The sequence below is a fragment of the Endozoicomonas sp. ALB115 genome (assembly GCF_049310245.1).
Lineage (GTDB): Bacteria > Pseudomonadota > Gammaproteobacteria > Pseudomonadales > Endozoicomonadaceae > Endozoicomonas.
The window spans coordinates 1-57,671 of record NZ_JBLYZG010000005.1; the positions used below are offsets into that span (position 1 = coordinate 1).

The window sequence follows — 57,671 nt, forward strand, 5'->3', positions numbered from 1 at the left end:
CGGTGGTCGTTGCTCCGGTGGTCATTGCCTCGGTGGTCGGTGCTTCGGTGGTCGGTGCTTCGGTGGTCGTTGCTCCGGTGGTCGTTGCTCCGGTGGTCATTGCCTCGGTGGTCGGCGCTTCGGTGGTCGTTGCTCCGGTGGTCATTGCCTCGGTGGTCGGCGCTTCGGTGGTCGTTGCTCCGGTGGTCATTGCCTCGGTGGTCGTTGCTCCGGTGGTCATTGCCTCGGTGGTCGGCGCTTCGGTGGTCGTTGCTCCGGTGGTCATTGCCTCGGTGGTCGGCGCTTTGGTGGTGGTTGCTGCGGTGGTCCTGGTATCGGTGGTTACATTTCGACGAGTCAACACCGTTACATCAGAAGCTGCTGTACCTGAGAGAGTTACATTTCTGCCCGATAACGCCGTTGCAACAGGAGCTGCTGCACCTAAAAGGGTTAAGCCATAAATGCCACCAGACGCAGCGCCAACCAACCCAATGGCTCCAGCAGTTGCCAGAAAAGGGTGACGGACAATCCATTTAAACGCCCTGGTCCCACAACTTCTTCGATTATCCTGCCTCACACCCGATTCGGCATCGCTTTGTGGAGCCTTTACGAAACTACGAAGCTCAATATTTGAAAATGCTGCTTGATTCATGAAAATGGCCTTTTTATGGTTAACTCATTTTAACGATTAAAATAGTCAGATAAGTCAATCAGTAAAAAGTTCCCGGTAACTATTCAGTGAACCCTGCAAACCAGCTTACCAGACTGGTAAGGAATACCTGCCTTATAATAGCTACGGACCTGGATGAACTTTTTTCAGCCAGGTGGGTCATGGATTCGCAATTCTTTGAGACGACTTTCATCCCAGTTCTTTATCTCGCTGAGAGGCTATGTGTTCAGCATGTTTTTCCAGTCTCAACTGGCGGGTCGGCCACTGCTTTGGGTCTTCCCGAACAAGAAGTCGTTGCTCGTTTAAATAATATAAACGAGCAATTCTATCTACCCAGGCAATGCTCCATTTTTCTAAATCCGGGTCACCACGACTGGCATCAATAAAGTCTCGCCTGACATGAGCCCAGCAGAAGGCCAGAACAAAGTGACTTGAACAAGGCTGAAAGGAGTACAGGATTGTTCTGAAGTGCATTCAGGCGTAGTGATTTCAAGCATCTATCAAGGATAGCTGAACAGGGCTATTGATGCTTGAATAATGGATTTAGCGAATGGTTACCTAAAGTTTTTCGATATAATTCTGACTGCATTAATAATCAGGCGCTACTGCGGTTCTCATTCTGCGGGGATTGTAAATGTCAATCTCTTCATATATGTGTTCATGCTGGTGCCCCCCCCTATCCCCGGGTTCCTCAAGTAACATCATCGGTTGATCAACCGCCTCCTGTGCCTGACCCGCTTTGTTGACTGCTACCAACTCCTGCGGGTCACCGGCATCGACGGGAGACGGCCTGCGGCAACAATGACGATAGATGTACCCCCCCACAACACCTGCCAACACTAAGGACACAGCAGCCCCCAGGGTAATACCGGCTATTGCGCCGTTACTCAGGGTAGTTGCGAGCGGTGCCGTACTGGTGGGCAGTGTCATGGTGGCCCCCGGAAAGCTCATGGCGGTGCTCGATGCCGTCGCTGGTATGACCGGTTCGCATGCCAGCACCCCGGGCCAGCCTGTGTACACCTCCGTCGTATTGGTAACCACGCCCCCTGGCTCAATCCGGCCTGCGTCAATATTCGCCGAGGCATTATTACCGGAGGCAGTTGCCCTGGGGTTCACCGCCCGGGTATCGGTAACGCTGGCATTGTCCCTGATCATACCGGCACCGATACCGGCATGGGCACGGACTCCCGAGGTTTCCACCTCACTGTTGTGAGACCGGGTGCCAACGATCCTTGCCCGGGGATCCATCAACCCGGCCCCGATACCTGCATTGGCCTCAGCGCCGGAGGTGGTCACCGACGAAAAGCATTGTGCTGAGGTATTTTCCATCCTGGCACTGCGGCCCATCCTTCCAGCTCCGATACCGGCATTGGCACCATCACCCGAGGTGGATACCTTAGAGTTTTTCGCCAAGGTATTGGCTATCCCTGTGCCATTGCCCATGGCCCCGGCCCCGATACCGGCATTGGCCCGGTCACCGGTGGTCTTCACCCTACTTCTGACAGACCGTGTGCCAGCAATCCCTGCCCCGGAATCCATGAACCCGGCCCCGATACCGGCATTGGCCTGGTCACCGGTGGTCTCCACCCTGCTTTCGACAGACCGGGTACTCGCCATCCTTGCCCCGGGATCCATCAACCCGGCCCCGATACCGGCATTGGCCTCAGCGCCGGAGGTGGTCACCGACGAAAAGCGTTCTGCTGAGGTATTCTTCAGCATGGCACTGCAGCCCATCCTCCCGGCTCCGATGCCCGCGTTGGCACCATCACCCGAGGTGGATACCTCACAGCCCTGCCCCAGGGTATTGGCTACCACTGTGCCACGGCCCATGGCCCCGGCCCCGACACCGGCATTGGCCTGGTCACCGGTGGTCTTCACACCATTGACAAATGCAGTTGTGTTGGTGACAGTGCCACCGTTATCTACCTTGCCACCGCCGATGGCGGCATGGCTCCCCTTACCGGAGGTGGTTACCTCGCTCCCGAATGCTGAAGTGCTGGCCACGGTGCCGTTCACATAACCTGCGCCGATGGCGGCATTGGCATTATTACCGACGGTTTTCACTCGGCATCTCAAGGCTTCGACATGGGAAATCACAGCATCATTGCCAATACTGCCACTACCAATACCGGCGTCGGCCCCCTCACCGTGGGTGACCACCGTGCTGTTTTTCGCCAAGATGTCCACTACCGCCTCCCCCGACAGGACTCCCGCCCCGATACCTGCATCGGCATCATTGCCGGTGGTTATGACCTGGCTGTTTTCCACAAAAATGTCACGAATGGTGCCGTTGCCGCTCACTCCACAAGCCACCACGCCCGCTGGCCGACTGGCGCTGACGATATTGGCACCAGTAAAGTGCAGGTTACCAATGGTCCCGCCACCCTCAACGGTATCCACCAGGCAGCAACCCAGGTTGGCAATCGTAGTGGTATAGTTCTGGCCATTGTACTGGCCAGTAAAGCGGCTGATGGGTCGGCTCAGGTTTCTGGCATCAATATCTTTGGTTTGGATATAGTTGCCGTTTATTGGATAGTTGGGGTCGATGCCGATTTTACCCAGGGTCTCAACGTCGGTGACTTCAATCATCTGATGGGTGACTGTTGGCGGCGTGGAGCTGGAAGTCAGGGTGTGCGTAGAAGCTGTCATTGCTTCTGGTGTTGAGGTTTGTGCAGATGCGGTGACTTGGCTGCCAGTGGTTGGGATGGCTTCCGGAGCAACAGGACATAACTCTAACCCGGCGAGACTGTCACCTGTTAATGCCTCAAAATAGCAGTCACTGGGCCGACAATTCGGCTTCACCAGGGGAGGGTCAACAGCTTCACAGAAATTATCCAGCAAGTAACTGCAATCCCCGATGGTGTCTCGTTGCAGTTTATCGTTAACGCGGACATCACAGTAAGTGGGGTTACGCCCTCCCCCGATATTATTCGGAAAACTGGTCTGACTACTTTCGACAGTGCTTTTTACCGCCTTGGTGTTGACAACATTGCCAATAAACGCAGAACCGATACCGGCATAGCCAGAAGCACCGGAGTTTTTAACCGTGCTGTTGAATGACATTGTGTTAGCAACAGCTCTATAGGTTCCACCGGTTCCACGAGGAGGAGTAAAGACCCCCGCCCCGATACCGGCAAAACTGGAAACACCGGAGGTTTCCACTGTGCAGTTTATCGCTGTGGTGTTGACAGCAGCCCCCATACCCACTCCGATACCGGCACTACCACCATCAGAACCGTGGTTTTCCACCGTGCAGCCAATTGCCAGAGTGTCGGCTGCAGCCCCCTTACCCACCCCGATGCCGATATTACTCGAATTACCGTAGGTTTTTACCGTGCAGTTCATTGCTGTAGTGTCGGCAGCGATGCCGCCCCCCACCCCGATGCCGGCATTACCCTCAATACCGTAGGTTTCTACCGTGCAGTCCTTTGCTATGGTGTTATCAGCAGTACCTCCATCCCCCGACCCGATACCGGCATTACTCCCCTCACCATTGGCTGTTACCGTGCAATTCATTGCCGTGGTGTCGGTAGCGCCCCCATTCCCCACCCCGATACCGGCACTAACGTAAGAACCGGAGCTTTTCACATTGCAGTTCATTGCCGTGGTGTCGACAGCGGTACCACTCCCCACCCCGACACCGGCATTACCAAAAGAACCGGCGCTTTCCACCTTGCAGTTGAATGCCCTGGACCTGGCGACGCTTGACGAAATCTCACGCCCCGCTCCGATACCGGCATTGCCTCCGGACGTTTTCACCGTGCAGCCCGTTGCACTGGTGTCGGCAACGCTTCCTTCATCAACACGGCCCGCCCCGATACCGGCATTATTGGAGGTTATCACCTCGCATTTTTCTGCAGTCGTGCCGCTAACCGTTCCATGAGTCACATATCCCGCGCCAATACCGGCATTCGCATCTGGGCCGGAAGTTTGCACATTGCAGTTTACTGCGGTCGTGTTTCTAACAGTTCCTTGATTAACTTCGCCCACGGCAATACCTGCGCTTGCATAATTACCCCTGGTATTAAGGGAAGCACTTTCAACGTGAATATTGCTGACCACGGCACCGCCTGACATTTTACAAGCGGCTACCCCGGTTGAAGCTTTCTCACGTGTTGTCTTTATATCTGCTTTTGTAAAGCGCAGGTCATCAACTTCACCCGTCAGATTTTTCACCAGACAGCGGCGAAGACCATGAATGGTATTACCCTGACCATCGTACTTACCGGTAAATGCATGGGTTTTATTGCCAATGGAGCGGGACAAGCGGCCACCATTAATATTTGCAGTCTGCCGGTAAGTGCCATTCAGTGGATAGTCCGGATCACGGCCAATCTTGCCCAGGATTGTGGCATCCGTCACATTAATAATCGGCCCTTCTGTTTTACTGCCGGATGAGGATGCAGCCGCTGCAGCGCTCAGGCTGGACAGGGCACCCAGTGCCACGGCTGTTTTTGGTAGCTGGCCAGTGCCGATGGAGTTGGTGGCTGGTGGGCTGGTTCGTTGTCGTGTTTGCTGCGGTTTCTTTTTTTTCCTGCCTTTGTCGTTTGTTGGGGAGCCGTCCTCCGAAATATCTGCCCGACTTTCCGTTGGAGGAGAACCTTCAGTCGCCCCAAAAGCGCCCAAAAGATCCCTGAAACGAGTGGCTGCGGAAAAGGTGACAATGCCCTCCAGCATCGTGCGGATCTCCGCTGGCAGCACGGTATAAGGCGACACCAGCCGGGCCGCCAGCTCAACACCCTGGAAAAAGCTACTGTCCTGCCCATCGGGGCTGCCAAAAGTGAAGGCAGGACCTTCATCCGGTTGTGCCGACGGCTGCGTCCCGGGAGGAATATAACCGGGATGAAGCGACCGCAAAAACAGGATCGGAACGCGCCAAGGGGCGACCGTTAAGAACCCGGCAAATAGCCCGTCACTTTCCGTTGGCTGATCGGGTACGGAGCCAGAAGCCATGGGTGTGGCTGTGGACTGAACGGCAGGTTGGGATATCAAAGTTATTACCTCACAAAATAATGAGGCAAGGATAGACAAGGCTGAGGCATCAAAAAGAACCGTTTGAATTATCCGCAACGGGTAATGTACAAGAATTTTATAAAACAGGAAAAAGCCGGGGGGATCAGGTCCCGAACTGCGTAATGAGTCAGTCGCCGACTGCCTTGCTAAAGTGTTTCGATATAATTCTGGCTGCATTAATAATCAGGCGCTCTGGCGGTTCTCATTCTGCGGGGATTGTAAATGTCAATCTCTTCATATATGTGTTCATGCTGGTGTCCCCCCTTATCCCCAGGTTCCTCAAGTAACATCATCGGTTGATCAACCACCTCCTGTGCCTGACCCGCTTTATTGACTGCTACCAGCTCCTGCCAGCCACCGGCAGCGTCGGGGGATGATCTGCGACAACAATGACGATAGATGTACCCCCCCACCACACCTGCCAACACAAAAGACGCGGCAGCCCCCAGGGCAATACCGGCTATTGTACCGGTACTCAGGGTAGTCGCCAGCGGTGCCGCACTGGTGGGCAGTGTCATGGTGGCCCCTGGGATGCTCATGGTGGTGTTCGATGTCGTCGGCACCGGTGCTGGCGTGGTCGTTACTACAATGGTGTTGTTCGATGCCGTCTCCACCGGTGCTGGCGTGGTCGATACTACTGTTGGTGACGTTGGGCGGGAAGTTGGAGTGTTTGTAGAAGTTTTGGTTGGGATGGTTGTCGGTTCAGGAGGACAATCATCAAAGGAACCGGAGACAGTGTCACTTGATAATGCCGAAGAATAACAGTGCGTGGGCTGGCAATTCGACTTCACCAGGCGGGGGAACAGGTGGGGGTCAATATCTTCACAGAAATGACCCAGCAACCTATCGCAATCCCTTAAACTCTTGGAATTGTTCTCTTGCTCTATGCCGTTAAATCTGACATTACAGAAAGTGTGTTGAACTCCTGCTCCGATTTTATGACGTATACTGCTCTGATCACCTTCGACGGTGCTCTTTACCGCCATAGTGTTGTCAACATTGCCATTTCCGACCCCGAAACCGGCAAGACCACTGGATTTAACCGTGTTGTTGAATGACTTGGTGTTATCAACGGTTTTATGGGTTTTATAAGGAACGGAACTCCCTGCCCCGATACCGCTATAAGCGGAATCACCGGAGGCTTTCACTGTGCAATTGATCGCTATGGTGTTGTCAGCAGCCCCTTTTCCCGCCCCAATACCGGCTGTTGTATCACCGGTTATTTTACCGCTGCGACCGAAGTTTTTCACATCACAGTTCATTGCTGTGGTGTCGGTAGCGTATCCTTTACCCACCCCAATGCCGATATTCCCCTTGGAACCGTAGTTTTCCACCTCGCATTTTATTGCCAGAGTATTGGTAGCTTCATCTTGTCCCGCCCCGATACCGGCATTACTCCCATTACCGAAGGTTTCTATCCTGCAGTTCATTGCTTTGGTGTCGGAAGCTTTACCAGACCCCACCCCGATACCGGCATTACCGAAAGAACCGTAGTTTTTCACATTGCAGTTGACTGCTTCGGTCTTATCGACTCCTTTCCTATCATCAACACGCCCCGCCCCGATACCGGCATTACCTCCGGACGTTTCCACCTTGCAGTTCGTTGCTTTGGTCTCTAAAACCTTGCCCTTATAAACACGCCCAACCCCGATACCGGCATTTCCGAAAGAACCGGAGTTTGTCACATTGCAGCCCTTTGCTATGGTGAGGCGAACCCTGCCCTCATCAACACGCCCCGCCCCGATACCGGCATTACCTCCGGACGTTTCCACCTTGCAGTTCGTTGCTTTGGTGTCGAAAACGCTGCCATTATTAACACGCCCCACCCCGATACCGGCATCACTGGAGGTAGTATTCACCTTGCAGTTTTTTGCATTCGTGTCATAAACCTTTCCACCATTATGCACATATCCCGCGCCAATACCGGCATACGCAGATGAACCGGAAGTTGTCACGTTGCAGTTTACTGCGGTCGTATTTCTAACAGTTCCTCCCTTAACTTCGCCCACGGCAATACCCGCGCTTGCCTTTTTACCCTCGGTATCAAGGACAGAACCTTCAACGTAAATATCCCTGATTACGGCTTTGGTGCCTGACATTTTACAAGCGGCTACCCCGATCGAAGCTGTTCTACCTCTTGTCTGTACATCTGGATTTATAAAGCGCAGCTTAAGAACTTTACCCTCCAGATTTTCCATCAGACATTGGCGAAGACCACGAATGGTATAATCCTGACCATCGTACTTACCGGTAAATGCATCGGCTTTATTGCCGATTGAGCGGAACGAGCGGGTAACATTAATATCCGCAGTCTGCCGGTAAGTACCATTCAGTAGGTAGTTTGGGTATTTCGGATCACCAATCTTGCCCAGGGTTGTGGCATTCGGCACATCAATAATCGGCACTTCTGTTTTACTGCCGGATGAGGATGCAGCCGCCGCAGCGCTCAGGCTGGACAGGGCACCCAGTGCCACGGCGGCTTTCGGTAGCTGGCCAAGGCCGACGGAGGCGGTGGCTGGTGGGCTGGTTCGTTGTGGTGTTTGCTGCGGTTTCTTGTTTTTCCTGTCTTTGTCGTTTGTTGGGGAGCCATCCTCCGAAATATCTGCCCGACTTTCCGTTGGAGGAGAATCTTCAGTCGCCCCAAAAGCGCCCAAAAGATCCCTGAAACGGGTCGCTGCGGAAAAGGTGACAATGCCCTCCAGCATCGTACGGATTTCCGCTGGCAGCACGGTATAAGGCGACACCAGCCGGGCCGCCAGCTCAACCCCCTGGAAAAAGCTGCTGTCCTGCCCATCGGGGCTGCCAAAAGTGAAGGCCGGACCTTCATCCGGTTGTGCCGACGGCTGCGTCTCGGGAGGAATATAACCGGGATCAAGCGACCGCAAAAACAGGATCGGAATGCGCCAAGGGGCGACCGTTAAAAACCCGGCAAATAGCCCGTCACTTTCCGTTGGCTGATCGGGTACGGAGCCAGAAGCCATGGGTGCGCCTGTGGACTGAACAGCAGGTTGGGATATCATAGTTATTACCTCGCAAAATGAAGCAAGGATAGACAAGACTCAGGCATCAAAAAGAACCGTTTGAATTATTCGCAACGGGCAAAGCGCAAAAATCGTATAAAACAGGAAAAAGCCTGGGGATAGGACCTGGACTGCAAAATGAGTCAGCCGACGGGTCCCCTGATACAAGGTTTACACCTTAGACTCCTTGTAATGATCTATAGCAGTTCTCATTCTGCTGGAATTACTAATATCAACATATTCATATATGCCAGTATCTTCACCGAAAGGTTTCTCTCTTGCCTCACTCCTGGCGGCTTCTATTATCGGTTGACCAATCGCCTGTTGTGCCTGACCCACAGTATTGATGGTCACCAGCTCCTGCGGGTCATCGGCAGCGGATGACCTGCGATAACAATGACGATAGATGCATACACCTGCCAGCACAAAGGCAGAAGCCCCCAAGGCGATACCGGCTATTGCACCAGTACCCAGGGAACTCGCCAGCGGTGCCGCACTGGCAGGCAGCGCAATGGTACCCCCCGGCAGGTTGGTAACTTCCATGGTAGTGTTCGACGCCGTCGCCATCGTTTCTGTCACCGGTGAGGGTGTGGCCGTGACTATTGGCGGCGTAGGGCTGGAAGATACAGGGTTGCATAACTCCGCCCGCTCATCCGAGCCATCATCACAATCTTCAACGCTATCACATTCATAATAGGCAGGAAGACATTCGCCGCTATTACAAATAAACCGCCCTAAGTTGCTACATTCACCCTCTGTGCAGTTCTTTTCATCGGAGTCATCATCACACTCGAAATAACCATCGCATCGAGAGCTGTCAGAAAAACATTGCCGCCCGTTATCACAAATAAAACGCTTTAAGTTGTTACATTCCTCCTGTGTGCAGTTATATTCATCGGAGCCATCAGTACATTCCACCTCAGGATCTTCAGAACTTCCATCACATCGATATTTGTTACTAATGCATTGGCCGTTGTCACAGCGGAATTGATTAACAGCGCATGCCGCCTGAGGCTCTGTGGCTGGGGCGGAAGTTACAGTATGTGCAGACGTTGTATTCTCTTCTGGTGTTGCGACTTGTGCACCCACAGCGGTCAGGCCGGACAGGACACCCAGCGCCACGGCGGCTTTCGGTAGCGGGCCAGTCCGGACGGAGGCGATGGCTGGTGGGCTGGTCCGTTGTCGTACTTGTTGCGATGTCTTTTTTTTCCTTCCTTTGTCGTTTGTTGGGGAGCCATCCACCGGGCTGTCTGCCCGGCTTTGCTCTGGTAGCGAACCTTTCGTCGCCCCAAAAGCGCCCAAAAGATACTTGAGCCGGGTCGCTGCGGACAGGGTGACAATGCCCTCCAGCATCGTGCTGATCTCTGCTGGCAGCACAGTATAAGGCGACACCAGCCGGGCACCCAGCTCAACCCCTTGGAAAAAGCTACTGTCCTGCCCATCGGGGCTGCCAAAAGTGAAGATCGGACCTTCATCCGGTTGCGCCGACGGCTGCGTCCCGGGAGGAATATAACCGGGATGAAGCGACCGCAAAAACAGGATCGGAACGCGCCAAGGGGCGACCTTTAAAAACCCGGCAAATAGCCCGTCACTTTCCGTTGGCTGATCGGGTACGGAGCCAGAAGCCATGGGTGCGCCTGTGGACTGAACAGCAGGTTGGAATATCATAGTGATTACCTCGCAAAATAAGGCAAGGATAGACAAGACTCAGGCAGTTAAAAGAACCGTTTGAATTACTTACAACGGGGTTGCGTAAGAATCTTATAAAACAGGAAAAATGGGGTTCTACATTGGCAAAAAGGTTCGGTATGCATTCCCAAGGGGAGGGTGGGAGACTAGTACATGGTTTCAATGAGTTTGACGTGTACAATCTCCGCTCACCCTGAGCGGAGTCGAAGGGTGCCTGGTACGATCTATCAGAGTCCGGAGTTTCCGCCTTTAGGCCCTATGGGTCCTTCGATGCTTCGACAAGCTCAGCACTCAGGACGAACGGAGTGCGGAGGCACGACAATCCGCCAAACTCATTGAAACCACATACTAGACCGTTGACCAAAAAAGCCCGGACAAAACCGGGCTTATGTATGGTAATAGAAAGTGATTAAAACAGACGCCTCAAAACGCCGTTCAAACCCTTTCAAAAATGGTAGTGATACCCTGACCAAGACCAACACACATGGTTGCCAGCCCCAGGGTGCCGCCATTCTGTTTCATCACATTCAGCAGCGTTCCGGAAATTCGGGCACCGGAGCAGCCAAAGGGATGACCGAGCGCAATGGCACCACCATTGAGGTTAACCTTTTCCTCCATCTTATCCAGCACTTTAAGGTCTTTCAGGACGGGCAGTGCCTGGGCAGCAAACGCCTCATTCAGCTCGATATGATCAATATCATCAATGGTCAGGCCGATACGCTTGAGGGCTTTCTTACTGCTGGGAACCGGTCCATAACCCATAATGGAAGGGTCAACTCCGGCAACTGCCATGGCCCTGACCACCGCCATGGGCTGCAGACCAAGATCCTTGGCCCGCTGGGCAGACATCACGATCATACAGGAAGCGCCATCGGTAATCTGTGAAGATGTTCCTGCGGTCACTGTCCCCTTGGGGTTAAATGCAGGCTTAAGCTGTGACAGGGCTTCTACCGTTGTTTCCGGACGAATGGTTTCGTCCTGAGTGAAAAGACGAAGGTTGCCGTCTGCATCATGCCCCTGCATCGGGATAATTTCATCTTTGAAGTTACCCGCTTCGGTGGCAGCCCAGGCCCGCTGGTGTGACCGGGCACCAAATTCATCCTGTGCCTGGCGGCTGATGCCGTGCATACTGCCCAGCATTTCTGCGGTCAGGCCCATCATACCGGCAGCCTTGGCACCGTATTTGGACAACCTTGGATTCGGGTCAACCCCGTGCATCATGCCCACATGCCCCATGTGCTCGACACCACCGACCACAAAGACATCACCGTTATTGGTCTGAATTGCCTGAACGGCTGTCTGCAGGGCACTCATGGAGGATCCGCACAAACGGCTGACCGTCTGGCCTGCGGAAGTATTGGGAATGGGTGACATCAGCGATGCCATTCGGGCGATATTCCAACCCTGCTCCAGGGTCTGGTTGACGCAACCCCAGATGACATCTTCCACCTCAGCCGGGTTCAGTTCAGGATTGCGGTTAAGTACGCCGGTAATCAACTCGGCAGACAGGTTGTCAGCACGGACATTACGATACATGCCGCCCTTGGAACGACCCATGGGGGTACGCCCGTAGTCAACAATTACAGCATCTCTTGGATTCAGGCTCATGATATTCTCTCTTTTATAGTCCCTGAAAATGGTTCAATAACGTAAGACAGACCCATCAACCGTAGAAGGTCTTACCTTCACGAGCCATTTCCCGAAGTTTGTCAGTGGGCGCATACAGTGGGCTGATATGAGCGTACTTGTCGGCAAGCTCGACAAACTCCGCCACACCTATGGTGTCAATATACTTCAGGGCACCACCACGGAAGAGAGGGAAGCCAATACCCATAATCAGTGCCATATCCGCTTCAGCGACGGAATCAACAATGCCATCTTCCAGGGTACGAACGGTTTCCATGCACAGTGGGACCATCATGCGGGCGATGATTTCCTCATCGTCAAAAGGTTTTTGCTCAGCACACACCTCACTGAACAGGCCATAAACCGCCTCATCGACCACCTTCTTCGGCTTGCCTTTTTTATCCTGTTCGTACTTATAGAAACCGGCACCGTTTTTCTGGCCATAGCGCTGGTTTTCATACAACACATCAACAGCGGTTTTGAAGTCGCGCTTCATGCGATCCGGATACCCGTCAGTCATGACGCTTTGACCATGGTTACCGGTATCAATACCCACCACATCCATAAGATAGGCAGGGCCCATTGGCCAGCCAAAGCGCTCCATGACCTTATCCACCTGCTGGAAATCGGCACCATCACGGAGCAAGCCAGCGAAGCCACCAAAGTAGGGGAACAGGACACGGTTCACCATAAACCCAGGGCAGTCATTAACCACCACCGGCGTTTTACCCATCTTGCGGGCGTACTCAACCACGGTGGCTACGGTGGCATCACTGGTCTTCTCGCCACGGATAACCTCAACCAATGGCATCGCATGAACAGGGTTAAAGAAGTGCATGCCACAGAACTGTTCCGGACGTTTCAGGTCCCTGGCCAGTTCATTGATGGAAATAGTGGAGGTGTTGGACGTCAGAACAGCGTTCTCTGACACCTGGTTTTCTACGTCGGCCAGAACGGCTTTCTTGACCTTGGGATTTTCCACAACGGCTTCAACAACAACATCGACGCCCTCGAAATCACCATAGGACAGCGTAGGTACAATCTTATTCAGTACACTGCCCATTTTGCCGGCATCCATCCGCCCCCGGGAAACCCGCTTGGAGAGGAGTTTGGTGGCTTCGGAAAGACCAAGGTCCAGACCTTCCTGATTGATATCTTTCATCAGGATGGGCGTACCTTTCAGGGCAGACTGATAGGCGATACCACCACCCATAATGCCCGCACCCAACACCGCAGCCTTATTGGTTTCAGCGGCAATACTGGCGGACTCTTTGGCTTTTTTCTTAAGGAACTGATCGTTCAGGAACAGGCCAACCAGGGCATTACACACTGAAGACTTGGCCAGTTTAAGAAACCCTTTGGCTTCTACTTCAAGGGCCTTGTCACGGTCCATGAAGGCATGTTTCTGGATGGTTTTGACGGCCGCTATCGGTGCCAGCATGTGTGGCCCGGCCTGCTGTTTTACCACGGCAGATGAGGTTTCAAACACCATCATCGATTCAATCGGCGGCAGTTTCAGCTTGCCTTTCTTCTCCTGCTTTCTGGCCTGATAATCCAGTTCACCATCCAGGCAGCGACGCACCAGGGCTACCGCGGAATCTTTCAGCTTCTCAGGCGCAACCACTGCATCAACGGCTCCTGCTTTCAGCGCGGCATCGGGGCGATACTCTTTGCCACTGGCAATCCACTCAACGGCATTATCCGCACCAATCAACCTTGGCAACCTGACGGTACCACCCCAGCCCGGATAGATACCCAGCTTGACTTCCGGCAAGCCAACCTTGGCCGCTGTGGAAAGAACCCGGTAATCGGCACACAGGCAGATCTCAAAACCGCCTCCCAGGGCAATGCCATTCACGGCAGCGACTGTTGGTATGTCAAGATCTTCAAAACCGGAGAAGACCTTATTGACCGCCATCACTCCGGCCAATAATGTCTCATCATCCTGCTTGAAGGTCTGGGTGAATTCATTGATATCAGCACCAACGATAAATACATCCTTACCACTGGTGAGAATAAGGCCTTTAACCGTTTCGTCAGCACGGATGGCCTCCAGCGCAGCATCCAGATCCTCAATAGCAGAGTGACTGAACTTATTGACACTTTCGCCTTCGAGATTGAACTGCAGTTCGGCGATACCATCTTCCACAGGCAAAACCCTGAATGCCTTCCCCTGGTAGATCATGAACTTCTCCTTTCGGATTGAAGATAGACAGGCTAACCATACTGCGGCGACCAACCTTTCACAGGGCTGATGCGAGTGTTACATGAACTATGGCAGCTATCTGATTATTATTGCTTTACTTCCTGACTTGACCCTGGTCTTTACCAAGTGCATCCCAGCAAATTCATACGACTGTTTGAATTTAGTGCCTACCTTCTGTGAATTAGTATTTAAAGTCAAGCCTGAAACACCATGAAGATGCCACCTTTGTCACACAGTTACACAAGATTACTCATCCAGAAAATAGCCACTTCCGAATCCGGATCATGGCTGATGGAAAATTACCGGACAGACAGCTAATAAAACGATGAATAAAACCAGGATAGGCCTTACAATGGAAATGCCATGACTTTAGAAGCATTCATGCCCTCCATGAACTCCTCAATCCATCTTATTGATGATCCTGAGGAATCGCGACAGCGGTCTGGCCATCCAGATGTTACAGGGCGGATCACTTTTTGCATCTATTCAAGAAGGAAGACAGCTTATGAGCCTCTACAAGCATATTCTGGTTGCGATCGATTTGTCCGACGAAGCCGATGAGGTGCTCGAGAAAGCCAAATCCATTGCCGAAAAACACCAGGCGAGACTGACCATGGTTCATGTTGTCGAGCCACTCAGCGTTGCCTATGGCAGCGATATACCTCTCGACCTCACCACCTTGCAGGATGAAATCACCGAACAGGCAAGAGAACGCATCGCCCGCCTGGCCGATTCCATCCAGCTGAAGAAAGGTGAACAGCATGTGGTCTATGGCCGACCCGAGCGTGAGGTTCACCGGATTGCCGAAGAGTCAGACGTTGACCTGATTGTGGTTGGCAGCCACGGCCGTCATGGACTGGCACTGATTTTAGGTTCTACATCAACCAGCATCCTGCATGGTGCCGGTTGTGATGTACTGGCAGTGAGAGTCGGTAAAAACAGTTAATCCTGTTATCAAAAGAGCCACATTCAACATCTGTGGCTCTAGTGCAGCTAAGCGCTGTTACCCATACCGTTCGTCCTGAGCTTGTCGAAGGGCGGAAACTCCGGACTCTGATAGATCGTGCCAAGCACCCTTCGACTCCGCTCAGGGTGAACGTGGTGTACGGGTAATAACGCTTAGCTGCACTAGGAGTCTGACCGAGAATACCTACATATTATCCAACTCTTCCCACCGTTCCATTTTCTGTTCTATCAGCTCATTGAGCTCAGCCAGCCTGTTAAGCACAGTCTGGACTTCGGACTGATCTCCCTGATAAAAACTCGACTCAGCGGTTTGAGCTTCCAGCTGACCCAGCTCTTCTTCAAGTGCCTCAATCTCCTCCGGCAAAGCATCAAGCTCACGCTGCAGTTTGTAGCTGAGTTTCTTTTTCACCGGCTTGCTGGCGGCTTCAGGCTGACTGGGTGGCGCTTTTGCCTTTTCCTCTTTTTTCACCACCTGCGGTTCCGCTACCAGGCTGGAGATCGAACCGCCCTGGTGCAACCAGTCATCAAATCCACCCACATACTCACTGATATGACCACCTGGTTCAAACACCAGAGTACTCGATACCACATTATCCAGGAATGTCCGGTCGTGACTGACCAGCAGAATAGTGCCAGTGAAATCCACCAGCAAGGATTCCAGAAGCTCCAGAGTCTCAACATCAAGGTCGTTGGTAGGCTCGTCCATTACCAGCAAATTGGCGGGTTTACTGAACAAACGCGCAAGCAACAATCGGTTTCGCTCCCCACCGGAGAGCGCCTTGACCGGCACACGACAACGACCGGGTGGAAACAGGAAGTCTCCCAGGTAGCCAATCACATGTCGGCTTGAGCCATTAATTGTGATGCTCTCACGACCTTCAGCCACGTTATCAATCACGGTTTTTTCAAGGTCCAGCTGATTACGCAGCTGGTCAAAATAAGCCACCTCAAGCCTGGTCCCCATTTTGACAGACCCCGCTTCCGGCTTGAGATTGCCCAGAAGGATACTGAGCAGCGTTGACTTCCCTGCCCCGTTGGCACCAATCAAGCCAATCTTGTCACCGCGCATCAACCGGAGATTGAAGTCGTTGATGACGGTATGCTGATCAAACGACTGGGCAATATGCTTGGCCTCCAGCACCAGCTTGCCTGACGCTTCGCCCTGCTCCAGTCCAAAGCTGGCATTGCCCTGCACCTCACGGCGCTGACGACGCTCCTCCCGGAGTTTTTTCAGGTCCCGAACCCGCCCTTCGTTACGGGTACGGCGAGCTTTAATCCCCTGGCGAATCCACACCTCTTCCTGCGCCAGTTTTTTATCGAACAGGGCATTTTGCTCAGTCTCTACTTCAAGAGCATGAGCTTTACGCTCCAGGAAGGTTTTATAGTCACACTCCCAGCTGGTCAGCTGCCCGCGATCCAGCTCAATAATGCGGGTCGCCAGCGACTGAAGAAATGATCGATCGTGGGTAATAAACAGCAAGGCTCCGGAAAAATCTTTCAGCTGTTTCTCAAGCCAGTCAATGGCAATAATATCAAGATGGTTGGTAGGCTCATCCAGCAACAGCAGATCAGGGTCGCCCACCAGCGCCCTGGCCAGCTCCACCCGCCGACGCCAGCCACCGGACAGTTCTTTCATCTGTTTTTCCGCCGGAAGACCCAGCTTCTGAATAACCGTATCCACCTTCTGGCTGAGGCTCCAGCCATCCACGGACTCCAGCTGCTGCTGGACTTTCTCCAGTGCTTTCATATCAGCGTCAGTGCTGATACTCATGGATAGGGTATGGTAACGACTGATCAGTTCACCAACCGCCTCAAGGCCTGAGGCAACCACATCATAAACTTTCTTTTCATCCTGGTCAGGAAGGTCCTGATTCAAAACCCCTACCTTCAGACCAGGCTTACGCCAGAGGGTGCCATCATCAGGCAGGATTGTGCCGGACACCAGCTTCATCAAGGTAGATTTGCCTGCGCCATTGCGGCCCAATAAGCAGACTCTCTCACCTTTTCGAATCTGAAACTCGGTATGATCCAGCAGGGGTTGGTCGCCATAAGCCAGGCTGACCTTTTCGAATCTAAGTAACGGCATTATCCATCCAGGAGGTGAAGTCCTTTGCCAGCTATCCGCACCTGCAAAGGTTTAACAACCGATAGTGTTGAAAAAAACGAACTAGAATAACGCCAACCACCGGCAATGGGTAGCAGTATCACTGTTTTTTCAGGCAAATCGCGACAATCAAAGCCATCAGCTGACAAAGCAATAACGGCACAAAAGCCAGCTGGTAGTCCTCAATGGACAAGGCACCCAGGCCATCATGCCCGAGCCCCTCCAGGATAAACCCGATAATCAGCTGCATAACCGGACCTGCCAGCAACATGGAACCATTGGTAATCGCCAGCAGGACGCCAATCCGTTCCGGCGGACTGATGCTTTTCACCACAGAGAATGCCAGCATATAGCCAACACTGCTGATCCCTGCCATAAAGCAGATCATGGCCATAAGCATCATGGAACATGGGCAGAAGATCAGCAAACTGAACAACACAGGAGAAGCGATAGCGCAAACCACCATCACTTTACGCATTGACCCAACCAGGCAGGCCAGCCAGCCCAGCAGAGGAGCACCAATAGCGGCACCGACAAAAATCAAAGCAACCATATCAGCCACCGCTTCCTGCTCGCCGGGAAAACGCTCATAGAAGAAAGGGATCCCCCATAAACCAGCAAAACTGGTGATGACGGCAAACAGGCCAAAACCATACAAACAACACAGAATTAAAGAAGCCCGATCAAATGGCGTCTTTTTGCCGGGGTCAGTCTCAGAACCACCTCCACAGGTCACATCGTGTAACCTGGCATCACTGACGGAGACCGGCGGCGTACTTTTCACAAACACGGCAATCAGGGCAGCAAGTACAGCTCCAAAAATGGCGGCGGCCTGCATGGCACCCTGCCACCCATAGGCTTCCATAAGATTTGGCAGTATCAGTGGGCCAAGCCCACCGCCGGCCAGACCAAACGCTTCAATAGCCCCCGCAAGGGTTGGAAAATAACGCTCGGGAAACCAGCGACTGGCCAGATTCATGCATACCACAATCACCGGGGAGGTCATCACGCCCATAAACGCCCGGGATGCACTGGCTGACAACAGGGTTTCAGAAACGCTGAACCAGTAACAGCCAATCGCCATAAATACACAGCAAACCACCAGCAATAGCCGGGCATTGCAATGATCTGCCAGGTAGCCTCCCGGAACCTGAAACAGCAGATAAAAGCAGAGGAAACTGCTGGTTAACCAGCCGATATCTGCCACATCAAGATCGAAAGCCGACATCAACTGAGGCACCATCACCGATGGTGCCCCCTGAAGCATGAATTGATACGAACAGAACAATGCTGCTATTGAGCAGATAATAATGCCTCTGAGGCTTATAGAACTTGTCGCCACCGTACTTACTCCCTAACTATCCCTAATACCCTTTCCCTATATAAAATGTCTTCAACATGGGGTCAGAGCAGGGTTAGATTAGATGACAATTAATAAGTTCATTAAAAAATCACCAGAGTAGACAGAAATTTAAAACTATTAACCATAAATGGCTTTAAGAGGCAGACTTAAAGCCCGAAAACAGGGGAAAAATAATATTTTCCACAATCAGAGCAAATGCTCTGGAATTCTGAAAGTAAACGGCTGTTCTTATGCGCAACAATAGTCTCTGAGGCTAAGGGATAATACGCTCAATGACCCTGCCCATTCCGGGAGCAAGAATATCCGCCTCCAGGACCAGAGCCATGCCGGTTTGGAAGGAAGGGCCAATCTTAGGGGTTCCGTCGCATAGTAAACCGGTCAGATAACCGACTATGGGCATATGACTGGCCAATAGTACTACACCGGAATCCGGGAGAGCGGCGAGCACTTTTGCCGGGTTACCATCAGGCTCCAGCTCGTCCAGCGTTGCAACCCTGAGCCCAAACGCCTCTGCCGCGATATGAGCCGTTTGCTGAGCCCGAAGATACGGGCTGGCAAGCACACAATCTACCCGCTGAGCAGCCAATAAAGCAACGGTATCCCTGACTTCACGGACACCCTGCTCAGTAAGCTCCCTTTCCTTATCCGAAGGGGCAGACCATGATGCCTGACCGTGGCGCATAATGATAAGTTTCATGATTTAATCATTATCCGATCCGTTCAGTTCTTTCTCATCATCGCCTGACGCTCTGTCTCCACCAGGGGCAGGCCAGTCTGAGAATGGATAGGGTTTTGTATCAGAGTTGTAGGTCAGGAACCCGGCAATCTGGTAAATGTACTGATTCACTCCGGCACTGAATTTTAACAGACGATCATTGGGTTCACTCATAATAAACCCGTGAACCGCCTGAACAATTGCCATCAGCATCACCAGAAAGGCAGCAAGATAAGCCACGACGCCGAAAACCACCATAAAGACCAGCCTCAACCAACGAGACTCTGATTTAAGGTTATTAACCACTTTCTCATCCATCACGCTTCTCTCCATAGTCTGTTAAGCCCATATTCTCTAAAAAAGGTATTATTCAGCTACTGCGTGGACATAAACTCCACATCGGTTTTCTGCTCCCGCAGCATCATTCCCTTAACCAGCGCACCAATGGCATTGCCCTCAAAAATAATGCTGTACAAACCATCCACCAGCGGCATATAAACTCCCAGCTGATCGGCCTTTTGCTTTACCTGCTTCAGGGTGTTCACCCCTTCCGCCACCTGTCCCAGTTTCGCCTCAGCTTGATCAAGCGAACAGCCTTGTCCCAGGGCATAACCAACCCGGAAATTTCGACTCAGGTCAGACGTGCAGGTAGCCACAAGATCACCCACCCCGGCCAATCCCAGAAATGTCATGGGATTAGCGCCGAGCGTTACCGCAAAGCGACTCATCTCCGCAAGGCTCCGGGTAATCAGCATACTTTGGGTATTCTCACCCATGCCCAGTGCCGATCCCATGCCAGAGACTATGGCATAAATATTCTTTAAAGCACCTGCCAATTCGACACCATAAACATCTGTGTTGGAGTAAACCCTGAAGTAATCACAGTGCAAGACCGACTGTATAATCTGGCAAAGGTCTTCATCGTCACTGGCAATCACCGTGGCTGTCAGAGCCTTGGCAATGATTTCACCGGCCAGATTGGGTCCGCTCAAAACACCGATACGAGGGTTTTCCAGCTCCTCCATCAGAATCTGACTCATCAGATCAAAGGTAACGGGTTCGATACCTTTCGTGGTACTGATTACTATTTTGCCACAAAGCAGTCCATTGGTTTTTTTGACCACCTCCCGGAAAGATTTGCTGGGAATAGCAATAAAAACAATATCAGCATCAACGACCACCGCCGACAGATCCGTGCTTGCGCTAACGGAGGGATGAATCCTGAACTCGGGAAGATACCTGGCATTCACATGGTCATCATTAATACTCCTGACCTGCTCTGCATCTCTCATCCAGAGCTTCACCCTGTGGCCATTGGTGGCGGAGATATCAGCCAGAGCCGTACCAAAACTGCCGCCGCCAAGAACAGCGATTGTATATTCCCCGGTACCGTCATTTTCTGCGGTGCCATGTGGCCTGTCTGTCATATAGTTAATCCCGTTTTACCCGCAAAAACTGCATCAAAATCTCTTTGAGGTCTTCGGTAACAGCTTTATTTAATCACACCAGTAAAAAGCGTTGCACAGAAGATAGCTACCAGGAGGCTGTCCGAGAAACTGAATTTTTTTCGATTCAAGGTAAGCCTCCTCAATATTGTACGATTGTACAATGCTAGAAAACCATTCCTGACTGTATTACCTTTACTTCCCGTGTAGCAATGTAAGCCATACGCCTTCACAGACTCTTTCGCCTTTGCCAGTACTTTGCCAAATTATGCCAGTGATGCAACAGGCCTGACGCTGATCAGCTCTCTGGTAATAAAATGCTATGACACTTATCATTGGCCACTGTTTCAGTGGCTCAGTGTTGTCTTTTTGTTACAAAAAGCTCAACAGCACTATGACAGATAAAAAGCAATGGTATAGTTCATCACCGGAACGATAGTAATGCATTTTGCAAGACTTTCAGGAATAAGCGGGGTCATCGGCCCCTGATGTGAATGCCGTATCGGCAGGGAAGTCCCGATCATCACTGGCCTGATACCATGCAGGTGCTGGACCTTCCAGGAACCAATAAACGAATGAAGCAACCATCGAAATCTGGCCTCAGACAAGAAGCCGTTAGCCAGCAAGAAGCTTTCAGCAAAGAAGATTTGTTACGCTGTTCACAGGGCGAGCTTTTTGGTGCTGGTAATGCTCAGCTACCGGCCCCTGATATGTTGATGCTTGACCGCATCGTTCGCATTTCTGAACAGGGCGGAGCCTATGGCAAAGGCGAGATCATCGCAGAACTGGATATCAATCCAGACCTCTGGTTCTTCTCCTGCCACTTCCCGGGAGACCCTGTTATGCCCGGATGTCTCGGACTTGACGCCATGTGGCAGCTGGTTGGCTTCTACCTGGGCTGGATGGGCAACCCCGGCCGGGGACGCGCCCTTGGCAGTGGCGAGGTAAAATTTACCGGCCAGATTCTGCCCACCAGCAAAAAAGTAACATACCGTATTGATATTAAACGTATCATCGCACGCAAACTGGTTCTGGGCATTGCTGATGGATCAGTCAGTGTTGATGGCCGGGAAATTTACACCGCGGAAGGACTGCGGGTAGGTCTTTTCCAGAACACTGACGCTTTCTGATTCCCCTGTTCCCTCTTGCCCGCAGGACGGGAGGGAGTGCCGGGATCTGACTCTGGTTTTTTCTGACTTAAACAGGCTATTCAGGTTGACATCAATGAAACGTGTTGTAGTTACAGGGATTGGCATCACATCCTGCCTGGGTATCACCCAGGATGAGGTAGCCGAGAGCCTTAAACTTGGGCGCTCCGGTATTCGCTTCAACGAAAGCTATAAGGAGCATGGTTTCCGCAGCCAGGTGTCCGGCACAGTAGACATCGATTTCGAACAATTTATTGACCGCAAAACCCTGCGCTTCATGGGCAACGCCGCTGCCTATGCCTATATAGCCATGAAGCAGGCCATTGACGATGCGGGTTTGACTGAAGATCTGGTTTCCAACCCCCGTACCGGACTGATTGCGGCTTCTGGCGGAGCCTCGTCAGAAAATATTGTCGACTCTGCAGACATCATGAGAGAAAAAGGTGTCAAGCGCGTCGGCCCCTACCGGGTTACCCGCACCATGGGCAGTACCGTCTCGGCCTGCCTTGCCACCCCGTTTAAAATCAAGGGCGTTAATTACTCAATCACCTCTGCCTGTGCCACCAGCGCGCATTGCATTGGCAATGCCATTGAACAGATCCAGCTGGGCAAGCAGGACATCGTCTTTGCCGGTGGTGGTGAAGAAGAGCACTGGACGCAAACCGGGCTGTTCGATGCCATGGGGGCACTGAGCACCAAGTACAATGACACCCCTGAGCAGGCTTCCCGTGCCTATGATGCTGACCGGGATGGCTTCGTTATCGCCGGTGGTGGCGGCATGATTGTGGTGGAAGAGCTGGAGCACGCCAAAGCCCGTGGTGCCAGAATTTACGCTGAAATCACCGGCTATGGTGCCACTTCCGATGGCTATGACATGGTAGCTCCGTCTGGTGAAGGCGCTGCACGCTGTATGCGCATGGCCATGGAAACCATTAACGCCCCTATTGATTACATCAATACTCACGGCACCAGCACCCCGGTTGGTGATGTGGCCGAATTGAAAGCGCTTACTGAGGTATTTGGCGACCAGATGCCAGTGATAAGCTCCACCAAATCACTGTCCGGCCACTCTCTGGGTGCTGCTGGCGTTCAGGAAGCCATTTACTGCCTGCTGATGATGAAGCACAACTTCATCACCGCTTCTGCTAATGTCCAGAACCTGGATGAAGCGGCTAAAAATCTGCCCATCCTGACCGGTGAAGCCCGCGAACAAAAACTGAACCGGATTATGTCCAACAGCTTTGGCTTTGGTGGAACCAACGCCTGCCTGGTATTTGAACGTTACCAGTAATCATTTTTCCTCAGGGTTTTGCAACAGCCTCGGGACCCTGAGGATCTGGTTTCTATCCATGTATAAAGCAGTTAAGCCAATCAATAGTACATGGTTTCAATGAGTTTGACGTGCACAATCTCCGTTCAGCCTGAGCGTCCTTCGGCTCCGCTCAGGATGTACGGACGAAGGGTGCTTGGCACGATCTATCAGAGTCTGGATTTTCCGCCTTTAGGCCCTATGGGTCCTTCGACAGGCTCAGGACGAACGGAGTGCGACGGCACGACAACACGTCAAACTCATTGAAACCATGCACCAGTCACTAGATATCAGCCCTGACGATACGTCCGGGCAGCTTAATCCTGTCATATAGCGACGGCCCGAACGGGTTCCCCCCGCGCTCCAACTCAAGCTCCAGACGGGTCTGGTATTCCTTGCTGCCGAACAACAGATCAACATGATAATTTTTCTGCCACTGCTGCCCGTCAAAAACAAACCGCAGCCAGGCCCATGGCCCAGAGTACTGTTGTTGCGCCAGCACCACTGAATCATTACTCAGAGTCACATTAATCTGTTCTTCTTCAGGACCCGGCCACTGTCGTTTTTGCCAGATCATGGGGCCGTGGCGATAAACAAAACGACCATTGCTGTCCCTGAGGGAAAATTCCGAAGCATGGTTACTCAAGGCAAGCATTCGCAAACGGTAATTAACCTGAAGCGTACCGTCAGGGTTAAACAGCTGCTGTTGCAAACGCTGGGCATGATTCATCTGCTGCAACAGCATCCCTTTAACCGGCAACTGCTGGCCTTTGACGGTTTTTAAATGCCAGACACCCGGTTGCCGCGCCGGTTGCGTCTGCAGAAATGGTTTCAGGATAGCCGCAAAGTCATCCAGCAGCCCACCGGGCTTAAAGAACGCAGTAAAGTCGTTGAGCTGAATATCGTTGCCCGCGTCTGTCACCAACGGAAAACGAGAATACAGATGCTGGCTCCAGAAAGGATAGATCTCCTGTTGCCACCGCCTTTGGCAATAACGGGCAGCACCAGCAATGGCACGGCTCCAGACCTCTCCCGCCAGCTGGTTGAGCCATTGACCGGCCCGGGTATCATCACTGTCGGCCTGATGCCAGAGACTCTGCAGAATATTCTGCTTATTGCCCATCACCGTTGCTGCCAGCTGATACAGGGCAAAATCCGGATCAAAATGCCCGTTAATGTCCTGCAGCTCCTGCAAAAGCTGGTCCAGAACCGGGGTGAGCCGACTTTGCAGGTCCGCTGCATAGCCGGTGTATTCGGCAAAGGCCTGGTTGACAATGGCTGGATTATCCGGGGACACTTTTCCCACTTGCCCGGCTGGCAGCAATCGGGCAGCCTGATTCAGGATACGGTTGGCTTTAATAGCCTCAGGCGGTACTGCTCCGGGCTGCTGACCCAGAACCTTTGCACTGGCGGCTGGTGACTCTTCGGCCAGTGATGTCTCACTGGTGATCATATTGACCAGAGCCTGCAGTGCCGCGCCCCCTCTGGTCAGCAGTTTGGTTTGCTGCTCAATCTGGTCAAGGCTGATGGCCGGTTGCAACCGGATACGATGGATAAGATTATCCCAGGTGCGGATATAATCCTGAAAATAAAACTCCCGAACCCGTCGACTGATCCGCGACAGCTCAATGGCTGATATTTCTGATTCACCTTTCTGAATCCGGTTCAGGCTGATGATTTCCCGTTTCAACATCGGAGAGCTTGCCGAGAGATCCAGACGGCTATAAAGATTCCTGGTATAGAACCTGGGAATCCTGGTATTGCCACTGTCGTCTTCAGCCGTAAACAGAGTGCCGAACTCATTACCAAACAGATCCCGGGTATCCAGTGTACCGCTGAATTGTGGCAACCGGCGAAGATGGTCGTATACCAGCCGCTCCGGAGGCTTGGTTGACAATGCTTCACGGGCCCGCTCTATCAAAGCCTGATCCGGGAGAATACTTGCTGTTATCCTGTCACCCTCAAGGTGCCAGATATCCGTCAGCAGACTATCAAGCTGCCTGCCTGCCTCACCCTCCGGATCGTGCAGCAGCAATTTCCGGATATGACGGTGCAACAGCTCGATATTGCGGACTTTCGGATCAAGCAACATCAGGTAATATTGCAGGTCATCAAACAGTCCTTTGCTGTGCCGGCTCAACGCTTTGTGCAAACGGTCATGGAGATGCCGGGCCAGGGGTGATAACAGATAGTGTCGCAGCTGCTGCTGGTAAAAAACCTGGATATCATTCGCTGTCTCCCAATCCAGAAGTCCTCCATAATACATCCACCGGGAAGACTGCCGGTACATACGGTGCAATAACTGAAGACCATCCAGCAGTTGCAGCACATCACTGACAGGGATGGTATCCCCGGGAGCCTTCGGCTGGTTTGGAGCCTTCAGCTGGTTGAGAGCCTTCAGCTGGTTGAGAGCCTTCGGCTGATTCAAGGACACCATCAGCTGTTCCATGGAGTACCGGTAATCCCTGATGATCATTTTCTGCTGCGCCAGCAGCTGTTCATTGTATTCTATCTGTGACCAGCAGAAGCTCAGCCCGACAGCCAGAATGGCAACAAGAGCCCCTGACACCAGATAGATACGGGCCAGCCAAAACTTTCTGGCCATGGAATCTTCCCTGACATTCCCCATATCATTAAACAGAATTCTATTGAAAAACTGCTGACTGAAATAGCTCTGGTTGCCAGGGATCTGGGGCTGCACAGGCTGGGCCCGGAAACCGTGCAACCGGGCAATCTCCCTAGCCAGCAGGTTGATCGTACTGCCATGCTGACCACAGGAGCTGAACCAGACACCTTTCAGCTGTAGTGTTGAGACACCATAACGGGGCAGAAAAATCTCATCACAGAAAAAATGCAGGCGTTCACCCAGCAGGCTGAACTGCAGAACATAACGGACCTGTGCCTGACGGGCATTACTGTCTTTTTCCGGGTGGAGACAATCAAACAATTTATCAGACAGCTCGGTGTGGCACAGGTCAAAAGCCTCACGAAACTGTTCAGGATGGTAACCTTCCTTCAGGTAAAACCCAAAAGGCAACATCTGCCGTTGACTGCTCATACGACGGATCAGCTCCATAAAACCATTCAGCCGATCCGCCTGGGTCAGCAAAATCCAGACAGGGAGGGTATTGGCAAAACGCTGGTTAATGTACAGTAACCGCCACCGCAACTGCCGGGCCTGTTCCAGAAGGCCATTGGGATCACGCAGAAGCAACTGTTCTGTAGAGAGCGCAGCAAGAATGCCATTAAGGGGCCTTCTCGGACGTTTCTTGCGGACTAGCACCAGCAGGTGATCAAGGAGAAATTCGTCCAGCTGTTCTTTATCACGGGTATAGTACTGCCCTACCAGTTCAACGATAACCGCATGCTCACTCAGCCAGAATACGATACTGGACACCCGGTTTGGGGAAGCCGTGGCCACCTTTTCAAAACCGGCATTAATTAACCAGCTGGATTTACCGGAACCTGCAGTACCAATCATCACCAGCCAGGCCAGGGTGTAGGGCGTTTTGCCATGGCGACTGTTCAGAATTTTCCAGAGCTGGTTCCAGTCATACATTAACTGTTGTTTATATTGCGCCTTATTCTGTTCTGAAACGCCGCTTGCAGAACTGTCATCAGAGCTTGTTTCGAAAGCATGCCCGGTGGTGCCACGAGCTTTCTGGCGACGCAACACTACCCATAGGATCAGACAGCAGGCCAGCACAATAATTAACGACAGCACCCACTGCCAGACAGCGGTAAGCCAGCTTAACCACTCACCGCTGACCAGGGGGGCAAACCAGACCATTGACAGCAATAATACCGACAGCGATGCGACAATAATGATCGGATTAGTCATGACGTCATATAAAAAAGTATCAGGTCTTCTTATCAGGGAATGCCACTGTGATCCCGGAAGATTCGGAGGGATTGCGTAAAATAGACAGCTGCACAGGTGTTGCCTGCCCCTGCTGCAATTGCAACTCAGACAGCCCGGTATAAGTGTGATTGATATACTGTATACAGAAATGGGTAACCGCCCCCGACAGCATCAGGATTGCGATAACCATTGGCAGATATTGCCGGACTCTGATCACCTTCAGCGGTCGCCAGGGTGCGCTGAGAATGGCCATGGTCTGATGCTCTCGGGGTTTCTGGTGCTCGCGGATTTCCGTGAATATGTTATCAGCAAGCTTTGCCAGCTCATGTTTATCGGTGTGCTGATAACGGCCGCAAAATCCCAGTCGCAGGAGCAGATAAAGCAGTTCAATAAAGTCAATCATTTTGGGGACATTCTGCCGCGCCTGTTCCAGCAGGACAAAAAATACTTCACCGGCATTGCGCTGCTGAAAAAGCTGCGCCACCAGGGCATGATTTTCCCAGCAGCCCGACTGCCCCCAGCCGGTATTCATTATTTCCTCATCAACGGCGGCACAGAGCGCATAACAGGTTTTCTCCATCATTCTGGGGGGGTATCCGGCTTGCAACCCACGGTTATGAAGTTCGTTAACACTTCTGACCAGATACTGGTGCAGCTCAGGCAGATTACTGACTTCCTGCTGCTGTGACAGCGTGCTGAGAATAGCCAGCAGTTCTGCCGACAGGTTGATAAGCGTATTGCTGCTGATATTGAAATTACCGAACAGGCCACTCTCGTCACGAAGCTCAGCACCAGAGCCATCCTGCGGGGCTGCCTGTTGAGTTTCTGCGATAGTTAATCCTCTATCCGCTACTAACTCATTCCCAACAGCCTGAAACCCAATACTGGACGATGTCATACTATTACCTGACTACAAAACAGTTGATAACGGTGTCTTCCGGCATCTGCTCATCCACATGAAGGGCCAGCAGGTCATGGGTTCGCACCATCTCCTGCCACAGTTCATTATCAGTGTCGATCTCGAAATAGACCGTGTTAACCTTTGCCCTCAGCTCAATGGGCGGCCCCGCCATGGCGGTGATGGGTACTGCGGTCAGTGCATTGCGAACCCGTTCAGCAATACGGTTATGACCACAGAGTTTGGCCGAATTGATAAATACCGTACGGGTAAGGGACTGATTCAGGCTGGAGGCTACAGAAAGAATAAACCGGCCGTCGTTAAACAGGGTTCGGTCATCAATCCTGGTACGCAGTAAACGACGGAGTTGAAACAGCCGGGTATCCCAGACAAGCTCAACCACCTTGTCCTTACTGGCCTGACGCAGATTGAGCAGCAAACTGGACAGCACAGGCGCAAAGCACCCATAAATATCCAGCTCATTAAAATCGGGAAATTCTGGTGCCAGTGTCGTGTTAAAGGTGGCCAGATCCGCAGCCATAATGGCCAACATCCGGTAAAGCTCGCAGGCTGAGATACCTGACTGTTTTTCCACCAGTTTGAGCCAGGCACCATGTCGATTCAGTGCCTGCAGCCAGAGATACTCAATCTGCAGGGTCTGAAAGCTTTTCTGCTGCCCTTCTACCCCGACCTGGGTGGCAATAAATGACGCCCGTTGTCTGACCATGGCGCGAAGGTTCTGGACCTGTTCAAGCAAGTAGCGGGAGGCGCGGTAATCAAGACAGCGGGGAATAAAGGTACTGTCCAGGACCACTTCACCATCGGGATGAAATTCCTGAATATGGGCCATCGCCAGAGTGGAATAGTCATCCCGGGCCTCACCCTCAGCCATAAGGCAGGGATTCAAACGCGACAGTTCCAGCTGCACCGGTTCATTTTTGCGATCAGTACCATCATAAACACTGTGAGCCGAACTGATATATCGAACTGCTCTCGTCTTTTTCTCTTCCGGTGCCGTGTTAACACAACCGGGCTTATTCAGGGGAATGGCCAGATAGACCGTCCTGCCACAATGGCTGCTGTCCAGATCCATGGACAGTGAGACCGTCAGTTGAAAAGGCGTTCCATCGGGAAACAGGCCGCTGGCTTCACGAATAAACAGTTTGCCAGCCCGGAGTTGTTCACTGTCAATACCCAGGGAGGTAAAGCCAGCCTTGCCCGGCGCATAAATATTAAACAACTGCCGGTTATACCATTCCAGGTAGCGCTCCTGTTGCTGGAAATGCTGGGGGCTGAGAAACATCCCCTCAAGCCAGACGGCTCTGTCAACGCTATGATCCATGGGGTAGCCTGCCAACAAGACGAAGATGGTTACCGTTGATCTGTAATACCATCGAATTCTGACTGGCAGGAACAATGGATTCCAGCACCCACCAGATAGCTGACTGATAACTGGCAAACTCGGCAAAAATAGCGATAAACCGTGTTGTCCTGTCCAGCTGCAAGGTCAGCTGGCTGCCGGTATCCGGCCATACCGTGGGCAACCGGTGTTTCTTGACCAGCGTCCCCTGGAGAATGGCCACATCCTGCAGGTAGATATCCAGGAAGTCAGCATTGGCAAATAGTTCGGCACTTTGCAGTTCATACATGCGCAGCTGTAAAGGTGCCGCATCAACCTGCTGACCGCTGTTCATACCGGTGCCGTTATTGCTATCACTGTCTGCCACGATCTCCAGCGATAGCATGGTCTCAGGCTCTGGCCGAACTTCGCTGCCAGAACAGCCAGTTAATACCAGGGCCAGCAGGAGAAGAAATGAGCCTGAAATAGCATACATTGAATCAAGTCCTACCGGTTCACCGCCTCTTTCAGCCGCTGAAGAAACAGCGCCTGATAATGTCTGCCATGCATCAGGCAGCGATAGAAATTCTGATACTGTTGCCAGAAGTCGGCACAGGCTGTTTCTGATGTTTCTTTTGCACTCCCGGAAGCTGGCTCCTGCCGGTAATTCATCGGAGATAACAGCTGCTCGAGGTTATCCGGACAGAAGTCAGCCATCATTAAATCAACCGCCACCAATATGGCATCCAGCACTGCCGGCTGTTGCATAAGTTCCAAGAGTTGCCATGCTTCTGCCTGCGACAGTTCAGGCTGATGCGGTTCGGATGGCTCAGCTCCCGTTAAATTGGGGGGATCCTGTTCAATGGCTTCCGCCTGCGGCACCGGTAGCATTCTGAGATTCCGGTTTATGCTCCACTCACTCTCTTCATCATCACTGGCCAGAACATCAATAAGCGGCACTGGATGACAGCTGATCGGGGCTGTGTCAGCCGTATCAACGACGAAGTCGGAAAACGGTGATTCAATTTGCAGCTCTGGGCCATCAGGTCCGATAGATAGCGAAGATTCCTGTCGTTGTGCCTCGGGTGGTAAAAACGGATCATCAAGATGCTCTGTCCGGGAAGCTTCTTCAACGGACATAGTGTCTTCCGCGGGCAAAGGGCCCTCAAAATCCCAACTCTGAGGGGAAGACTCCAGCCCGTTATTCTCAAGCGCCAGATCCGTTTGCTCAGTGGCCAGGGATGCCATGCCGTCCCTCTGCCAGGGAGAAAAATCACTGGCCATCAGACAGTAATTGCCACAGTAGATCATATCGCCATCGCTCAACAAATAATGCCTGCTCTGCCTGGGCTGTATCGGTGTGGTATTCACCATCAGCTCACCGGATGACATATTTTCCAGGTACCATTGATTATCATCCCGGAAGATACGGATGTGACACTCAGCGATGGATTGCTGGCGATCAGGCAGAATAATCTGACAACGGTGACCCCGGCCAATCAGCACTTCACCATCAATAACATAAGACAGTGAACCAAGGGTCTCCCCTGCGGGGATACTGAGAACCATAAGTTGCATAAGCGATCTGATATGGTCGTTTGACAATCAAGTGTAGTTGCCTTGGTTTATTTCGCACGACGATTAACAGCCATATTTCGGTAGCCATTTGAAAAGAGGTCTGTTTCCCGGGGTGGGAACCGGACAATATCCAGCGCCATCAAGGTGCTCACCCCCCAATCAAAACCGTTGGCCAGCCCAAAATTACCGTTCCCCCATGAGCCGTGGTATCCCCCATACGTACCGCAGGCCGACCATTAATCAATACCGTCAAACTGCCTTTTACTATGCTATCTGGCGGACCTACACAGATACATGGCTGCCCCAGGGTCGCAGCTGGCAGGCCGCCAATCAGTACCGTTGAGGGCAGTGGCAGAATTGGCCCGCCCACATGGGGAACAGGCACGACTGCCGGCGTCTGCATCGGACAGATATGCATATCCCCGACCCTTGCTGCTGGCCCCATGATTACCTCCCCTTGCCGCCATCGGCAATATCAATACCCATGGCAATAAACTGCCGGTAACGTTTATTACCTTGTCGGCCATCGGGCAGCACCGCTGCCAGGCAGATAGCCCCGGCCACCGCATGGGCATAAAGCCAGGGCGGAGCGGGACTTTGTGGCCCGTTCACCGGGGTCAGGCTGCCGCCACTCCAGAACACGCCCTGGGCCAGCCAGCCACAGGCATTATCCAACCCGGCCTGTTGCGCCATGATGTCTGCCAGACGACGATGAGTTTCTATCGGTTCCTGAAGCCATCGCCTGACCACATCGAGTGCCTTCTGCTCCGTTTCCGATAGCGGGATACCGGCCTTTTCAATGCATAAATAGCCCCACCAGATACACTCCACGGCCAGCAGACTGTGGCTCAGAAAGATGACCAGTTCCTGATGCATTGTTTCTCCAGCCAGACGATTGATAAACGCCACCGGTGTCAGGGAAGGATCTACCCATTTCTGAAAAGCACGATCCTGTTCATAGCGCTGTAGAATGTCTGTGGCCAGGGGTTGAGGGATTTTTTTCAGGCTCGGTTTGGTCACTAACATAGTCAATTAATTTTCACAATGGCACCGGAAAGATCGACCATCGCCCCGGCTTTTACAGCGGTCATACCGTTGCCCTTGATATTAACCAGCGTGCCCTTAAGCTCAGCATTGACAACACCTTCCACCGCTGCGCTGACCCCGCCCTTCACCGTTGCTGAAACTTTGCCGTCTATGTTCACCTGTACCCCCGAGATCTCTACCCCCGATGGTGACAGGGTGACCGTGCTGGGACCACATTTGATCTGCACCGAACTGCCAGACAGGCTGATACTGCTGGCCCCGACACTGAGCTTGATGGCGGTTTTGCCTGTGGCACTGATATTGCCGGCATCCATATCAAGACTGCCGGTGGCGCTTTCTGAGATACTTCCCTTGCTGGTGATATTCACATCGCCGGTACTTCGGGTATCCGTTGCACCCCGAACCTCAAGGCTGTAGCTACCATCCGTTTTCTGCTGGTAATTACCGGCAGTATCCAGCATGCAGTCTGCCCGGGTCCGGGTGGTGATATTCCCGGTGACTTCCGTGAGTTGCTCGCCCTCTATCTTATGGCTGTCGTTTTCCTTGACGGTTCTTTCCGATGTTTTCTCCACAAGTGTCGTATCTTTACCTTTGATCACACGGCTATTGTCGTTTTTAATCAGGATGGAACGATCTTTTTCCGCCTGAACATACATCAGTTCTTCACCCTTGTGGCAATTGAAGCGCAACTCACTGAAATTATCGGCTCCCCCTTTTGGCAATGATTTGAGTTTTATCCCCTGTTCCATACCGGATTTGTAGGGCTGACGTCGCTGACCATTATAAACTGTGCCCACAACCACAGGCCGGTCCGGATCATGATCCAGAAAACTTACCAGCACCTCATCACCCACCCTGGGGGTAAACTGGCAACCAAAACCATCCCCGGCCAGAACCTGGGCAACCCTTATCCAGCAGGAGCTATTCTGATTGGCCTGCCCCTCCCGGTCCCAGTGGAACTGGACTTTTATCCGGTGAAACTCATCCAGGTAGACTTCATCCTTTTCAGGCCCAACGACAGTGGCACTGTGCAGTCCGGGCATAGGCGGCTTTGTTACAGCCTGCCTGGTTTGCCAGGGGGTTTTCAGGGGAATACAGGAAAAACCGTTGCTGTACTCCAAACTGCGCCCGTCTTCTGCCGTCACCATGACATGATTGACCAGCCTGAGCAGGTAGTGTTGCTGTTCCTGACTGTCCGGGTGATGTTTCAGGGCAAAGGTTGTCCCTGCCGCAAACCCGGTCAGGGTACTTTCTCCCTCCACTTCACTGAGCCGGGTATCCAGCGCCTCCTGACGTTTCTCCACCACTGCCCCGCCCTGTTCCCGGCTGGCAAAAGCGCCGGGGTAAAAATACTGCTGCAACCGTCGGCGATGGGGCATGCTTTGCTGGCTTTTGACTTCATCAGTCAATATTGGCCACCCCGTGGTCATATTGTAATCTGCTGACTGTACCGAGCCCGCCACCATCCAATAACCGTGGACCCAGCGGGTAATGGCCCGCTCCAGCCGGGTACTGTCCACAAAATATTCAATATCACTCTCCCCGCAGTCACTGAACACCCGGTTCGTTTCTCCGACAACCAGCTGATGTCGGCCATTATCCTGCCTGAAATAATAGAACCAGCCCCGCGCAGCGATCAGCCGACAGATAAAATCCCAGTCACTTTCATTGAACTGAACACAGTACTCAAGGCGACTGTCGTTGTTGGTTTTCAACTGAAGATCCGATTGAAAATCATGTTCACGACAGATCGAAGTAATAATGTCACCGGTCTTCTTTTGTTGAAAAATACGACAATTGGTCCGCTGCTGGAGAAACCAGCACCAGGGGGAAACCAGCAATTCATAGTGAAGGTAGCCCCGACTGGCCATCAGGCCTACCTGGCGAACCTGGACACAATACCCATGAAAATACCTCTGCCGGACACGGTCTGAACCCCTGCCGGGCTGATAGCAGAACGTGATTTGCTGCCCCAGCAACGCAGTTTCTGACAGTTTCCTGGCCAGAATCACCGCGCGGTGCTGAAAAAGGTCATCCAGCTGTTCGCTGCTGTGCAGCTCTGAGACAATCCACTCATCTCCCTGTTCCGAGCGGGCAGTCAAAGGCCGGGCATGTATCTCAAGGTCTTTCATTGGCTAACTGTCCGAAAGATTCAGGCATAAGCAAGCTGCCCGGTCTTGATATCCCTTTTAATAACGTCAAAAGCAATGCATTCCCCGGTCTGCAGAGTCTTTTTCAGTCCGGCATAATCCTTTGCCGCCCGCAAAAGAGCCGTCATATCCTCTGCCACAACCTGTTTCTTACGCTCTCCCCGGACTGTTTTACTCTGCAATACCGTCCCGTCATCCTTGGTTATCTGTTCAGTGGCGTATTGAAAATATTTCGACTGGGCATTGCCGACAAACCCCTCAACGGCATTGATCTCATTGATCCCCATAACATCCCCGTAACCATTAAAACCGGGCACCCGTGCTGCCCGTTTCTGTACCGCATCGGCCTCCAGGTCAAGATTACTGACCAGGGCTACCATACGACCACGACAGTCCATATAGACCTGACTCAACTCGGCATCTGAAGCCCTGTCATTCAGAAATTGAGCAAAGGTGATCAGCCGCCGGGTATGCACAGAACCGGGGTTGTAGTGCTTCATGGTTTTTGCCAGTTTCATCAGGGCCGGCATGGCAATGGCGTCATACCCCACCAGCAGAAGGCCTCTGGGAGAAATGATGCAGCTGGCGCTGATACTGGAACCTACCCCCAGCGTGGCCCCGGCTGAGGTGTCAAAGCTGACTTCATCGATGGACGCCTTTGCTGCCAGTTTTGCGGCTATGCCGACCCCGAATGACATCGACTCCCTGGCCTGCAGGGTAAAGATATTCACCCCCCTGCCGGGGTGTTGCAAAGCTACTTTCTGCTCAGAACCAAACTCAAAGCCGGCAAACAGTTTGCCCCCGATATCCATCCCTACCCCCTGGCCATTGACGAAGCACTGCAGGTTGCCCGCGGCAATACCACCGGCAAACAGGTCGCCACCCAGTTCCACTTCCGCCATCTGGCCAACGGTCACACTGCCCTGTCCATTCATCACGACAGCGAGGGAAACCTCCCCTTCAAGATCGGCTTTAAGTCCATGAAATCCCCGGGTAGCTGACGTAGAATTTTCGATCAGGTCAGTCTCCACAGCCGATTCCTGATAATTGTTCACCACTCCTGCGGTTGTCCCTGCACTGCCCCCGGCCCTGGCGTGAACTTCAGCACTGCCACTGGCGTGGACTTTTACCATGTCCAACTCACCACCCAGCAGACGACGAAGGTATTCTCCTTTGACCTTACAGGAGTAGGTCAGTTCATAATCAATATCTGCCCGCAGACTGGCCTCAGCGCCAATGCCTGCTGCCGCACTGGCCCTCAGCTCATCCATTCGGGCTGCGCCAGACGCATGACCGGAGGCCTGACCACTGGCTTGCAGGTTACCTTTCAGGGATTGTTTCAACCGGCCCTGCTGCCACTCCTTTTCAACAGACAAATCAGCACTGCCAGCGGCCGATACCGATGCCTCACTTTGTGCACTGCCCTCGGCCAGCCCGATAATCCCCTTGCCAAAGCCGGTGGTGGTGCTCCCGGCACTGCGTGCTACCGAGGTGCTGCCCTGGTACATCCCCACCGTGTTGGAGTTCCATTCATACCAGGTGGTCCAGTCCGTATCCACCTCCGTCATATACTGGTCATGGACCCTTGCGGCACTGGCCGCCAGCAGCTCGTAGCGGAGCCGGGAAACCGCCAGTTCCGCCAATGTCCAGGAGTGGTCGGTTTTGTCTTTTTTGATAATGTCCAGAAGATCAATTTTATTGGTGATAATCCGGGTTGCCAGGGTATTGCGGATCATGCGCTTGACCCTGGTCTGTTCCACGGGCGATGGCTGGTAAGCGGCCAGATGTTCAGGAAAATTTCGACTGGCACAACCCACCAGGATTTTCCATTTGGGGTGCGCCAGTATTTTTCTGGGGTCCGTGGTCTGGAGTTCACCTTCCAATGTCGTATAAACAGTATCAACCGCTTCCTGAAAGTGTTCGACACGGGTAGCTTTCTGATAGCCAAACAGCTTTTTCTCGCCCATCTCCCGGGTCCAGCCGTCAACCAGCTGCTCAAAGAGTGAATCATTGATATTAATCAGCTTTCTGGTGGGACCCAGTTCCAGCAATTCGGTGAATCTCATGGTGGCTGTACCTTACTCACGCCTAACCAATGGTATAAACAATCCGCTGGTTATCCAGCCCAACGGTAACTGAAGCAATGTGTTTACCCTCTGCCATAAAGGCCAGACATTCCGCCGCCAGCTGCGGCATCAGGTTCCTGTTGATCTGTTGCTCGATAGCCCGCGCACCGATCTGTGGATTGCTGTGCCATTGCACCAGCTGCTGAACCACGGCATCATCCACCCGCAGACTGGCACCATATCGGCTGGCCAGGTTGTGCTCTATCCTCCCCAGGGCCAGACGACAGATTCTGGTCAGATCACCTTCGTTCAGAGGCAGATAGGGAATAATGGTTACCCTGCCCAGAAAGGCCGGTTTGAAATAGCGCAGCAGTTCATCATTGATGGCCGCCAGAATGGTATCCCTATCCGGAATACCTTTACCCTGCCGCTGAAACTGAGCCACCAGGTCGCAGATTAACCCGTCAGCGGCATTGGCAGTCATAATGATAATGGTCTGGCAAAAATTCACTTCCCGCCCCTCACTGTCCGTCACACGGCCCTTATCAAAGACCTGGTAGAAAATATCGTGGACACCGGGATGAGCTTTTTCCATTTCATCCAGTAACAATACTGAATATGGACATCGTCGTACGGCTTCGGTCAGTACACCACCTTCACCATAGCCCACATAACCTGCCGGGGCTCCCAATAACATTGAGACTTTATGTTCCTCCTTGAACTCGGTCATATTCAGTACGGTCAGATTCTGTTCACCGCCGTAGAGCTGATCGGCCAGGGCCAGGGCTGTTTCTGTTTTTCCCACACCAGAAGGACCGCACATCAGGAAAACCCCCACCGGCTTGCGTGGATCTGATAATCCGGCCCGGCCAATACGGACACTTTGGCTGATCCCTGAAATGGCATCGTCCTGACCAACCACCCGCTGGCACAGGTTCTGTTCCAACAACATCAGTCGTTCAATTTCATCCCTGAGCATGTCGCCTGCGGGAATGCCAGTCCAACCGGATACCACTTCCGCCACGCTGTCGGCATCCACCCGGGCAAACACCAGCGGCCGATCCTTACGGCAGGCCTCAAGTTCCTGCTGTAACGCACTGAGTTTATTCAACTCTTCTGTTGCCACCGGCACCTCGTTGGTTAACAACTGCTGATCCACCCGGGCCGACAGGGGAAGTATTTTTGCCACTATCCCCTGTTCCTGCCGCCAGCGTTGTTCCAGCACCTCACCCTCGGTTTTTGCGGTTGCTATTTCCTCCTCCAGCAGGGCAATGCGTTCAGCCACCGCTGCCCCGATCACCCGGTCTCGTTGCAGCTCCCGGAGTTCACTGGTCAGGGCCTGCTGATGCTGGCGCAGGCGCTGCAATTCAGCGGGGGTGGTATGGCGGGAAAGACTCACCCGGGAGCAGGCAGTATCCAGCAGGCTGATGGCTTTATCGGGTAACTGTCGTTCAGGCAGGTAGCGGATCGACAGTTGCACAGCGGCCTGCACCGCGTCCTCATGAATACGCACCAGGTGATGTTTTTCCAGCAGTCGGGCCATCCCACGGGTCATCCGGATGGCACTGGTTTCGTCCGGCTCAAGTATTTTCACCGGCTGAAATCGGCGGGCCAGGGCCGCATCCTTGTCAAAATATTGTTTGTATTCCGACCAGGTGGTGGCCGCAATGGTTTTAAACTCCCCCCGCGCCAGGGCCGGTTTCAGCAGATTCGCCGCATCATTCTGACCGGCAGCACCACCGGCCCCCACCAGGGTATGGGCTTCATCAATAAAGACAACAATGGGATGATCGGACTGCTTGACTTCATTAATGACATCCTTAAGCCGGTTTTCAAACTCCCCTTTAATACTGGCACCAGCCTGAAGCAACCCCAGGTCAAGACTGAGAATTGTCACTCCCTGCATAGTTTCCGGCACATCACCCAGCACGACCTGCTGGGCCAGCCCTTCCACCACAGCGGTTTTACCGACGCCGGCATCGCCCACCAGGATCGGATTGTTCTGCCGGTGACGACAGAGAATATCAATGATCTGCCGTATTTCCCGGTCACGGCCAATAATGGTGGGGGACCTATTGCTTAATGAACCGGATTCTTCCAGAGCCACACGGGCGGCATCGGTCATATTGATGGTGTATTTATCCAGTGCTGACTGACTGCCAGGCGGTGCCCTTCCCTGTTTATCCGGCACTTCCGGTTGCCGGGCCAGGCTTTGCAGTTTTTCCCTGGAAATTTTCCCCAGCTCCCGGGTGAACTGGGTCTCTGTCAGGGTAAAACTATCTTTGGCCAATAGCGCCAGAATCAGGTGGTAAGAGGTCATGGTATTCTGCTGGAAATTCACCGACGCCAGCAGCCAGGTATCCTGAATCAGGCTCACCGTGGTTTGGGCCAGGGCCGGGGTGGCTTGATAGCCTGTGTTAAGTCGATCCAGCCGTTGCTCCAGATCATCCACGATCACTTCCCGGGCCAGCTGCTGGCTATGGATAATCCGATCCATATCACGGCCCGGTTCCCGGAACAGTTGCAGCAGCCAGTGATCCGGTTCAACCGTCTGATGCCCACGGTGAACACAGAGTCCGGCAGCCATTTCCAGAGCCTGGCGCAGCTCCGGTGATAAATGACCAACCAGGGTTTTCAGTTCCACCTGTTGCATAAATCGAACCCTTGGGAGTTGTCTGGAAATAACTTCCCTATTTTCATTGCCTGACTCCGTTCGGACTGAGCTTGTCGAAGTTCGGTGGCACGACCCTTCGACAAGCTCAGGGTGAACGGAAATCGGGAACTTATTAAAAGACAATTCCTTGGCTGTACTCCAGCTTAAAAAAAACGGCTGCCCCACTTACTGGATTGATGTTCCGGGAAATCCACCGTGACTCTCTGCTCTGGATACAATTTCGATAGCAGACAGCTGAGACGCCCAAGACGGGCAGTGTGGATAGCCGGTCTGGCAGACAATTGCGGTGCAGACAGGCAGTGACGCGGGCAATTAATCTGCAGTCGGAAGCGAACCAGGTTGGCAAAATAGATGCCGCACATCTCCATAATGGCCGGTGCCAGCTGTCGGTCCCGGGTGATCGCCTGGTACTCTGCCCCGGTATTGATCACAATCACCACGTAAACGCAGGAATACAGCAGATAGCCGGAATGGCCCAGCAGGCAGCTCGCTCCCAACCGGCCCACACAACGGCTGCGATAACCCACCCGGGAGTGCAATTGTGTACGACAGTCTGGTGCCACTGGTATTCTCATCGGGGGGGGTGACTCCAGACGGAATTTCAACGAAAAATAGTCCTCCAGGATTAACGACAGTAATTTCAGGTTGGAGGTTTTCCGGCCAATAACGGCGATGTAGCGCACCAGGTTATTCACCGGGATAGTTTTCGGTGAGGGCAATCCGCCCAGTGCCAGCAGCCGTTGTCTCGGGCTCTGGGCACTCCCCGGTTTCTGTTCAAACAGCACGGACAGGCTGGAATCCAGGGTAATCTGGCTGGTGTGTCTGAGGATCTGGTCATTAAAGAGGGAAAAAAAGCCTGATATGCTCTCAGGCGTGTCCTCCCGGCCTCCACTCAGCCGCATCTGCTTTTCCAGATCCTGGTAAACATAAGGCAGTGTGCCGTAATAACCGTGCAATGCCGGCTGGGTAGATAGCAGACGCCAGCCGCTGGCAACTCGACACACCTGGTACAATTCCCCACAGGGAAAGCGATAAGCCGGATCACAGGCAAAGCGCAGCGACACCTGCGCCAGACCATCGCCACGGTGTTCAATGGGCTGGGGAATCTGCCCCAGCACCCGCAGGGCCTGGGCGGCCTGCCAGCGCCAGGGTTCCTGCTGCAGGGAGGTAATCAGCGATTGATCTGATAACCATGACGGCGTGTACATCGAATATATTCTCCCTGATGCCCTTTCAGCTGAATGACCACCTGGATAAAACTGTGGAAGCCGGCAAAACGAACGGCCAGATAGTCCAGCAGGTTGCTGAACATCATGATGCTGGATTGTTTCAGTTTGATCGGGTCCAGCTCAAACACCACTTCACTGCCCTGCAACAGGCACTGGTGGCCATCAATACGAATCTGCGCCACCTGTGGCTCTACCCGAATGGCTGACATGGATTCCAGCCAGGCGACCCCTGTCGTTGTTTTCCGCTGCGCGTACATGGACAACAGGTTACGGAATTGTCTGGCCGGGTCCCGGGCCTGAAATATTGAGACAATGTTTTCGCTGAGCAGCACCAGCAGATTGAGCCGGGTCTGAATATCCAGCTTGCGAGCGACGGGTGCCGTAGGCCGCATCAGCAGCCTGACGTCGGTGGGCAGAATAATATTATCCAGACACTCAAGCCCGGGATTGGCCGGCAGGTCCAGCACCTGATTACCGTTGCTGCAAGTCACATGGGGAGACAGCACCATCACCTGATTCCGGCCGGGGTCCATATCCGTGTGGCTAATCTCCAGATGACCATAACGCCCGGTATCCACATCCACCGGCCGGTGCAGCCAGAAGCAGTGATGCTCACCGTCGTTATGTTTCAGGCCATATAACGGCGGCAGAACCACCGGCTGCTCACCGGTAATATCCAATACCTCTGTGACCGCCTGGATCTCCACCGTATTGGGACTATAGCTATCGGGGATCAGGGGATAGTCCAGCTGCCGGTGATCAACCACCACCGGTTCGGCAATATGGTCAAACAGGTTGACCAGAGGGGCGCAGCCCTGCAGAAAGCGAAGCTGGTCTACTCCCAGCAGCATTTCATCGGGCATATTTTCCAGGCAGAACAGCAGGCTGACCTCACGGCTGTCGAACTGTTGCAGTTGTGTCCCGATCCCGTTCAGCCGGAACCCGAAAAACAGCTCCGGCAGCGAGAGCAGTTCAGTCACCATCTGGTAGTCAGAAAAAAAAGTATGTTCCTGGCTTAACAGCCGGTCGCCTTCGCCAAAACCCACCGGTGCAAATGATGCCAGGGGTAGCTCATGGTAGCGGCCCTGCCGGTCCACCAGCAGAATCCTGCACAGATCCCGGCATAGCAGGTCATACATCAGCGTCTGCAGGCGGGCGGTACCCCGAAAATAGATGGTCAGCCCGTAGTCATCCGCCAGTTCATTGAATCGCCGGGACTCATCAATCATGGCAAGATCCAGCCCGAGCATGGCCACCGCCAGTTCCGGGCAGGGAATGTTGTCCCGGCCAAAGGGGCGACGCTCAATATGGGTACTGACAATATCAAACGGACAAAGCTCCAGCTGGCGGGTAGTCCGGAACTGGCAGTAGCGATCATCATCGATATAAGCCCGGAAGCGGGTGCCCTGTGGCAGGGTCTTCACAGATGACTGGTCCATATCGGGAGCAACCCGGATCATACTGACGGAAGGCAATGGCTGCACACACAGTGGAAAAATCACCTGGAGCAGGTCAGTGGAAATCTTACCGGACTCCCGGGCGGCCTGACGCGCCATTCTGGCGGTCAGCAGGGCAAACGATTCCATCACCCTGGCCACATGGGGATCATCCACCGTGTCATAGCTGATCCCGAGGCTCTGGGCCTGCTGGGGATGCTGTTCGGCAAAGTGCCGGGCCCCCTCCCAGAGCAGGGTCAGTTCCCGTTCGTACCAGGCCAGCAATGAATCAGGCAATGCCGTTCTCCTCTTGACCCGAAATAACCCCCATACCCAACTCCTCAGTGTTGACAATATCCACCCGGGCATCCGTCAGGTTCAACACTGAATCGAAACCCACCGGGACCCGCTGCTGCCGATCCACCAGTACGCCTTCAATATGAAAACGGATACTGTTGACCCGCTCATTGAGGGCCACCATCTCCACCACAACCTCCGTGAGCCGTGGTTCGTAATACCGCAGCAGCACCTCAATCTCTCGCGATAACCGACTGGCCTGAAAGTAGCTGCGACCGAGATGATCAACCGACAGGCCATAGCGCAGCAGCGACCGCCGGGCGAGCGGATAATCATCACCCGGAGCCAGCAGCGGCTGGCGGGATTCCAGCAGAAACCGGATATTTTCCAGCACCGACAGGCGCAGGTCTGTGGTGCGCTCACCGGATGGCTCTCGGGCCAGCAACAGCTCCAGCAGACTGACGCTCATTCCGTCTCCCTCAACTCGCTGGTATCGGTTTTCAATAGCAGACTGCTGTTAATGACATCGAACTGGTACTGGGGCTGCAGCTCAACTTCACAGTAATAGATACCCAGGCTCTCATTGCCATGAATCGTCACCCTGGATTTTTTCAATGGATAACTGGCCAGTACCGAGTCGTCGGCGTAATCGGCATTGGAGGTGTAGCCCTGCAGCCAGGTGTTCAGCTCCCGCTGGCAGGATACGGCGCTATCGTAGCTGCCAATATGCTCCCGGATCAGCACTTTCAGATAGTGCCCGAAACGGCAGCCGATCAGTGTCGTCTGCAACATATTAATAATCCGTAAATCATCGCCTTCCCAGCCGGACTGATGGAGCGAGCAATTGCTGAAAAAGGCCAGATCGCCACTGAGATAAACGGTGGTCAGGGGGATAAAACCCTGACCGCTGTAAAACTCTTCCAGAGAGTCAGTGAGCCGCAGCCAGGCGGCGGCGGACACTGTCGCACGTTTTTTCACCAGTGCCCCACCCCGCTCACCCGGTACCCTGAGGAAGCCAAACCAGCGAATCCGGTTAAACTCCTGCAGGACATTACCAGCAAAGGCAAAAGCGCTATTGCCCCACAGGTAATCACTGCCAACGCCGTATACCGGGTGCTCATTAAAAAGGATTCCCTGGTAACAGTGCTGCCAGGGTGTCCTGAGCAGCACTTTGGGAAAGGCCAGCCCGAGAAAACGACTGCAACCCAGGCTGCGCAGTCGACGCCAACCGGCAAAATCCTGACTGTTGAGAATACGCTGAACCCGTTCCGGATCGGTCCAGACATCAATATCGCTGGTGCCGAGAAAGTTTTCTGACACTGTCATCACCACCGGACAGAGGGATTCCTGGCCCAGCTCCGCCAGCAGCTGCAGGGTATACAGATCATCGTAACCAGTGACCTCATCCACCTCCGTGGTAATCGCCTGGTCCACCACCAGCAGCCCAAACGGATGGCCGCCAAGGGTATTGAGCTCCTGCCGGTTAACCAGCCGGAACAGCACTGACGTCTGTATACTGGTACTTAAATTCAGATCATGGGACAGTTCAGCCCAGCTCATACTCAGGAGCCGCACCCGTACCGGAGCCACACCGGGTACCGCATCCATCATATACAGCAGACCACGCCACAATGACTCCAGTGCTTTAAAACGAGGGTGCTGAATGATAGTACAGAGCTGTTCGGCCACCTCTTCATCAATGGCGGCCACCAGTTTTTGTGCCAGTGCCTCGGCCTGTAGCGAACCATTCATTAGCCCGGAATATTGGCCACCATCCGCAAAGAGGTGGTCAGCTCTTCCATCTGCAACCAGGGGCGCAACCAGGCGATGGCGGAATAACAGCCGGGGCGGCCTGCCTGTTCCTGTACCATTATTCTGGCTTCCCGCAGCGGCGTTCTGGCCCGGGCTTCATTACCCACGGCGTTGGGGTTGGTGTAGAGACCGATCCAGGTGGACAGGTCTTTCTCCACATCCACCGGGTCCATGGCCGAACCGATTTTGTCCCGGCCCATCACCTTGAGATAGTGGGCAATCCGGGAACTGGCCATCATATAAGGTAACCGGGCCGAAATGGCCGCATTGGCCGTGGCATCAGGATTGGTATATTCCTTCGGCCGATTCAGGGTCTGAGCGCCCATAAACACCGCGTAGTTGGCATTTTTGTAATGCACCATGGGCAGCAGCCCCAGGTCCGACAGCTCCTTTTCCCGTTCATCGGTCAGGTTAACTTCGGTAGGACACTGTTGTACCCGGTCACCGGCTTCAGAGACATAGGTGTAATTGGGCAGGTTCTCCACCTTGCCACCATTTTCCAGCCCACGAATGGCGGTGCACCAGCCAAAAGCGGTAAAGGCATTGTTGATCAGCAGCCCCATATCATAGGCAGCATTACTCCAGGTGAAATCGCGGTTGGAGCGTGGCCGATGCACACCATCCCGGCCTTTGGGAAACTCCTCGAAGTTAAACCCCCTGACCGGACTGGCAGCCTCGCCATAGGGCAAACGGGCCAGGGTCCGGGGCATGGTCAGGGCAACATAACGGGCATCATCGCTGTCCCGGAAGGCATTCCAGCTGGCGTAGGCAGAAGCATCAAACCCTGCGGCCACCGGCCTGCCTGCCCCCAGCTTGCGGATATCATCAAATTCAAACAGTCCGGGCGATGCGGCGGCAATTAAGGGTGAATGGGAAGCGGCAGCCACCACCCCCAGGTAGCGCAGCAAAGCGACATCTTCATCATTGTGGCTGAAGGTATAGTCAGCCAGCAGGACACCGTAAGGTTCCCCCCCTGCGGTACCAAACTCATGCTGATAAACCATATTGAACAGACGACTGCGGTCAATAGCTGGGGCCTCTTCAAACTGCTCCAGTAACTCATCCCGGGTGATATCCAGCACCCTGACCTTCAACCGGGAACCCAGGTCGCTGTTACGGATCAGCTTATTAAGACCACGCCAGGAGCCTTCCAGCTTCTGAAATCCCTCCTGATGCAGTACCTCACTGAGTTGCCGGGATATCTTATCGTCCAGGGCCGCCACCGCCTCTTCAATGGTTTTGGTCAGGTTTTTGCTCCAGACCACCGTCCCTTCCAGGGCCTGGCGGGTCAGGGTAGCCAGCAGATTCCTGGTGGTATCCGGTGCCGTTTGCCCGGTAGCGGCTATGGCCCGGTCCAGAAAGCTTTCTGCCAGTTCCGGGGTTGCCTCAGTGGCAGACGCCTCAGCCTGTTCATCGCTCATATCAGTTCACCATGTTTTGCACCACAGAGATTGCAAAGACCTCTATGGAAAAGGAAAAAATCTCACATTTTCCTGTTTCCTGCTGTTCCCGGTGACCGGTTCAATCCTTACCCTCACCGGCATCACCAGAGGCACCGAGGTCATTAGCATCAATACCCAGCTCGCCGGATAGCCCGGTCAGGGCATCGGTACTCTGCAGTACTTCCTTCAGCAGGGCCTCCAGATCCCGGGAACGGTCCGCATGGGCCAGTAACTCCCTCAGCTGATTCCGTACTGCCATCAGTTTGCGCAGGGGTTCAATCTGCTGGACCACATTGGCCGGCTCAAAGTCTTTCATGGAGGCAAACGACAGGTTGACGGCAAACTCAGTATCATCCTCGCTGCCTTCATCACCGGCACTGGCCAGTTTATTGGCCACTTTCAAATTCAACTGGGGACCAATGGTGGCCATGACCGAGTCAAAGTTATCCTGATCGATATCAGTGAAGTTCCGGAAGTCCACTTCTTCTTTGTGGCTGTCCGGCTTATCGCCGGAAAACTCACCAATAACCCCGACCACAAAAGGCAGCTCCCGTTTTTCCAGGGCACCGTTGGTTTCCACATCGTAGGTAATGCTGACCCGGTTTTTACTGATGCGTTTATGCTGTGTATTCAACGCCATAATCTTTGCCCCTGTTATTCCTCAACTGGCCCTAACCTTTACTGGAATGGGATTCCGCCTTGCCGGTAGGCAGGTCGTAGGTGACATCGCCACCAGGTTCCAGCTTACCGCCTTCGCCTTCATTCCAGTGTTTCACCTTGACCTTGCTGTAGGCCAGGGCAATGCTCTCAAACGGGGTAGCACCGTCGGACGCACTGAGGCTGTAATTGACAATCCGGGCATTGGTTAACTGCAGCTGCAGGTAAACCTGTGCCCCCTGACCGGAGCGATCAGGCTTGGTCACAATAATATCAACGGTGTCGCCTGTATCCCCGGGCACATACATCCGTGAGAGAATATTTTCCGAGGCACCATCCATCTCCTTGCTGACAGTGATTTCACTCATGGCCACCATGCCGGCATCACGATTCATACCATTGCCAATATCCATACTTACCGACCGGGCGGCACCCCAGTTGAAGGAGCGAATGGCAAACCAGCCCTTGCCAGCGACACTGTCTCCACCGGTATATTCAGCCGTAGCATCACCTTTACTCGTGGCTTCGCCCAGCTTCATGTACATATTGGCCATAACTTTTTCCTCAGAAACGGTGCTGGTTACACAAGGTCATCCAGATTACTGATATTGAGCCCTCCGGGGGGATCGGAAACGGAAGGGACAGGTTCAGTAATAACCTCTTGTTGACGACTTACGTTGTCTGCATAGTCAGGTGGTGATGTCGGAGGCTCAGGTTCCGCAGCGGCCTGCTCAGGGGCCAGTGTTTCGGTCAGGACCGCAGGAATATGGCTGAGCCCTGCTACACCGGGGCCGGGAATGGGGACCTGATGGCTGGTATTCATGCCGGTTAACTCCATAATCCGGCCCATAAGGTTATTGTTATCCTGCAGCAGCTCATTCATTAATTCAGGCAACGGCGTATATCCCCAGCGGATCGCTTTCTCCAATAAATACGACACCGGACTCTGAGGTTCGGTACGCTGAAAATAATCGGACAACAGCCTGAGCTGCTGGAATGCCTGGTTGCGGTTAAACGATGGATCAGTCCCGGCGGCCTGCTGCTCGCCAGCGTTGCCTGTTTCATTCTGGACGACAGTTTCCTGCACACTCGCGTCTGGCTCGGCAGTGTCCCTGGGGAAATCTGTGATACCGTGGTTATCCCGGGCAGCCTTGCGAACATCCGGTGGCCAGGGGGTAATCAACCCCTCGGTGAGGTCAGCAATGGCCTGCAGGTTGGCCTCCAGGGCCTGACGCAGAAACCGGCTGCCCGGCGCGGGCATATTTATTTTTTTGAAATGCTCTATCAGGGTCTTATCCAGGGCATCAAGCCCATCAAGAACATCCTGAATGTCGTTTATTTGCGTAACAACAACGTTAATGTCGTCTGTGTCGTTTTGCTGGGAAGATGAAAACGCTATCTTAACCTTCTGTTTCAGCTCGTTGCGGCTGGCCTCTTCATGCTGGTAGCAGACATAGTCAATATCACTGACCAGGGGCAACATGCGCAGGGGCACGGCAATCTGGCAACTGTCCTCTGATTCACCGAACAGCAGCTTCAGGGCCCGCCCCTGAACCTCAGCCCGCTCCATACCGGCGTTATCCGGGTCTGCTGAGCGAAGCTTTTCCACCGGCAGAAAAGGCTGTATCTGCTCGCCAAATTGATTGATACAGAGGTCAATCAGCTGAATCACCAGGGCCAGTTGCGCAAAGGGACGGCTGGTAAACAGCTGAGCCATGGCCAGCCATGCCAGGCACTCCAGGTCCCGGGAAGATTTCTCCAGAACCTCCAGCAACAGGGTGCGCAATTGCAACCAGTTCTCCCGGTTTTCGATCTCCAGAATATCCAGCTCTGTGGGATCCGGATTCAGGGAGAGTTTCTGCAGACTGGTTTGGGCGATGTTGTAGGCATTGCGCAGGGGACGATACAGTTCACGATTGCTTTTCAGGTATTCTCCCCCCGGTGACTCCTCCGACAGAGGCACCAGAAAGGCATCAAACTGCTCGACAGATAACAACCCTTTCATTGCAGAAACATGCTGGTCATTTTCAATAAATTAGAAGACAGATTAGTTCCACTTTTATTGATCTGCCAGATTCTGTCGCTTAACTGAAATTGCCCGCTTCTAAATCCGTATATACCGAAAGGATATAGAGTTGCTGCGATGCTACAAGCGTCGAACTCCCGGTAGCCTTGATGAAGGTGACGGGGGGAGCCGGACAATAACGTAGAACATCAGATCATAAAGCCCCTAAAACACACCACCACACTACAAAACAAAAATAATCATTTTGACATACATCAAAACACACAATGCATTAATTCTGTACAGTCCGCGCAACTCATTAAATAATGACTGGATAACACAAAATGTCACAAACCTTCACTCAATCCATTGCTATAAATAATGCCTCGACGGGCGGTTGGGAGAAACGTGATACACAATGGATGCTGACACTGTTTGGCACAGCTATTGGTGCCGGCGTTCTATTTTTACCCATTAACGCAGGTCTTGGTGGCATCTGGCCCCTGATTCTGATGACCATCCTTATCGGCCCCATGACATTTTTGGCCCATCGCGGTCTCAATCGCCTGTGCCTGTCCTCCAAAAATCCCCGGGCCGATATTACCGAAACCGTTACCGAACATTTTGGTCAAAAGGCTGGAAGCCTGATCACTCTGGGCTACTTTGCTTCCATCTACCCTATCCTTCTGATCTATGGCATTGGTATTACCAACACTGTCAATTCACTGATGGTTAATCAGCTGGGGATGGCAGAGCCAAACCGTGCAATCCTGAGCTTTGTGCTTGTGGCCGCCATGGTCAGCGTTATGGTCGCCGGTCAGAAGACCGTACTGAAAGTCACCAATGCCATCGTATACCCGCTGATCATTGTGCTTTTTGGGACCTCTGTGTATCTGATTCCCCAGTGGAATACTGCCCAGTTTGATGTTTCTGTTTCCGCTGGCGACTTTCTGAAAACCGTTTTCCTGACCATTCCGGTGCTGGTATTTGCCTTTAACCACTCTCCTGCCATCTCTTCTTTTGCCTCAACCTATCGCAGCGAGCTGGGAGATAACGCCGAACAGCAGACCAGCAAGACACTGAAGCGCACCACCATGATGCTGGTCGGTTTTACCATGTTCTTTGTTTACAGCTGCGTTCTTACCCTGTCGCCAGCAGAGCTGCTTCAGGCCAAGGCTGCAAACCTGCCAATTCTGTCCATTTTTGCCGAGCGCACTGACAACCAGATCTTTGCCTGGCTCGCTCAGGTTGTGGCGATTATTGCCATCTCTTCATCCTTTTTCGGGCACTACATGGGAACCCGCGAAGGCCTGCAGGGCATGATCGTTAATCGTGCCAGGGCACAGGGGAAGCAGGTAAACCTTAAAGCCATCGATAAAGGGGTTATCGTCTTTATCACTTTGTCAGTATGGGCTGTTGCTTATGCCAATGTCAGCGTCATGGGCATGATCGAATCACTGGTTGCCCCAATTCTGGCCATGATTCTGTTCATCCTGCCGGTATACGCAACCCATAAAGTACCAGCAATGGCCAAATACCGCTCAAGGGCCAACATCTTCACCGTGGTGATGGGCTTGATTGCCATTACTGGCTTTATTACTTCCCAGTTGATGTGATCCCCCGCCGGGGCCCTGCGGCCCCGGAACAGTCACAATCATCATTCGGAATACCGGCAGAGCCGATGGCACTCCCGCAATATCAGTCCCAAACAAATGACGGCACAATAGGACAAGAACTCTTCAGGTACTTCAGGTAAAAGTGCCCGAAACAGCCATGTGCTTCAAAGCAGCAATACCCTGACAGGCATCAGAAATCCGCCGCTTACTTTAACCTTTTTACCGAACCAGCAAACTATGCTCAGTATTTTTGATATTTTCAAAACAGGCATTGGCCCATCCAGCTCACACACAGTGGGTCCAATGTGGGCAGGACACCGCTTTCTGAACGAGCTTGAAGAAAAAGGCATCCTGTCCAGTATCTCATCCATTCGTGTTGGTCTTTATGGCTCACTGGCGCTCACTGGTGTTGGCCATGGCACCGATAAAGCCACCCTGCTCGGCCTGGCCGGTTATCGCCCGGACACTATTGATCCCGATGAAGCTGATCAGATTTTTGCACATATCAAAACCAATAAAGCCCTCAAGCTGGCCTGTAAACACGCCATTGACTTTGATTACCACAAGCATCTGATTTTCCATAACGGAGAAACGCTGCCTGAGCACCCCAATGGCATGCGCATTTTCGCTTCCGACAACAATGGTGTGGTGATTTATTACAAGTCTTATCTTTCCATTGGCGGTGGCTTTGTGGTCTGTGCCGATGGGTACAATCAGCCAGAGGCGGCCAACAGCTCGGAAGACTCCTGTCAGATCCCTTATCCTTTCAGAACCGCCGCAGAGCTTCTTGACCTTTGCCATGAGCATAACCTGACCATTGCCCAGTTGACTATTGCCAATGAAGTTGCCCGGCATCAGGGTGATGGAGACCTGGTAAATGACAGGATTGATGCCATTTGGGCAGTCATGCACGCCTGCATCGAACGGGGCCTGCGTATGGAAGGAACCCTTCCGGTCAGTGGCCTGAAGCGCCGTGCCGCGAATATGCATAAAAAGCTGACCAGCAACCCTGAAGCCATGCTGATGGATCACTTTGCCATCATGGACTGGGTAACCCTGTTTGCCATGGCCGTTAACGAAGAAAATGCCTGCGGGGGCCGTGTGGTCACGGCTCCGACCAACGGTGCTGCTGGCGTTATCCCGGCGACGCTGGCCTATTACACCCGCTTTATCTCGCGAAATAATCAGCAGGGAATTCGTGATTTTATTGCCACAGCCGCTGCCATTGGCTCGCTGATCAAGATGAATGCGTCGATTTCCGGAGCCGAAGCGGGCTGTCAGGCTGAAGTAGGCTCTGCATGCTCAATGGCTGCCGCAGCGTTGGCTGCCATTCAAGGTGCCACCATGGAACAGGTGGAGAATGCCGCTGAAATCGGCATGGAACATCATCTGGGCATGACCTGCGACCCCATCGCAGGGTTAGTGCAGATTCCCTGCATTGAGCGCAATGGCATGGCCGCCATCAAGGCCATCACTGCGTCCCGTCTGGCCATGCGTGGCGATGGTGACCATGCGGTGTCGCTGGACAGCTGCATTGAAACCATGTATCGGACAGGGTTGGATCTTCAGGCCAAATACCGGGAAACCTCATTGGGTGGCCTGGCCGTGTATGCCAGGGCACAACCGATCAAAATCGTTAGGACAGCCTCCTAGTTCATGCTCTGTTGTTAACCGCGAAAACCTGGGTCTTTTTCGCTTCCTCAGCACTGGAGATACATTTTTCAAACCACTGATAATGCAATGCTTGGGAAGGGAGAACGCGTAATGACGGGTTTGGGTGTAAAAGATCATTGATTAAGCAAACCATCGGCTCAAGGTAGCTTTTTAAGGCCTCAGCCGTTTGGGTCAATGTATTGAAATCCTGGATATTTGGATGGCTTACCGAAGCTACTCTCAAGCACAGTTGCTCCAGGCTTTTTTTATCATTGGGTATGGCCTTATGGTAAGTGTTATCAGGCTTTACGGTTTCGTATCTCTGCATGGCGTGGGAAAGTGCCAGAGCCCGGGCTTGACGCTCTGAGGGAAAAAAGGTGCATAGTTCGGCATCGTGACAGAAGCTGACGGCTGTTCCGGTTTCCAGCTCTTTCAGAACTCTGTAGAGACTTTGACCATAAGCAAACGCATCGTCTGCTGTTTTTGCCGGGATATGTGCGTTCAGGTCTTGCAGTAATTTGAACGTATCCGGTGCGGCGAAATCCTCACTGCCAAAATGCGAACTTTCTCCGGCTACTGCCGCTTGTCCGAAGTCCAGCTGTTTAACGCTTTGGGTATTCTGGTCAAACATACAGTTAAATGGTTTAACATCAGAGTGAACAATCCCTTGTTTTTCAAGATGCGCCAGGGCAAACAGTTGCTGTTCTTGCAGATGGGCATAGGCATTAAAAAATTCGTCAGGCGTGATAATTCCTGTTTTCAGTTGGTGTATGAGTGTGATGGTCAGCGTTTGAAGATTTTGCCCATCTATGAACTCAAAAAGTAATCCTGACCGGTTATCGACCTCCTCAAAACCATAGCAATTTACAATGTTTGGATGGTCGCCTACTTTTTTCATTATCACTGCTTCCCGATTCAGAGACTCTATAGCCGCTTCGTGACGGGAGTTTGTTATTGGCCTTTTCAGGGCAAAACTTTCAGAGATTCCATGAACATCCATTTGTTCGACCAGGTCAACAATCGCAGTGGCACCGTGTCCAAGTGTTTTAGTGATTGAAGCCTGTTCGCTCAGTATTGAGTGGTCACTGTTTTCCCAGAAAACTGAATCTTCCGAAACCTCAGAGCTTGGGGTCAGGAGTATTCCGGTATCTTCGACTGATAACCCGGAGCGACTGGACAAAGAGGTGCTGCGACTTTCATAGCCAACGTCATTTTCAGTTGTGGGGATGTGTTTTGTGACAGGTGGGGTTTTGGTTGTATTCGTGGGCTGCCGGTCAGCCTGGTCGGTATGGGCTTCACTCCCCTCCTTTTCAGAGTTGATATTGGAAGGAGTTGAGGCAGAAAGGTTGAGTGGTTTCATTGCCTGTAAAGTTTAGTTGCCCTGATAGAGCAACTTATCGACATGAAAGGCAACGACTTTGCCAAAAAAGCCGGATTCGGTCTGAAACTTCCTGCATATCAATGAATTACAGTTCATCATCATCGCAAATAACCGCTGCTGCTGGAAATTTACCGGATCCGCCCCCAAGGCAGGAAGTGTAACAGCACTGGGCTCAGGGCATTAGCAAGAAGTTAATTATGATGTTTCCGGGCCAGGATATCTATCGTAAGTCACCTTCTTATCCAAAAGTTTTATTTATAATAATCATTAAAAAGACCAATAATTAAATGAATTAGAAATTGGCGCAATAAAAACAATCAACCATGGAAGAGCTTAAGTACTCGAACGGAGAAGTTGCCATGATAACTGCATCGAAAATCACCCAGGCTTTACATATTGCGAATAAATCAGAAAATAAAAATACTGAGCCTAAAAAAGGAAGCTTTAAAGACCATTTAATAGCTTGTTGTGCAAATACTATTTATATGCCTACCAGTTCAGATATCTCCAAATTCGGCAGTTACTCCCGAACGTATAAGAGCATGCCGAATATTGCACTTTCTGTCAAAAAACCATCAACCCCTCCCGCTGCACCGCCGCCGCCACCAATAATGAAACAACCTGACACATGGGCGCAGATTAAACGCAACATTAGTGCTGAACAAAAGGGAAAGAATAAAAAACACGAAAAATCAAATAAAGAATTTACAGAAGAGCTTTTTGAAAGACTGAAAGAACGCAGAAAAGAAACAGAAGGAACGGAAAGGGTTCTGGAGTCCAAACCACGAAAGTCAGAATCCCAGCCCGTGGAACCTGCCAGGGTTGCTCCAAAGCAAATTGAAACGGTTCCTGTGGGTCCTGGTATAATTCCTCCACCACCCCCTCTTCCTGCTGTTTTATCGGGTAAGAAGGTGATAAAAAGCGACAAAAAACCGGCAATAGCACCAAAACCAGTGGTGATGGGATCTAAACTATCTCCCCCTCAACAATTTCAAATGTCTAAGCATGTACTCGAAAGTATCAAGTTGAAGAGGACTGGGAGGAATTTAGAATCTTGAAAATTCAGGCAGAGATGACCCATCAAAATTGTCAACATGTCATCCGCTTGATAGTCAAAAAAGGCGAAGTCATGACTTCGCCTTTTTGCTGCTTAATCCACTATTTTCAGACAGCCATTTCCAGCAACAGCTTGTTAAGACGCTGAACATAAGCCGCCGGATCGTCCAGTTGACCACCCGCCGCCAGGCTGGCCTGATCAAATACCACCCGGGTCAGGTCGGCAAAGCGATCTTCGTCCACTTCTTTATCCAGTCGGCCAATCAATGGGTGTTCCGGGTTAATCTCAAAGATCGGTTTGGATTCTGGCATGCTCTGGCCGGCAGCTTCCATAATGCGGCGCATCTGCATCCCCATATCGTTCTGCCCAACCACCAGACAGGCTGGAGAGTCCGTCAGACGATGGGTCACCCGAACCGATTCGACATCAGCACCCAGCACATCACTGATGCGCTTGACCAGATCTTCATTCTCTTTAGCCGCCTCTTCCTGGGCCTGCTTCTCTTCTTCGGAGTCCAGCTTACCCAGATCGAGATCACCACGGCCAATATCAACGAACGATTTGCCGTCAAACTCGAACAGGTGGGACATCAGCCACTCATCGACCCGATCAGAAAGCAACAGAACTTCCAGCCCTTTCTTGCGGAATACCTCAAGATGTGGGCTGTTGGCCGCCGCTTTGGACGTCTCTGCGGTAATGTAGTAGATCTTGTCCTGACCTTCTTTCATCCGGGAAACGTAGCCTTCAAGGGATTGATCCTGCTCAAGCCCCTGGCTCTCAGTGGATGAGAAGCGCAGAAGTTTGGCAATACGCTCACGGTTGGCATAATCTTCCGCTGGCCCCTCTTTGAGCACCTGGCCAAACTCTTGCCAGAAACTGGCGTATTGTTCAGGTTCTTTCTTAGCCAGTTTCTCCAGCATATCCAGCACTCGTTTGGTCAGCGCGGTTTTCATGCTGTCAACGGCCGGGTCTTTCTGAAGGATTTCCCGGGAAACGTTCAGGGACAGATCGTTAGAGTCCACCACTCCCTTGATAAAGCGCAGGTACATGGGCAGGAATTCCTCTGCCTGATCCATGATAAAGACACGCTGAACATAGAGTTTCAACCCTTTCTGCATATCACGGTTATACAGGTCAAAGGGAGCTTTGGCGGGAATATAAAGCAGGCTGTTGTATTCCAGCTTGCCTTCTACCCGGTTGTGGCTCCACTTGAGTGGGTCGGTATGGTCATGACTGATGTGTTTGTAAAACTCTTTATACTCTTCATCCGTGATGTCGCTGCGGGAACGGGTCCACAGGGCTTTCGCCGTATTCACCGTTTCCCACTCGGGCGCTTTGTCTTTGTCTTTCTCTTCTTCGTTTTCTTCCTCTGTCGCTGGCATCTCTTCCTTGCGCATCAGGATTGGCATGGAGATATGGTCAGAGTATTTGCGGATGATATTACGCAGGCGCCAGCCATCCGCATACTCTTCAGCCTCAGGCTTCAGATGCAGAATAATGGTGGTACCCCGTTTGTCCTTCGTTATTGGCTCAACGGTAAACTCACCGGAACCATCGGACACCCAGCGCACGGCTTCTTCTGTGTCTACCTTGCGGGTTTCAACGGTCACCTTGTCAGCAACAATAAATGCGGAATAGAAACCAACACCAAACTGACCGATCAGCTGGGAATCTTTCTTCTGGTCACCGGTCAGTGTTTTCAGGAAGTCCGAAGTACCGGATTTGGCGATGGTACCCAGATGGGTAATCACATCGTCACGGTTCATGCCAATGCCGTTATCGGCGATGGTGACGGTGTTGGCGTCCTTATCGTAATCCACCCTGACGTCAAGATTTGGGTCACGTTCCAGCAACTCACTGTTCTTGAGTGCCAGGTAACGCAGCTTGTCTGCGGCATCGGAAGCGTTGGAAATCAGCTCCCGTAAAAAAATCTCCCGATTGGAATAGAGAGAGTGAATCATCAGGTGCAGAAGCTGTTTCACTTCAGTCTGAAAGCCCAGCGTTTCTTTTTTCGTTTCGACTGCCATTAGAACCTCAATTCCGGTTAATCAACACATTGAGTATTTTGATAGTCAGGAGATATGGGCAGTGGTGGAGATTTCAACCCTCTTTCGGTCTTTGGTGATTAAATTTCATTTTATCATCAGTGGCTGTTTTCATATTGTGGTCAATTGATGCAAAATGCACCCTTGGTTATTTGGTTAACTACCTACCAGCGCCACCTCCTGACAACACCAAAGGATGGCGGTAAATAACATTAACCGCCATTGGTTCAATGGCGGTTGTTGGAGAGTCAATGACGGAATTGCAGTATTTTTGGGGCTGGGCAGTTTACCTGGCAGGAGCCTTCGGCTGCCTGCTGAGCCTGTGGTTTATTGTTGGTAATTGGCATCCGCGGCTAAAGCGGCCTCTGATGCTGGCTTTTGCTGTACTGTTTTTCCTGCCCGGTACTGTTCACCCTGAGCATAGCTATCTTGGCCCGGCCTTCCTTATCAGCCTTTATGATGGCCTTAGCCTGGGAGTTGACGCCATGTGGCGAACGGGGCGGACTGTGGCAATTGCCGCTGGTGTTGCAGTGATTGCAGGCTTGTTATTACCGGTCGGCAAGGCAAAAAAAGCAGCTTCTGACAAAAGGCAAAAGCCCAACACAAGCCACGCTAAACATCAACGCAAAGAACCCGCCCTGGGCCCTGATTCCAGCCAGAAATCCTGAACTTAACCGCGATTTATCAAATAATGTGTGAACTTCTTGGAATGAGCGCCAACACGCCTACGGATATTGTGTTCAGCTTCCGTGGCCTGATGCAGCGCGGGGGCAAAACCGGCCCCCACAGTGATGGCTGGGGAATCGCGTTCTATGAAGGCAAAGGGTTACGGGAATTTCGTGATCCCAACCCAAGCTGTGATTCTGAAATTGCCAACCTGGTCTGCCGCTACCCGATCAAAAGCACCATCGTGATCAGTCATATCCGCCAGGCAAATGCAGGCAGAATTGCCCTGGAAAACACCCACCCCTTTACCCGGGAACTCTGGGGCAAACACTGGACCTTTGCCCACAACGGCCAATTGAAAGGCATTAAGAAGTTCCCCCTGAAACACTACTTGCCGGTGGGAACCACGGACAGTGAGTACGCTTTTTGCTGGATCATGGACCAGGCGCGTGAGCGCTTCCCCAAACCACCCAAAAGGGTGAGTACGCTGCAACGCTTTATCCGCCAGCTCTGTGACGAACTGCGTGGGCTGGGCGTATTCAATATGTTGCTGAGCGACTCCCGCTATCTCTATTGCTACTGCAGCACCCGGTTGCATTGGATAACCCGCAGAGCGCCGTTTAATCAGGCCAGTCTCAAAGATGACGACATTACGGTGGATTTTGCCAAAGAAACCACAGAAAACGACATCGTTTCTATAATAGCCACTGACCCGTTAACCATTAATGAGACCTGGCACCCTATTCAGCCCGGCGACATGGTGGTTTTTGATAATGGCGAACTTGCTGCCTGAGTAAAAAAATCGGCATAACTGAAAACCAGTCCTCAACAAGCAATTACACTTAGCAGGTCTCTATCCAGTTCCGCGACTTATAGGTTAGCCCAGGGGGATAATGATGAGTACACCGATCAGCAGACCTGCGTATGATATTAACACCGGCCAACTTGATGACAGTCGGCATCAAGCCCCAAAAACACGAAGTTCAAAAAATTCTCTGTTCCATGGCAGAAGTACCAGAGAGCTTCTTGAACCGGTTAACATGTCAACGTTCAGAGATGAAACCGTAGATCCTGGCCATGCCTTGATTAATGACCGAACTTTTGCCGCAAGAAAAGAACACGTTGCCTCCCTTTCCTGCTTAACCTCAACCCAGTCAAAAATGGCGGATGATAAAAGTGCTGTGCGCCAGAATCGGCTGACTGCACCTCTCCCGGGCCCATCATCTTCATCCCGGCAGGATAATCGGGATGCCTACATTATCAATATGCACACCTTAAGGCCGGAAAACGACGCATTACCTCGTGAAGGCGCAGAACCTGCCTGCCTGAAGCATAATAACTGGTGGGAACGCAATAAAAAGTGGAATAGCACCTTTATCCTCAGCACGCTGGCCACCGCAACAACAGTGACCGCTTCGCTGATTTCAGACATAACCCGCGATGACGATCAGGCACTTTTCCAGCGATCAGGGTCCGTCGTCGTCTGCTGGGCCATGTTGGTGACATTT

The 57,671-nt window shown here is 52.6% G+C and carries 41 protein-coding genes (1 of these 41 running past the window's edge); 9 read left to right on the forward strand and 32 right to left on the reverse strand.

The window, feature by feature from the left end; all coding sequences use genetic code 11:
• From ACO6VE_RS03470 to fadB, 7 genes are all read right to left on the reverse strand, one after another.
• Positions 1-631 (reverse strand): hypothetical protein (locus ACO6VE_RS03470; protein ID WP_422459720.1); only part of this gene is annotated, 631 nt, incomplete at its 3' end.
• Positions 632-838: 207 nt separating this feature from the next.
• Positions 839-1,123 carry an IS66 family transposase gene (locus tag ACO6VE_RS03475; RefSeq protein ID WP_422448034.1) on the reverse strand — a complete coding sequence of 95 codons (285 nt, stop codon included), beginning with the start codon at positions 1,121-1,123 and terminating at the stop codon, positions 839-841.
• A gap of 114 nt (positions 1,124-1,237) precedes the next feature.
• On the reverse strand, positions 1,238-5,641 hold the full coding sequence (locus tag ACO6VE_RS03480) for a hypothetical protein (RefSeq protein WP_422459722.1): 4,404 nt from the start codon (positions 5,639-5,641) through the stop codon (positions 1,238-1,240).
• 197 nt (positions 5,642-5,838) lie between these two features.
• On the reverse strand, positions 5,839-8,682 hold the full coding sequence (locus ACO6VE_RS03485) for a hypothetical protein (protein ID WP_422448038.1): 2,844 nt from the start codon (positions 8,680-8,682) through the stop codon (positions 5,839-5,841).
• 171 nt (positions 8,683-8,853) lie between these two features.
• Positions 8,854-10,311 carry an LDL receptor domain-containing protein gene (locus ACO6VE_RS03490; protein WP_422459723.1) on the reverse strand — a complete coding sequence of 486 codons (1,458 nt, stop codon included), beginning with the start codon at positions 10,309-10,311 and terminating at the stop codon, positions 8,854-8,856.
• Positions 10,312-10,806: 495 nt separating this feature from the next.
• Positions 10,807-11,979: an acetyl-CoA C-acyltransferase FadA gene (gene fadA, locus ACO6VE_RS03495; RefSeq protein ID WP_422448042.1), complete on the reverse strand. Its 1,173-nt coding sequence runs from the start codon at positions 11,977-11,979 to the stop codon at positions 10,807-10,809.
• Positions 11,980-12,034: 55 nt separating this feature from the next.
• Entirely contained in the window at positions 12,035-14,182 is a 2,148-nt protein-coding gene (gene fadB / locus ACO6VE_RS03500) for a fatty acid oxidation complex subunit alpha FadB (RefSeq protein ID WP_422448044.1), read from the reverse strand.
• 526 nt (positions 14,183-14,708) lie between these two features.
• On the opposite strand from fadB, the gene ACO6VE_RS03505 reads away from it, so the two are divergent.
• Positions 14,709-15,149 (forward strand): universal stress protein, encoded by a 441-nt coding sequence (locus ACO6VE_RS03505; protein ID WP_269674173.1) that lies wholly within the window; start codon positions 14,709-14,711, stop codon positions 15,147-15,149.
• Between the two features lie 204 nt (positions 15,150-15,353).
• Here the strand turns inward: ACO6VE_RS03505 and ACO6VE_RS03510 are convergent, their stop codons facing one another.
• The 5 genes from ACO6VE_RS03510 to ACO6VE_RS03530 form a co-directional block, all read right to left on the reverse strand.
• Positions 15,354-17,255: an ATP-binding cassette domain-containing protein gene (locus ACO6VE_RS03510; RefSeq protein WP_422459725.1), complete on the reverse strand. Its 1,902-nt coding sequence runs from the start codon at positions 17,253-17,255 to the stop codon at positions 15,354-15,356.
• 118 nt (positions 17,256-17,373) lie between these two features.
• A complete protein-coding gene (locus ACO6VE_RS03515; RefSeq protein ID WP_422448049.1) occupies positions 17,374-18,615 on the reverse strand; it encodes an MFS transporter in 1,242 nt (413 codons plus the stop codon).
• A gap of 274 nt (positions 18,616-18,889) precedes the next feature.
• Entirely contained in the window at positions 18,890-19,333 is a 444-nt protein-coding gene (sixA, locus tag ACO6VE_RS03520) for a phosphohistidine phosphatase SixA (protein ID WP_422448051.1), read from the reverse strand.
• A gap of 3 nt (positions 19,334-19,336) precedes the next feature.
• A complete protein-coding gene (locus ACO6VE_RS03525) occupies positions 19,337-19,684 on the reverse strand; it encodes a DUF4389 domain-containing protein (RefSeq protein WP_422448053.1) in 348 nt (115 codons plus the stop codon).
• A gap of 41 nt (positions 19,685-19,725) precedes the next feature.
• Positions 19,726-20,778, reverse strand: coding sequence for an NAD(P)H-dependent glycerol-3-phosphate dehydrogenase (locus tag ACO6VE_RS03530; RefSeq protein WP_422459727.1), 1,053 nt, complete (start codon positions 20,776-20,778; stop codon positions 19,726-19,728).
• A gap of 593 nt (positions 20,779-21,371) precedes the next feature.
• Between ACO6VE_RS03530 and fabA the strand changes: the two genes are divergently transcribed.
• The gene (gene fabA, locus ACO6VE_RS03535) at positions 21,372-21,926 is read left to right on the forward strand and encodes a 3-hydroxyacyl-[acyl-carrier-protein] dehydratase FabA (RefSeq protein ID WP_209201228.1); all 555 of its coding nucleotides are present in this window, start codon (positions 21,372-21,374) and stop codon (positions 21,924-21,926) included.
• A 94-nt stretch (positions 21,927-22,020) separates the two neighbouring features.
• Positions 22,021-23,235, forward strand: a complete 1,215-nt coding sequence (gene fabB, locus ACO6VE_RS03540) for a beta-ketoacyl-ACP synthase I (protein ID WP_101747654.1) — start codon at positions 22,021-22,023, stop codon at positions 23,233-23,235.
• A 301-nt stretch (positions 23,236-23,536) separates the two neighbouring features.
• Here the strand turns inward: fabB and ACO6VE_RS03545 are convergent, their stop codons facing one another.
• The 18 genes from ACO6VE_RS03545 to ACO6VE_RS03630 form a co-directional block, all read right to left on the reverse strand.
• Positions 23,537-27,094 (reverse strand): type VI secretion protein IcmF/TssM N-terminal domain-containing protein, encoded by a 3,558-nt coding sequence (locus tag ACO6VE_RS03545; protein WP_422459730.1) that lies wholly within the window; start codon positions 27,092-27,094, stop codon positions 23,537-23,539.
• 19 nt (positions 27,095-27,113) lie between these two features.
• Entirely contained in the window at positions 27,114-28,013 is a 900-nt protein-coding gene (gene icmH, locus ACO6VE_RS03550; RefSeq protein WP_422459732.1) for a type IVB secretion system protein IcmH/DotU, read from the reverse strand.
• A gap of 4 nt (positions 28,014-28,017) precedes the next feature.
• Positions 28,018-29,355 carry a type VI secretion system baseplate subunit TssK gene (gene tssK / locus ACO6VE_RS03555; RefSeq protein WP_422448063.1) on the reverse strand — a complete coding sequence of 446 codons (1,338 nt, stop codon included), beginning with the start codon at positions 29,353-29,355 and terminating at the stop codon, positions 28,018-28,020.
• Complete coding sequence (tssJ, locus tag ACO6VE_RS03560; RefSeq protein WP_422448065.1) at positions 29,345-29,848, reverse strand: type VI secretion system lipoprotein TssJ; 504 nt, start codon at positions 29,846-29,848, stop codon at positions 29,345-29,347. Before tssJ ends, tssK begins: the two co-directional genes overlap by 11 nt.
• 11 nt (positions 29,849-29,859) lie before the next feature.
• Positions 29,860-30,921: an FHA domain-containing protein gene (locus ACO6VE_RS03565; protein WP_422448067.1), complete on the reverse strand. Its 1,062-nt coding sequence runs from the start codon at positions 30,919-30,921 to the stop codon at positions 29,860-29,862.
• A gap of 157 nt (positions 30,922-31,078) precedes the next feature.
• On the reverse strand, positions 31,079-31,375 hold the full coding sequence (locus tag ACO6VE_RS03570; protein WP_422448069.1) for a PAAR domain-containing protein: 297 nt from the start codon (positions 31,373-31,375) through the stop codon (positions 31,079-31,081).
• A 2-nt stretch (positions 31,376-31,377) separates the two neighbouring features.
• Complete coding sequence (locus ACO6VE_RS03575) at positions 31,378-31,950, reverse strand: DUF6931 family protein (protein WP_422459734.1); 573 nt, start codon at positions 31,948-31,950, stop codon at positions 31,378-31,380.
• A gap of 8 nt (positions 31,951-31,958) precedes the next feature.
• Complete coding sequence (locus ACO6VE_RS03580; RefSeq protein WP_422448073.1) at positions 31,959-34,109, reverse strand: type VI secretion system Vgr family protein; 2,151 nt, start codon at positions 34,107-34,109, stop codon at positions 31,959-31,961.
• Between the two features lie 20 nt (positions 34,110-34,129).
• Positions 34,130-36,193 carry a hypothetical protein gene (locus tag ACO6VE_RS03585; RefSeq protein WP_422459736.1) on the reverse strand — a complete coding sequence of 688 codons (2,064 nt, stop codon included), beginning with the start codon at positions 36,191-36,193 and terminating at the stop codon, positions 34,130-34,132.
• Positions 36,194-36,215: 22 nt separating this feature from the next.
• On the reverse strand, positions 36,216-38,846 hold the full coding sequence (gene tssH / locus ACO6VE_RS03590) for a type VI secretion system ATPase TssH (RefSeq protein WP_422459738.1): 2,631 nt from the start codon (positions 38,844-38,846) through the stop codon (positions 36,216-36,218).
• 164 nt (positions 38,847-39,010) lie between these two features.
• A complete protein-coding gene (locus ACO6VE_RS03595; RefSeq protein ID WP_422459740.1) occupies positions 39,011-40,075 on the reverse strand; it encodes a type VI secretion system baseplate subunit TssG in 1,065 nt (354 codons plus the stop codon).
• Entirely contained in the window at positions 40,039-41,829 is a 1,791-nt protein-coding gene (tssF, locus tag ACO6VE_RS03600) for a type VI secretion system baseplate subunit TssF (RefSeq protein ID WP_422459742.1), read from the reverse strand. Before tssF ends, ACO6VE_RS03595 begins: the two co-directional genes overlap by 37 nt.
• Positions 41,822-42,298, reverse strand: a complete 477-nt coding sequence (gene tssE / locus ACO6VE_RS03605) for a type VI secretion system baseplate subunit TssE (protein ID WP_422448083.1) — start codon at positions 42,296-42,298, stop codon at positions 41,822-41,824. The genes tssF and tssE overlap by 8 nt, the downstream gene beginning before the upstream one ends.
• Positions 42,295-43,581 (reverse strand): type VI secretion system contractile sheath domain-containing protein, encoded by a 1,287-nt coding sequence (locus tag ACO6VE_RS03610; RefSeq protein WP_422459744.1) that lies wholly within the window; start codon positions 43,579-43,581, stop codon positions 42,295-42,297. The genes tssE and ACO6VE_RS03610 overlap by 4 nt, the downstream gene beginning before the upstream one ends.
• Complete coding sequence (gene tssC / locus ACO6VE_RS03615) at positions 43,581-45,062, reverse strand: type VI secretion system contractile sheath large subunit (protein WP_422448087.1); 1,482 nt, start codon at positions 45,060-45,062, stop codon at positions 43,581-43,583. The genes ACO6VE_RS03610 and tssC overlap by 1 nt, the downstream gene beginning before the upstream one ends.
• Before the next feature lie 100 nt (positions 45,063-45,162).
• A complete protein-coding gene (tssB, locus tag ACO6VE_RS03620; protein ID WP_422448089.1) occupies positions 45,163-45,723 on the reverse strand; it encodes a type VI secretion system contractile sheath small subunit in 561 nt (186 codons plus the stop codon).
• A gap of 31 nt (positions 45,724-45,754) precedes the next feature.
• A complete protein-coding gene (locus ACO6VE_RS03625) occupies positions 45,755-46,294 on the reverse strand; it encodes an Hcp family type VI secretion system effector (RefSeq protein WP_422448091.1) in 540 nt (179 codons plus the stop codon).
• A gap of 26 nt (positions 46,295-46,320) precedes the next feature.
• Positions 46,321-47,745, reverse strand: coding sequence for an ImpA family type VI secretion system protein (locus tag ACO6VE_RS03630; RefSeq protein WP_422448093.1), 1,425 nt, complete (start codon positions 47,743-47,745; stop codon positions 46,321-46,323).
• Positions 47,746-48,089: 344 nt separating this feature from the next.
• Here ACO6VE_RS03630 and ACO6VE_RS03635 point away from each other — a divergent pair, with 344 nt between their 5' ends.
• Both ACO6VE_RS03635 and ACO6VE_RS03640 read left to right on the forward strand, forming a co-directional pair.
• A complete protein-coding gene (locus ACO6VE_RS03635; RefSeq protein WP_422448095.1) occupies positions 48,090-49,361 on the forward strand; it encodes an aromatic amino acid transport family protein in 1,272 nt (423 codons plus the stop codon).
• Positions 49,362-49,598: 237 nt separating this feature from the next.
• Positions 49,599-51,014 (forward strand): L-serine ammonia-lyase, encoded by a 1,416-nt coding sequence (locus ACO6VE_RS03640; RefSeq protein ID WP_422448097.1) that lies wholly within the window; start codon positions 49,599-49,601, stop codon positions 51,012-51,014.
• 1 nt (position 51,015) lies between these two features.
• On the opposite strand, the gene ACO6VE_RS03645 is transcribed toward ACO6VE_RS03640, so the two are convergent.
• Positions 51,016-52,374: a protein kinase domain-containing protein gene (locus tag ACO6VE_RS03645; protein WP_422459746.1), complete on the reverse strand. Its 1,359-nt coding sequence runs from the start codon at positions 52,372-52,374 to the stop codon at positions 51,016-51,018.
• A 344-nt stretch (positions 52,375-52,718) separates the two neighbouring features.
• Here ACO6VE_RS03645 and ACO6VE_RS03650 point away from each other — a divergent pair, with 344 nt between their 5' ends.
• Positions 52,719-53,453 (forward strand): hypothetical protein, encoded by a 735-nt coding sequence (locus tag ACO6VE_RS03650; protein WP_422459748.1) that lies wholly within the window; start codon positions 52,719-52,721, stop codon positions 53,451-53,453.
• A 106-nt stretch (positions 53,454-53,559) separates the two neighbouring features.
• On the opposite strand, the gene htpG is transcribed toward ACO6VE_RS03650, so the two are convergent.
• Positions 53,560-55,479 (reverse strand): molecular chaperone HtpG, encoded by a 1,920-nt coding sequence (gene htpG / locus ACO6VE_RS03655; RefSeq protein WP_422459750.1) that lies wholly within the window; start codon positions 55,477-55,479, stop codon positions 53,560-53,562.
• A gap of 386 nt (positions 55,480-55,865) precedes the next feature.
• On the opposite strand from htpG, the gene ACO6VE_RS03660 reads away from it, so the two are divergent.
• The 3 genes from ACO6VE_RS03660 to ACO6VE_RS03670 form a co-directional block, all read left to right on the forward strand.
• Entirely contained in the window at positions 55,866-56,165 is a 300-nt protein-coding gene (locus ACO6VE_RS03660) for a hypothetical protein (RefSeq protein ID WP_422459752.1), read from the forward strand.
• A gap of 23 nt (positions 56,166-56,188) precedes the next feature.
• On the forward strand, positions 56,189-56,956 hold the full coding sequence (locus tag ACO6VE_RS03665) for a class II glutamine amidotransferase (RefSeq protein ID WP_422448107.1): 768 nt from the start codon (positions 56,189-56,191) through the stop codon (positions 56,954-56,956).
• 247 nt (positions 56,957-57,203) lie between these two features.
• Positions 57,204-57,671 carry the 5' portion of a hypothetical protein gene (locus ACO6VE_RS03670; RefSeq protein WP_422459754.1) on the forward strand. 240 nt of this gene lie beyond the right edge of the window, so 468 of the gene's 708 nt are visible here — the first part of the coding sequence; it begins with the start codon at positions 57,204-57,206; the stop codon falls past the right edge of the window.

Coding starts and splice junctions, on each gene's coding strand:
- ACO6VE_RS03475 (WP_422448034.1), bottom strand. CDS start 1,123: ATGCACTTCAGAACAATCCTGTACTCCTTTCAGCCTTGTTCAAGTCAC.
- ACO6VE_RS03485 (WP_422448038.1), bottom strand. CDS start 8,682: ATGATATCCCAACCTGCTGTTCAGTCCACAGGCGCACCCATGGCTTCT.
- ACO6VE_RS03490 (WP_422459723.1), bottom strand. CDS start 10,311: ATGGCTTCTGGCTCCGTACCCGATCAGCCAACGGAAAGTGACGGGCTA.
- fadA (WP_422448042.1), bottom strand. CDS start 11,979: ATGAGCCTGAATCCAAGAGATGCTGTAATTGTTGACTACGGGCGTACC.
- fadB (WP_422448044.1), bottom strand. CDS start 14,182: ATGATCTACCAGGGGAAGGCATTCAGGGTTTTGCCTGTGGAAGATGGT.
- ACO6VE_RS03505 (WP_269674173.1), top strand. CDS start 14,709: ATGAGCCTCTACAAGCATATTCTGGTTGCGATCGATTTGTCCGACGAA.
- ACO6VE_RS03510 (WP_422459725.1), bottom strand. CDS start 17,255: ATGCCGTTACTTAGATTCGAAAAGGTCAGCCTGGCTTATGGCGACCAA.
- sixA (WP_422448051.1), bottom strand. CDS start 19,333: ATGAAACTTATCATTATGCGCCACGGTCAGGCATCATGGTCTGCCCCT.
- ACO6VE_RS03525 (WP_422448053.1), bottom strand. CDS start 19,684: ATGGAGAGAAGCGTGATGGATGAGAAAGTGGTTAATAACCTTAAATCA.
- ACO6VE_RS03530 (WP_422459727.1), bottom strand. CDS start 20,778: ATGACAGACAGGCCACATGGCACCGCAGAAAATGACGGTACCGGGGAA.
- fabA (WP_209201228.1), top strand. CDS start 21,372: ATGAAGCAACCATCGAAATCTGGCCTCAGACAAGAAGCCGTTAGCCAG.
- fabB (WP_101747654.1), top strand. CDS start 22,021: ATGAAACGTGTTGTAGTTACAGGGATTGGCATCACATCCTGCCTGGGT.
- ACO6VE_RS03545 (WP_422459730.1), bottom strand. CDS start 27,094: ATGACTAATCCGATCATTATTGTCGCATCGCTGTCGGTATTATTGCTG.
- icmH (WP_422459732.1), bottom strand. CDS start 28,013: ATGACATCGTCCAGTATTGGGTTTCAGGCTGTTGGGAATGAGTTAGTA.
- tssK (WP_422448063.1), bottom strand. CDS start 29,355: ATGGATCATAGCGTTGACAGAGCCGTCTGGCTTGAGGGGATGTTTCTC.
- tssJ (WP_422448065.1), bottom strand. CDS start 29,848: ATGTATGCTATTTCAGGCTCATTTCTTCTCCTGCTGGCCCTGGTATTA.
- ACO6VE_RS03565 (WP_422448067.1), bottom strand. CDS start 30,921: ATGGTTCTCAGTATCCCCGCAGGGGAGACCCTTGGTTCACTGTCTTAT.
- ACO6VE_RS03570 (WP_422448069.1), bottom strand. CDS start 31,375: ATGGGGCCAGCAGCAAGGGTCGGGGATATGCATATCTGTCCGATGCAG.
- ACO6VE_RS03580 (WP_422448073.1), bottom strand. CDS start 34,109: ATGAAAGACCTTGAGATACATGCCCGGCCTTTGACTGCCCGCTCGGAA.
- ACO6VE_RS03585 (WP_422459736.1), bottom strand. CDS start 36,193: ATGAGATTCACCGAATTGCTGGAACTGGGTCCCACCAGAAAGCTGATT.
- tssH (WP_422459738.1), bottom strand. CDS start 38,846: ATGCAACAGGTGGAACTGAAAACCCTGGTTGGTCATTTATCACCGGAG.
- ACO6VE_RS03595 (WP_422459740.1), bottom strand. CDS start 40,075: ATGTACACGCCGTCATGGTTATCAGATCAATCGCTGATTACCTCCCTG.
- tssE (WP_422448083.1), bottom strand. CDS start 42,298: ATGAGCGTCAGTCTGCTGGAGCTGTTGCTGGCCCGAGAGCCATCCGGT.
- ACO6VE_RS03610 (WP_422459744.1), bottom strand. CDS start 43,581: ATGAATGGTTCGCTACAGGCCGAGGCACTGGCACAAAAACTGGTGGCC.
- tssC (WP_422448087.1), bottom strand. CDS start 45,062: ATGAGCGATGAACAGGCTGAGGCGTCTGCCACTGAGGCAACCCCGGAA.
- tssB (WP_422448089.1), bottom strand. CDS start 45,723: ATGGCGTTGAATACACAGCATAAACGCATCAGTAAAAACCGGGTCAGC.
- ACO6VE_RS03625 (WP_422448091.1), bottom strand. CDS start 46,294: ATGGCCAATATGTACATGAAGCTGGGCGAAGCCACGAGTAAAGGTGAT.
- ACO6VE_RS03630 (WP_422448093.1), bottom strand. CDS start 47,745: ATGAAAGGGTTGTTATCTGTCGAGCAGTTTGATGCCTTTCTGGTGCCT.
- ACO6VE_RS03635 (WP_422448095.1), top strand. CDS start 48,090: ATGTCACAAACCTTCACTCAATCCATTGCTATAAATAATGCCTCGACG.
- ACO6VE_RS03640 (WP_422448097.1), top strand. CDS start 49,599: ATGCTCAGTATTTTTGATATTTTCAAAACAGGCATTGGCCCATCCAGC.
- ACO6VE_RS03645 (WP_422459746.1), bottom strand. CDS start 52,374: ATGAAACCACTCAACCTTTCTGCCTCAACTCCTTCCAATATCAACTCT.
- ACO6VE_RS03650 (WP_422459748.1), top strand. CDS start 52,719: ATGGAAGAGCTTAAGTACTCGAACGGAGAAGTTGCCATGATAACTGCA.
- htpG (WP_422459750.1), bottom strand. CDS start 55,479: ATGGCAGTCGAAACGAAAAAAGAAACGCTGGGCTTTCAGACTGAAGTG.
- ACO6VE_RS03660 (WP_422459752.1), top strand. CDS start 55,866: ATGCTGGCTTTTGCTGTACTGTTTTTCCTGCCCGGTACTGTTCACCCT.
- ACO6VE_RS03665 (WP_422448107.1), top strand. CDS start 56,189: ATGTGTGAACTTCTTGGAATGAGCGCCAACACGCCTACGGATATTGTG.